Raw genomic sequence first — 57,671 nt, forward strand, 5'->3', positions numbered from 1 at the left:
GCACTTCCAGAAGCTGGAACTGGTCGTCAGCAACGTCAAGTTCCAGGACGGGGAGCAAGTGGTTGATCAATCAGACAGGAATGCGGCCTGATCGCCATCCACCAGATTTGACGATAACTCCGGTTCACCCGCGCGATGGCCTGCATCAGGTTATGGCCCTTCATCGGCTTGTCGACATACATGGTATGACAACAGGGTGCATCGAAGCCGGTCAGCCACATGTCTCGCACTATCACCAGCTTGAGAGGATCGTCGGGATTCTTGAAACGTGCCTCCAGGCGTTTCTTGGTCTTCTTGTTATAGATATGCGGCTGTAATAGTGCCTTGTCGGCAGCGGAGCCGGTCATCACGATCTTGATCACGCCCTTTTCCGGATCGGGATCATGCCACTCAGGGCGCAGAGCGGTAATCTCGTTGTAGAGGTGAGCGCAAATCTCGCGGCTCATCGCTACGATCATTGCCTTTCCAGTGATGGTGGCATTGCGCGTCTCGAAATGCTCGATCAAATCGGCGGCCACCTGTTTGAGACGTGGCTTGGAACCAACCAGCTTTTCCAGGCGGCTCCACTCCCCCTTGGTGCGCTCGCGGTGGCCAATGTCTTCCTCGTCCTCAATGACCTCCTCGACCTGATCGGATAACTGTTCGATCTCGGCCTGGTTGATCTCGAGCTTGGCCAGCCGCGATTCATAGTAGATCGGCACCGTGGCGCCGTCTTCCACCGCATCCTGAATGTCGTAGATGGAAACGTAATCGCCGAAGACAGCGCGGGTATTCTTATCTTCACTATCAATCGGCGTACCGGTGAAGCCAATGAAACACGCGTTGGGGAGCGCATCGCGCATATGCTTGGCGTAGCCGAAGGTGTAGCGGCCACTTTGCTTGAGGTTGGCCTTCAAGCCATATTGGCTACGGTGGGCTTCGTCTGAGATCACCACAAGATTATGGCGATCATTGAGTACCGGGTGTTTTGACTCCCCTTCCAGCAGGGTGAACTTCTGAACCGTGGTAAAGATGATCCCGCCTGCCTCGCGTTCGGCAAGCAGGCCGCGCAGGGTATCGCGGTCGTCGGCCTGCCTCGGCTCCTGACGCAGTAGCTCGCGAGCAGCGCTGAAGGTAGCGAAGAGCTGGCCATCCAGGTCGTTGCGATCGGTCACCACGATCAGTGTCGGGTTATTCATCTCCGGCTGCTGGAGCAGCATACCCGCATAGCAGCACATGGATATGCTCTTTCCTGAGCCCTGGGTGTGCCACACCACTCCGGCCTTTTTGCTGCCTGGCACTACCCTGTCGCCATAATTGGCACGGCGCTCCGCCACATGCCGGGAATCGTCCGGTCTGGCGGCGATCACCGTGGCCCTCACCGCTTCGCGCACCGCATGAAATTGATGATAACCAGCGATTTTCTTTACCAGCTTCTCGGCATCGCTCTCGAACAACACAAAGTAGCGGATGTAGTCGAGTAGCAGCTCACGGTTGAAGAACCCCCTTACCAGAGTCTCGAGCTGCCACTCCAGCAGCGGCTTGTCATCCTCGTGCTTGATGGTACGCCAGGGCATGAAGCGCTCTTGACTCGCTGTCAGCGAACCCAGCCGCGCATTGTAACCATCACTGACCACCAGGGCTTCGTTGGTAACGAACAGCTCGGGCACTTCCTCCTTGTATGTTTGCATCTGGTGGAAGGCGTCCCAGATATCGACCTTCTCGTCGGTGGGACTTTTCAGCTCCAGCACTGCCAACGGCAGCCCATTGATAAAGGCGAGCAAATCAGGCCGGCGAAGTTGCTTGCCTCCAGCGATGGTGAACTGATTGATGACACGAAAGCGGTTGGCATCGACCTGGGCAAAGTCGATCAGGAAGGCGTGGTCATGTTTTTGTCGATCATCACACTTATAGGTGACCGGCACACCTTCCACCAGCAGACGCTGGAAGGCGCGGTTATTCACCACCAGATCAAGACTCCCAGGATGCGCCACCTGGGCCAGCACCTGCTCCACGGCATCCTCCGGTAGCTGTGGATTCAGGCGCCGGACCGTCGCATCTAGATCGCCCAGCAGCAGTACCTGGCGGTAATCCTGACGCTCCGGCGTATCGCCATCAGGAGCGATATCCGGGCCATGGGAGATCTCCCAGCCATTATCGGCGAACCACCCCAGGCAAAGCTGTTCCAGTTGACTCTCACTGATCATCGCCTGGCTCCTCGGCCACATAGGCCTGGCTGGGGTGATTGGGCTTGGTGGGATAGAGCAACTTGAGCCGCCGCGCCCTGACCAAGGGTTGCAGATAGTGCTTGCGCAACGACTCCGCCGAGCGATTCAACAAGCGCGTCAGCTCATCCAGCCGTAATGGACGCCGCGAGCAGAGTGCCAGAATTACCCCTTCCACCTTGGCCTTCGGTGCCTTGCCCTTCGTGGCAACCGGCTCTGCCAGTACCAGTAGCTCCTCCCAAGGTCCGGAGCTAGCACCCAAAGGTCCGGAGCTGGCACCCAAAGGTCCAGAGCTCGGCGCCAAAGGTCCGGAGCTTACGTCCAAAGGTTCAGAGCTGCCCTCGAAAGGTTCAGAGTTGGCACCCGCCCCCCCTTCCGCCATCTCCAGTTCCGTGAAGATATCCTCCAGGTGCGCATTGGGAAGGAAGTACACCGTGCCCCGCCCGGCGCCATTCCTCAGCATCAGCCTCTTATCCACCAGACCCGCAAATAGCTGGCTAAGGTCGCGAGGGTGGATATCCAGAATGGACATCATGCGGCCATGGTCCACCGTCTTCTCGATAGCGGCCGTCACCAGGATCAAGCGCTCCTTGTCGGTCAGTCTGGAGAAATCCTGCTCCCCTAGAGAGTCGCGCAGCTCGGCTAGCACCGACTCCGGCACCAGGCTGAGCATATGTAGCTCCAGCAAGGTCTGGTCGGAAGGCGAGTGAGCCTCGCGAAGTACCGGCTTGCGCCAGTGCTGGCTCGACCAGCCCTGGAATATCTTGGGCAGCCCCGAGCCAGCATTCTCACCCAGACCGATAAAGCGAAACATATTCTGTAGCAAACGATTGCGGCAGTCGCTGTTTCCCCCGGCCATGGCCTGATCCACCGGCACACGCATCAAGCCAGGGTTGCGAAAGCCGAACATGTCCGGTCGCTTGACTACCAGTATCGAGGCTCGCCCGGTGTAGTCCGCATGCACCAGGGTATTGACCAGGGCTTCACGCAACGCCTTGTGCACCAGGGTGTCATCTTGGCGCTGGTCTCCCTCAAGGGTGAAAGGCACCTTTAGATCGGCTGTCAGCTTGCGGATCACCCGACGATAGAAATCGAATACGTTACCCGACCAGCTACCATCCAAGGTCAACCGGTCGACCCAGCGCAGCTCGGCCTTGGGCTCGGGGCGCTCCTGGTAATCCAGCATGTAGTTGGGGAATGCTTCGATGATGGCGACCTGCTGTCCGAACATAAGCAGCCCGGCGCGGGTCAGTCCCGAGCGCTCGGTTTCACGGTCCTTGCGCCAGCCACCGATCTGATACAGAAACGCCTGGGCATCCAGTTGGTTCCAGGGGTGATCGGGCTGCAGGTTGGCATAGAGCTGGCGATACTGGTTGAAGCTGTCGAAGTCCAGATCGTCCAGGCCGAAGCCACGCAGGATCTCGTTGTCGCGGCTGTCTTCGACCTGCTCGGCCAGCATGCGCCGCACCTGCTCCTCATCCAGCAGATGGTCGGTGCTGTTGAAGCGCTGGTAGGTTCCGGTCAGGGGATTGCCACGCAGATAAACCGGCCGTTGCTTGCGGGTCGCCGCCGGCACATGAATATGTACGACGGCCTTGCCTTCGATCTCCAGGACACGCACCCAGCGATCGCGTAGCAAGTTGGCGCTGACCTTCTGGGTGTTGTTTAGCCCCGTCCAAAGTTCATCGAGCACCTTCTGCGGATCGGCAACACCCGCCAGCTCGAAACGGCCACCCGACTTCTCGCGTACCCCCAGGAAGATATTGCCGCCTTGGGTATTGGCGAAGGCGCTGTAGGTCGGCCAGAATTCCTTGGGCAGCGCCCCCTTGCCATCGCGCCCCTGGGCCAGCTTGCACTCCACGTCCACGCTCTCGCGCAGAGCCGCGATATCTTCCAGGGAGTCGATTTCAAGCATCGGCAACCTCGGCCACTTGCTCCTCGGTCTCGGGGATCGTCAGCTCGCCGGAGAGCAGTCTTGGAAGGAGCGTATCCCGAGTTGAGGCCAGCAACTTCGATTCTAAACTGTTGGAGTTAACCAGTTTGTAAAACACTTCAACATGCTCAGAAAAGCACTGCATGAGCTCAACCCGAGGCACTGCAAGCATAAGCTGCATTATCGCCTTTTTGTCACCACGAGGCATTTTGGCCCCCTTCGAAGTGAGCATCATATAATCGAAGAACCTGTCTTGGTAGAGGAGATTATATAGAAACTCGCTCGCGCCTTGGCATTTGCTTTCGAAGCAAAGGACATCCGGCGACCTCCCACCACTGTGACTGGCAAACCATATTTTCTTAAAATACGGACGAATATTTGATATCAGAATTTGCTTTGATTCAAAGCCTGGGACTGTAGCTGACGATGGTAGAGAAGAAGCAGAGCAGACTCCCCTCCTGTTTTCGAGCATATTTTCTGTGGAGACATAGGTCTCCTGTGACAACTCCACCGTCGAGATGCGGTTACTGGGGAAGGTGGCAATATCGCTAAGCTTGCCTACGCCCCACCCCTCCGGAATCTCTCCCAGCTCACTATCCTGCATCGACGCGGGGAATAGCTCAGCAGTGGCCTCTAGCTTGGCATACTGCTTTGGGTTATCATTTTTCAGGCGCTGAAGCTGCTTGAGACTCTTGCCGGAGATGGCCTGCATAGCGGCCAGCAGAGCGTCTTGTTCACTGCTGCCGGCTTCCAATGCCGCCACCTTTGCCTTGACCGGGTCGAAGTCGACAAACCAGCTTTTAAAGATGGCCTGGGCTATTTTTTCGAGCGTTTGGTTGATTTTTAAGTTTAGTATAAGCTTAGAAGCGAGGGGGCGATGCAGATCAGACACCCTTCGCTGCGCCCTCATATTTGGGAGAGAAATTGGCAGAGATTTCAGCACCCCGCCATTTAGATTCGGCATCGTGGCCCCTACAGCATGCGCCTTGAGCCAAGCAACACTCTTACCATCACTGACAGACAGGAACAAAAAATACGGATCTATCGCTCGCCTATTAACAACCCGAAGACAAATCAAACCTGTACCTGCAATCTGAGCTCTATCTTCCTCTTTAACTAGAGCAGAGAGCCCGCAGGCTTGAGCACCACGTCTAGCAAAAACAATGTCATTAGCTTGCAATCGATATCGATCCAGCTCTTCAGCTTTACTCAAGCTGATAACATTAAATTTAGACTTATCCAAAGCAGCGCCAACAATGGATTCAGCCGGAACTACAGTTACGCCATTTTCAGTATAGTCATGCTTATGGAGAGCACTACCAAATGGGCCTGTGAAGATTTTAACCCATCCCTTATTGACAAGGTCACCCAATGTTCTAATTCCAGGCATACCCCAGCCCCCCGAGGTTCCGCTTGATCTCCGCCTCCAGCCGATCGCTCTCTTCGAGCTGTGCCTTGAGCTGTGCGGTCAGGCGCGCCATCTTCTCGGCGAAGGGTTCGCCATCGTCCTCCTGCTCCGGGGCGCCGACATAGCGGCCGGGAGTGAGAACGAAATCGTGCTTTTTAATCTCCTCCAGGGTGGCAGCCTTGCAGAAGCCGGGCAAGTCCTCGTAGGCAGTACCGAAGTCCTCCTCGCCGCGCTGCCAGGCGTGGAAGGTATCGGCGATCTTGCGGATATCCTCGGAGGCGAAATCCCGCAACACCCGGTCCTTCATATAGCCGAGCTGGCGGGCGTCGATAAACAGCACTTCCTTGCGGCGTGCACGCTTCTTCACCTTATTGGGCGAGAGGCCGCCGCTCTTGTCCTTGGTAAGCAGCCAGATGCAGGCGGGGATCTGGGTGTTGGTGAACAGCTGCCCCGGCAGGGCTACCATACACTCTATCAGGTCGTCCTCGACCAGCCGGCGGCGAATATCCCCCTCGCCGCTGGTGTTGGAGCTCATGGAACCGTTGGCCAGCAGCAGCGCCATGCTGCCGGCCGGTGCCAGGTGGTGCAGCATATGCTGCAACCAGGCGAAGTTGGCATTGCCCTGAGGCGGGGTGCCGTACTTCCAGCGCGCGTCCTCGGCCAATGATTCGTGCCACCAGTCCTTGAAGTTGAAGGGCGGGTTGGCCATCACGAAGTCGGCACGCAGGTCCGGGTGCTGGTCATCGAGGAAGGTGTCGGCGTTCTTCTTGCCAAAGTTGAAGTCGATGCCCCGGATAGCCAGGTTCATCGCCGCTAGCTTCCAGGTGGTGGGGTTCGATTCCTGGCCGTAGACGGAAATATGCTTCTTCTGCTCCACGGGGTCGTAGTGTTGCTCGCTGGCGTGTTCTTCGATGAAGCGATCACTGGAGACGAAGAAACCACCCGAACCCATCGCCGGGTCATAGACACGGCCCCGATAGGGCTCCAGCATCTCCACGATCAGGGTAACGATGCTCTTGGGGGTGTAATACTGGCCGCCCTGCTTGCCTTCCGCCAGCGCGAACTGGCCGAGGAAATACTCGTAAACGTGGCCCAGGATATCCTTGCTGCGCAGATCGAGCTTCTGGCCCTGGTAGACCGGCTTTGAAAAGGAAGTATCGGAGAAGGAGTTGATCAGGCTGATCAGCTTGTCGTTATCGAGTTGGTACTGGCTAATGCGGTTGAGGATGCCCTTGAGCTTTTCATTGCTCTTCTCGATTTCGTCCAAGGCATTGTCGATCAGCCAGGAGACCGAGCGCAGCTTTACGTCCTTTCCTTGCGCGTCCTGCCACAGCACGGCGCCGACCGGCAGGGCCGCCTTCTCCTTGAGAGTGCTCCAGCGGGCGGCACGCGGCACCCAGAAGACGTTGGACTCACGATAGTAGTCCAGAACTTCCAGCTCCTCCTGTAGCGCTGCCTGGTACTCGGCATCGCTGTCGTAGTCATGACGGGGCAGGTGGTAGAGCTCATCGCTTTCGGTCTGGAACAGCTCACGCAGCTCATCCTGACGCGCCTCGAAGGCGTCCGATACATACTTGAGGAAGATCAGCCCCAGCACGATGTGCTTGTAGTTGGCGGCATCCAGGTTGGAACGTAGCTTGTCGGCGGCCTTCCAGAGCTTGTCGTCCAGTTCCTTGAGAAACTGCTGTTCCGTGGTATTCATCCATCCCCCGCTACCGACCCCGGACTATCCGGATTCAGTGTTCAAATATGCCGCATTGTATCAGTGCCCGCCCCCGCCTGGCCGCACGATGGCTAACTGTCCTTTCACGACTGATGTAACGCGTCCATGACTCTCTGCGCCTCGACGATCTCATGCTGATTGAAAACGCACACGCCGTGATGGCGCAGCAGCACCGCGGTGACGCCTGCTCCAAGTATTCTGGTGCCTGCAAAACTGCCATCGTAGATTTCCGTGCTGCCGCAAGAAGGGCTGTGCTCGGTCAGGACTGCCACCTTGATGTCATGCCGCTGGCATAGCTGTAGCGTCAGCGAGGCCCCGCTCAGGAAAGCCGCGGTGAGATTTTCACCGTGACGATCGACGACCTGCGCCGAGCCGGTCAGTACACCGGCCCCATCACCGGCGATGATTTCTGCAGGCGCCCTGGGTATGGGTAGGCCGGCATCGACCTCGGGGCACACCGCAACCACCCTGCCCTCAGCCTGCCATTGGGCAAGAATCTCCGACCCCGAGCTCTTGGCGCCACCGTCATAGCGAACCCGCTTGCCCAATAGGCAGGCACTAACCAGTACCTTCTCCATACCCTCCCCTCACGAGCCCTAACCGCAAGACTCAGCGATCCGGCGGCCTGTTCTTGAATGTACGTTATTCTCGACCCAGATAGCGCATCTTGGCGATACCTTCCAGCTCAGCCAGGGGAATGCTCAGTTCCGGCTGGCCAAGGGCGTAGGGGGTAATCTCGTAGACGTTGTACTTCACCACCCAGGCGGTTTCGAGCGGCGCCACGTTCTGGCTTGGATGAAATGGCCAACTGGCGGCGAACGCCTCGTCCAGTTCCTGATCTCTCAGCCAGCGCTGATGGGCCCGGGCCAGAGCCTCCTGGAAGGCCGGGGCCTGGCCGTCGAGCAGCATGTCGTCGAGCGTAACCTCGCTGCCCAAACGTTCATCGATGACCATGAACTCGGTCAGCGGCATGCCGTGGGCTTGCCCGGCATGGTAGACATAGCTGCCGAGTTCGATGACCAGCAGATCGTGATGGCGGGCCAGCACCTTCGCTTCGAGCGAGGCCTGGCTGGCGGCATGTGGCGGGGCATACTGCCGATCCTCTCTGGCCAGCGCGAAGAAAGCCTCGGCATAGGCTTCCCATGAGTCCCGCGGCCACTCGGTCTCGCCATCGGTTATGCCCTGCCCCATCGCCAGCAGCCTTGCGCGCAGCGTTTCACTCAGCTCTGGCGAGCCGGGGAAGTGCAGTGCCCTCACCTCCACCTCGGCGCACTGCTCCTCCGGGCAGTCGGACTCCACGAAGTGCGCCTCGACGGGCTCATGCGTCACCGCGGTCCTATCGTCCGGCTCCTGCTGTGCCTGGCAACCGGCCAGGAGCGACAGGCCCGCAGCCATCACTAAAATCTTGCGATACGACATTATGTTCCCTCCTTTCTGCCACCAAGGGCAGAGCGATGATAGCCACGCATCGCCTTTCCTCGTTGGGTGCGGTCCTGTTGCTGCGACTAGTCGGACTCGAAGATCTTTCATTGCCAGCGCATACTGCTCGGTAACGCTACCCGCCTCTACATAAGACATCGCCATGTTACCGTCACAGGATCCCCCGCTGCGCGTCGGCTTTATTCTATTGCCCCTGTTCACGTTAAACGCCTTTGCCGGTTTCATCGACTCCTTGCGGCTAGCGGCTGACAAAGGGGGCCGCAGCCGACAGATTCACTGTAGTTGGAATATCATGGGACCAGGGCCTGTCATCTCGAGCTGTGGGCTGGAAGTCCATCCGCAAACGACCTATCGCGACCCGAACCTTTTCACTCACATTGCTGTCTGCGGTGGCAACAACTATCTCGACCCTCATGAAGACAAAGCTCTCAGCCACTATCTCAAAGATGCCTATCGTCAAGGAGTCAAGCTGGTAGGAGTTTGCACCGGCACCTTTGCCATCGCCCGGGCTGGCCTGTTAAAGGGCCAGCGGGTATGCGTTCATTGGAACGTCATCAACGACTTCCGTCAGCAATTTCCCCATATCGATGCCACTCCCGATCGACTATTCCTCGAATCGGTGCGTGTCATCACCTGCGCCGGCTCCTCGGGGGCGACCGACATGGCGCTACATCTCATTCGCCGTGAGTGTGGGCCAGACAAGGCTCAGCAGGCAATTCGCCATATGATGCTGAATGGGATGCGCACCTCAAACTCGCCACAGACTCACTTCTTCGAGGCCATTCAGGATATACGCGACGAGCGGGTAAGGGTCGCTGTGTTGACCATGGAGCAATCGCTCAACACACGCCTGGACAGCCAGGCCCTGGCCAAGCGCATCAATCTCAGCCCACGCCAACTCGACAGGCTGTTCCAGCAGGAAATGGGCACCACTCCCATGCGCTACTTCAAGACCATGCGCCTGCGCTACGCCGAGTGGCTGCTGCAACATACCGACAGTTCGATCGCCGAGATCGCTGCCGAGTGCGGCTTTTCCGATGCATCCCACCTGGCGCGGGACTTCCAGGCCCATTACACCTGCAGCCCCAAGCAGTCTCGCCTCAAGGGACTGAGCAGCCAGGCCAGTGCTCAGGCTTCCTGAGCACAATTCAACCCACAAAGCACGTCTGAAACATTCTCTTTCTTGTCCGTTTTCTTCTATAAGCGGGCACCCCGCGGCCCTACTCTAGAGGCACGTGTTCGTTCACGTCAGTGACACGACTCCCTTACACAACAACTTCTGGAGCGTCACCATGAAACGCAAACTTCCCTACCTCTTGACAGTCATGGCAGTGAGTTTCGGTACTGCCGGTTCCGCAACGGCCGCCGAGCTCGAACTGCGTGCCGCCACGATAGGCAGCCAGCAGGGCATTCAGATGACCGGCCTCAATGCACTCGCCAGCCACGTAGCCGAAGCCACGGGTGACAGCGTCGAGGTGCGACTCTTCCACTCAGGCTCCCTGGGCGATCAGATCAGCAACATCGAGTCCCTCGATACTCGCACGATCGACATCGCCACCATCGAAACGCCGATCACCACCATCGACGAAGACCTGGGTATCCTCTCGCTGCCCTACCTGTTTCGCGATAGAGAGCATGTGAGAAACGTGTTCCTGGGCGAGATAGGCGACACCATCAAGGAACAGCTCCAGGGACAGAATTATCGAGTCATTGGCTTCTACGAGGGTGGGTTTCGTCATATCACCAACAATCGCCGTCCCATCGCCACACCTGAAGACTTGAGTGGCTTACGTATTCGCACCCCGGAAAGCCGCCAGCGGGTGGAAATGTTCAACGCCTATGGTGCCAACGCCTCACCATTGCCCTATCCGGAGCTCTATTCTGCGCTCCAGACACGCGTTTTCGACGGCCAGGAGAACCCGTTGGTCGAGGTCGAAGCCAGCCGCTTCTATGAAGTGCAGGATTATCTCTCGCTGTCGGGTCACGTCTATACCGTGGGCTTCCTGCTGATGAACGAAGCGCGTTTCCAGGACCTTTCCGACGAGGTACAGCAGGCGCTGCTGGAAGGGGGGCAAAAGGCCTTCGACGCCACCGTCGACTTCGGCGAGCGCGCCGACCAGAGCGTCATCGAACTGGTCGAGCAGAATGGCATGCAGGTCAACGAAGTCGATCTCGATGCCTTCATCGAAGCGTCCCAGCCACTGTGGGAGCGCTTCACCCAGGGCATGTCGGACGAAGCGCGCGAGCTGGTACAGCGCATCGCCGAGCATCCCTGAGCCTCACCGTCAGCCCGGCGGGCTGCCCTGGCCCGCCTCTTCCCTGCAGGAGCCTCCCATGCTTGATCGTTTTTTCGAAGCGGTCGCGGCACTGCTGTTGTCTGCCATCACCCTGCTCGCCCTGGCTGCCGTGATTGCGCGCTACGTACTCAATGCCTCGCTGTCCTGGAGTGCTGAAGTACTGGTGGGCCTGCTGGTCTACGTGACCTTCTTCTGCGGTTACCTGGCACTGCGCAAGGGTGCCCATCTGCGCATCGACGTGGTGGCCGCATGCCTGCCCGCCCGCGGCCAATGGGTTCTGTTCTTCCTCAATCAGGCGCTCATCGGTGTGGTCTGCGTGGTCATGGTGGTGTGGGGCCTTGAACAGACCCTCACCTTCTCCCACCGCACCACTCTGATGCTGGGTGCCCCCCAGTGGCTGTTCTATATCGCCGTGCCCATCTCGGGCGTGGGCATGCTACTGGAGCTGATTCGCCAGTGCATTGCCGCCGTCAAGGCCAAGGTGCCGCCCTATGAAGCCTCTCGGCAAGCCGCACTGGAGGAGAGTATCTGATGATCCTGCTTGCGATCCTTCTCGCCCTGCTCATCCTGATCGGACTGGCCATGCCGATTGCCTTTGCGCTGACCCTGGTCTCGATCGCCGTGCTGGCTTTCTCCGGTGTCGACATGCTGGTTCTGGTGCAGCGGCTCTACCGTGGGACCGAGTCATTCCCGCTGCTGGCGGTCCCGCTGTTCATTCTGGCCGGCCAGATCATGAATCACAGCGGCATCTCTGCACGCCTGATCGATCTCGCCCGTGCCCTGGTCGGTGCCATTCGCGGCGGTCTAGCCGCGGTAAACATCCTGACCTCGATGTTCTTTGCCGGCATGAGCGGCACCTCGATGTCTGATACCGCAGCCGTAGGCGGCGTCATGATCCCGCAGATGATCAAGCGTGGCTATTCGGCCTCCTTTACCGCTGCGGTCACGGCCTCGTCCTCCACCATCGGGATCATCATCCCACCCAGCGTGCCCATGGTCCTGCTGAGCGCCTACATGGGTCTTTCAACCGGCGCACTGTTCGCTGCCGGCCTGGTCGCTGGGGCACTCACCGCCCTCGGCCTGATCCTGATGGCCTGGTGGATCTCGGTGAAGCGCGAGTATCCCATCGAGTCCGCTTTCTCGCTGAGCGAACTGAGCCGTGCCTTCGTCGGCGCCCTGCCGGCCCTGATGATGCCGATCATCATTCTGGGCGGCATCCTGGGCGGCATCTTTACGCCCACTGAAGCCTCTGCAATAGCGGTCGCCTACGGCGTGCTGGCCGGCACACTGTTCTACCGCTCGCTTTCGCTACGCGCCCTCTATCTCGCGCTGGTGGAAAGTGCCGTGCTCACCGGGGCAGTGATGTTCGTGACAGCCGCGGCGCACACCCTGGGCTACACCTTCACCTATCAGAGCCTTGGTGAGTTGATCCTCGGTCCTATCGCAGCCCTCGACATGGGGCCGATCGGGTTCCTACTCATTCTGAGCCTGGTGCTGATCCTTGCCGGCACCTTCCTCGATGGGATCGCCATGATGTTCATCGTGGTGCCGCTGTTTCTGCCCAGCGTGCAGCTGCTCGGCATCGACCCTCTGCAGTTCGCCATGGTGGTGATCCTGTGCTGGGGCATCGGCCAGCAGACACCCCCCGTGGGCGCCGCGCTATTCATCACCAGCGTGATCTCCAAAGTCGATGTGATTCGCATCACCTACGCCAACTTGCCTTTCATCGCCGTGATGCTGTTCGTGTTGCTCGCCGTGATCGTCTGGCCGGAAGGCATCGTCATGAGCGTACCACGCTGGCTCGGCCTCTAGCCGCGCCCTGCGTAACCAACCCCCAACGCCAGAGCCACAGGAAATCCCAATGAACAATCAGCAGTTCCTCGACGTGATCTATACCCATACCGAAGGCGAGCCGACCTGTATCGTGCATGGCGGTATTCCCTATCCCTTCGGCGGCAACATCCTCGACAAGCGCCATTATCTCCAGCAGCATCACGACCACGTGCGAACCAGCCTGATGCGCGAACCGCGCGGCCACCAGCACATGTTCGGCGTGTTTCTCACTCCACCCTCCGATGCCGATCACGACGCCGGCATGCTGTGGATCGACGGCGAGCAGTTCGTCGACATGTGCGGCCACGGCACCATTGCGCTTTCCATGGCCATGGTCGCCCACCGCCTGGCGCCACCGCCCCGGGAAGACGGTCTCACCCGCATCCGCTTCGAAACCACCGCCGGCACCGTGGTCTCCGAAGTGAAGGCCGACGCCGACAAGGTGCACTGGACACGTTTCGAGAACGTGCCCGCCTTCGTCATGGAGCAGGATATCCCCGTCGAAGTGCCCGGCCTCGGCACGCTCAAGGCCGACCTGGTGTTCGGCGGCAACTTCTTCGCCATCATTCGGGTACCTTCCGACAAGCAGCCCATCTGCCCGGAAAACGGCAGCTACTTCTCCCATGCCGGCCAGGCCGTGAAGGCCGAGCTCAACGCCCGCATGGAGATTCGTCACCCGACTCACCCGCACATAAACGGCTTGAATTTCGTCACCTTCTGGCACGAGGGCTCACAGTCGGATTCGCTCTACCGCAACGTGCACGTGTTCTCCGACGGCAAGCTAGACCGCTCGCCCGGCGGCACCGGCACCAGTGCGATGATGGCCATGTTCCATGCCCGCAACGAGCTGGAAGTGGGTCGCCCCATCCACTCCGAGGGCCTGCTCGGCAGCGGCCGCTTCACCGGGGAGATTCTTGGCGAGACGGAAGTTGGCGGCTACCGGGCCATCCGCCCCAGCGTACAGGGCACTGCCGAACTGATCGGCTACGCCAAATGGCTGATCGACGCACGTGACCCGGTCGGTCGCGGTTTCGTGATCCGTTGAACGAACGATTCATGACGACGATGAACGCCGCCCTGGCTAGCCAGGGCGGCGTTGACATGACAAGGCGAGCTCGGACTCAGGCAGGAAAGCGCCGCTTCAGTTCGGCCACCTGCTCCTCGTTGAGGGCGCGAGGATTTTCCCCGCGCAGCAGCAGGAAGAGTTTGGCGGTCTCTTCCAGCTCCTCGGTAGCGTATACCGCCGCTTCCAGGTCCTTGCCCGCCACCACCGGTCCGTGATTGGCCAGCAGTACGGCGCTATGCTGGCCCGCCAGGCCACGCACGGCATCACCCAGCTTGGGGTCACCGGGTACGTGATAGGGCACCAGCGGCAGCTTGCCGACCCGCATCACGTAGTAGGCGGTGAGCGGCGGGATGCAGTCGCAGTGGTCGATCCCCGGCAGGCACGACACCGCCACCGAATGGGTCGAGTGCAGATGCACGATGGCGCCAGACTGGGGGCGCTCGGCATACATTGCCATGTGCAGGAACTGCTCCTTGGTGGGTTTGTCGCCGTCCAGCCACTGGCCCTGACCATCGAGCCGCGAGATACGCGCAGGGTCGAGGCGCCCCAGACAGGCGTTGGTCGGTGTCATCAACCAGCCGCCATCGTCCAGGCGCACACTGATGTTGCCGCTGGAACCCATGGTCAGGCCACGGTCGAACAGCGACTTGCCCAGGGTGGATATCTGCTCGCGCAGCCTGTTCTCCTCGTGAGCGCTCATGGCAGCACCTCGAAGGCACGCGTGAAGAAATCGACACCACCGAAGTTGCCCGACTTCAGCGCCAGCGACAGAGGGGCTTCGCGACTCTCGAGATGGGCCTGGGTCCAGGGTACGCCGGGGTCGATCTGCTCACCGATGCGCAGGGTATTGAGCTTGAGTGCCGACACTACCGCTCCCGAGGTCTCGCCTCCGGCCACTACGAGCCGGCCTACTCCCTCGCTCACCAGGGTCGCTGCCAGTTGGCCCAGCGCACGCTCGACGAGCTGGCCCGCACGCTCTACGCCAAGCCTGGCCTGGGCGGCTTTCACCTTCTCCGGATCGGCAGAGGCGTAGACCAATACCGGCCCGCCGCTCTTCAGGGTGTCGCGAGCGAAATCGAGTGCCGCTTGCAGCTGCGCATCGCTCTCGGCCAAGGCCAGCGGGTCGAGAGAGAAACCGGGGTGGCGCTTCAGAAAGTGCGCTACCTGAGCGAGTGTCGCTCTGGAACAGCTGCCGGAGAGCACCAAGGCACTGCCGCTGGCCGGCTGCAACCGGCCCGGCTCGGCGATCTCGTCCAGCCAGCCCAAGCGGCGATAACGGTCGGGCAGTGCCTGGCCCAGACCCGAGCCGCCGGTCACCAGCGGCATCGCCTCGCAGGCCTCTGCCAGCACGTCCAGGTCATGCTCATCGAGGGTGTCACAGATCACGTGGCGCACGCCCTGCTCAGCCAATGCCGCCAGGTGCTGCCGGGTCGTCTCGGCCCCTTGATCGAGCACCGGGCGTGGCGCCAGCCCAACCGGATGGGGGGTCTGGGAAGCGAGTACACGCACCAGATCGGCATCCGTCATGGGCGTGAGCGGATGGTGCTGCATGCCGCTGTCGTTGAGCAGTCGATCGCCGACGAACAGATGCCCCTGATAGACGGTACGGCCATTCACCGGGAATGCCGGCACCATGACCGTCTGCGTCACACCCAGCCGCTCCATCAGCGCATCGGCCACCGGGCCGATATTGCCACGCGCGGTGGAGTCGAAGGTGGAGCAGTACTTGAAGAAAAACTGCCGGGCACCTTGTGCCTGCAGCCACTCCAGCGCCGCCAGCGAATCGGCCACGGCCTCGTCGGCCGGGCAGGAGCGCGACTTCAGTGCCACCACCACGGCGTCGATATCGCTCACGTCGAGCTCCGGGCCGGGCACACCGATCACTTGCAGGCAGCGCATGCCGCTGCGCACCAGGTTGTTGGCAAGGTCCGTGGCACCGGTGAAGTCGTCGGCGATGGCGCCCAATACGATGGTCATGAATGACTCCGCTGTTCAGGTGACGAGTTAGAAGCGGCCCGGTTACGCAGGCGCTTCATCAAGGGGGCGACGATGGCCATGGCAAGCAGCAGGAAGGCGATGGCCAGCAGCGTGGCACTGATCGGCCGGGTGAAGAGAATCGACAGGTCGCCCTGGGACATGGAGAGCGTGCGGCGCAGTTCGCTCTCGGCAATGGGACCGAGCACCAGGCCCAGGATGATCGACACCAGCGGAAAGCGAAGTTTTTCCAATAGATAGCCGAGCACACCGAAACCGAGCATGAGCCACACGTCGAACATCGAGTTGCGCACTGAGTAGGTCCCCACGATGCAGCACATGACGATCAGCGGGCCCAGCGCCGAATAGGGCACGTTGAGCAGCTTGGTGAACAACGCGATGAACGGCTTGGAGAACAGCAGGATCATGAAGTTGACGATGAACAGCCCGGCAAATACGGCATAGATCAGATCGCTGCTGGTGATCATGAACATCGGGCCGGGTTGCAACCCATGCATGATGAAGGCGCCGAGGATCACCGCCGTGGTGCCGCTGCCCGGAATGCCGAGGGCGAACAATGGCACCAGCGCTCCCATGGCAGCGGCATTGTTGGCCGACTCCGGCGCGGCCACCCCCTCAGGCGCCCCCTTGCCGAATTTCTCCGGGTGCTTGGACCAGCGCACCGCCTCGCTGTAACTGACCATGGCCGCGGTGCTGGCCCCGATACCAGGCAGAATGCCGGTGATCACGCCGATGAACGAGGAGCGCGTCAGCGTACCGCCGATCTGGCGCAGAATGGGCAGATCGAAGATCTTCACCTTGACCTTCTTCAGCGGTTGATGGCTGTCCTGGTCGAGGGCACGCTTCATTACCTCGGAGATGGCGAACAGCCCCACGATCATCGGGATCAGGCCGACACCCTCGGCAAGATTGAGATTGCCGAAGGTATAGCGGCTGGTACCGGTGAGCGGATCGGTGCCTACCGTGGCGATCAATAGGCCGAGAGTCGCCCCGATGAGTCCGTAGATCAGCCGGCCGCCCAGTGAGGCCACCACCGTCAGGCCGAGGATGGCGAGGGCAAAATACTCCGGTGACGAGAAGCGCAGCGCCATGGTGGCCAGAATCGGCGTGAACACGATCAATGCCACGGTACCGACGAGACCGCCGATGGCAGAGCTCAGCACGCCGATACCCAGCGCCTTGCCGGCCTGCCCCTGCTGGGTCATCGGATAGCCGTCGAAGGCGGTCATCACCGATTCCGGCGTACCGGGCGCACGGTACAGGATCGCCGTGATCAGACCCGAGAACACCGTCGCGCCATAGATTGCGGTCAGCAGCATGAACGCCGTGGTGGGCTCCATGCCATAGGTAACCGGCAGCAGGATAACCACCAGGATCACGCCACTGATACCCGGCAGCGCACCGCCGATGAAGCCGATGAATACCGCAGAGGTCAGCAATAGCAGGTTGAGTGGCTGCAGCACCACGGCCAACCCGCCGAGAAAATGTTCCATCGTCAACTCCCGGAGCAAGTCGATAGAGGTGTCATCAGGGCGGGCTCACGGCAGGGGGATGCCGAGCAGGGTCACGAAGACTCCCTGCATGAGCACCACCGCCACCACGACAGTGATGACGATGACCAGCCACGAGCGCGCACCCAGCAGCAGCGTGCACAACAAGGTGAAGATCGCACTGGCGGCGACGAAGCCGATGATTGACATCAGCAGGGTGTAACCCACGGTGGCCGCCATCAGCCACCAGTGCCGTGTGGCCGCGAGCGAGAGCGTCCGCGCCGGGGCTTCCCCCGTATCGCTCTCACTTGCCCCGGTCGGGAGGTCATCTGGTGAAATGGCGTGCTGTACGATGCCGTCCTGTAAAGGCTGCTGTGCTCGACGGCGCCCATCCCGCCAGGTCATCACCAACAAGGCGCCACCAAAGAGCAGCAACAGGACGGTAAGAAGAAGCGGCCAGACCCGCGGCCCGATGAAGGTGGAAACCTGCGCCGAGCTGGGGAACTGAAGCGTGAGCGGCAGGCTGGCCAGGGCGAGCAGAATGACCGCCACCGCGAAAATATAGATCCTGGCTTGCATAATGGCCCCCGCAGGGAACGTCGCGTGACCGGCCTAGGCTTTGTACGAAAAGTCGGCGAGCGATGGCCAGACAAGGCAAAAATCGGCGAAAAGACGGAGTTTACGGGGGTGTAAATGAGTACTTTGAGCCGATTTTTAACGCTGTATGGGCGAGCGCAGACAGTTTTCGTATGGAGCCTAAGACTGGCTCAAGCGGTGAATGAAAGTGGGAGCGGGTCACGCCCCCACCGGTGCCTGTTCGGGACGTATCAGTTGCCGTTCTGCAGCAGGCGCGAATAGAGCTCGTAGTTGTTCTCGAGCCGCTGGCGGTACTCTTCGCCGCCCATCCAACCCTCGCGATAATCAAGGTTCACACGCTCGGCATAAGCCTGGTATTCCTCTGAAGCGAAGATCTCCTGGAACACACCTTCGAGGTGCTGGACGAGCTCAGCCGGGGTGTCTGCATGGACGAAAACCGCCCGGTCGTTGCCATCGGTCAGGTCCCAGCCGTGTTCCACGGTGGTGGGCACGTCAGGGTAGTGGTCCAGGCGCTCCTCGCTGAAGATCAGGATCGGCATCATCTGGCCCGCCTCGATATAACTCAGCAGCGGGCTGAGCGAGGTGGTGGTGGCGTCGATGTTGCCGCCCAGCACGTTGGCCGTGGCGTTGCCGGTGCTGTCATAGGGAATGAAGTTCATGTCCAGGCCGGATGCGTCACGCAGCGACAGGAAAGCCACATGATCCGGGCTGGCCGTGTGCGTGCCACCTACCGTCACCTTGCCCGGGTTCTCTTGGGCGTACTCCAGGAACGACTCGAAATCGGGATAGCGCTCCGGATTGACGAACAGCGCCATGACATCCGACTGCATGCGTGCAACGGGCGTGAGCTGATCCAGGCCGATCGGATTCTGTCCTGCGGCCAGGGAGGTCACGTAGGTGGTGGAAGCGAAATCCAGGGTGTGACCATCCGGTGCCCCGTTGGCAGTCCGCTGGTGAGCCAGGGCTCCCGAGGCCGAGGGCAGGTTGACGACAGTGATGCGCGCCCCGCCTACCGCCTCCTCGAACATCGGCCGTACCACGCGTGCGAAGTTGTCGACGCCACCGCCGGCGCCGGCAGCCACCAGGAACTGGATCGGTTTGCTGGGATAGTCGGCCACTTCATTGGCGCTGGCGCCCATGGCTACGCCAACCAGGGCCAGGCCCAGAGTAGCGGTTTTCAGTGTTTTCTTGGTGAGCATGTCGTTCTCCTTTACATAATTGTTATGCGTGCGGTTCCGGTCGGATGAGCGAGTTCAGTCAAGCGTGCTGTCGACGCTTTCACGCAGCGTTGAGGTGGCATCCTGCCCATGGAACAACCGATCCTGCTCCTGACGCAGTTGGTGGAGTCGCGAATCGGGCAAAGCGACGTCCGCCAGCGTGATCGGCCGGTTGGGGGCGATGTCGCGAACGACTTCCGCCCCGGGAAGCAGATAGAAAGGCACCTTGGCCTCGGGCGAGAGCGCCGCGGCCGGATGAATCTCGGGCCGCAGGCCCTCGATATGACGGTGATGACCGCGCATCTCCAACCGCTGGCCGGCAGGGATCGCCTGGGTAGCACGGGCGGTCAGATCGAACTTTGGCGTGGTCGCCTGGCCACCGCCGGAGGTCCTGCCGTTCAGCACCGCATCGAGCAGCGAGATCGGCGCTTCCAGGCCAAGCAAATGGCGCGGCAGGTAGATCATCGCACAGTTGCCGCTGCGGCTGAGAATGTGCCCCTTGTCACGCAACAGCGACCACACGTGAGGATCCTCGCAGCGCACGACGATGAACACACCGCCGGCGAAGCTGATCTCGTCCGGGCGGCGCAGGCAGTTGAATACCTCGAGGCGCTCGTTGCCACGTAACACCCCACCGTGCGTCTCGAGGTCGAGCAGGGTCGGCACCTCGCCGGTTCTCAGCACCATGGCATGGAACTCCGGGAGGTCGGGACCGAGCCCGGTGGCATTGGCCACGTTGACCATCTCGCACAGGTCGGGCACGGATATCTGCGGGATGGCGGCCAGGGCCTTGCCACGGGCCTCGACAGCCTCACGCTCCGCGCCCTCGGGCAGCTCCCACAGCTCGGCCAGACCGGGCGCCGGGTAGGAAACGCCATTGCAAAGCACGCTGCCGGCCGCCTCGTCCCAGACGAAGTCGTATTCGCTGCTCTTGCCCGCGGCAATGATCTCGAAGCCCAGCGTACGAGCCCAGGTGACGAGCCCGATCAGCAGGCTTGGCTGGTCCCCATCCATCGGTGTGAAGAGGCGATCATGGCGTTGCGCCAGGCGAGTCAGGTAAGGCCCCACAACGGACTCGGTCTCCTTCGTGGCGATGCCCACATGCTTGCCCGCCAACAGCGCGGCTTCGGCATAGCGCCCCCCCACTTCGGGAATGCCCGTCGATTCCACCAGAATGTCGAAAGGCAGCGCCTGCACGTGCTCGAAGCTGCCCGCAGCGACGTACCCGCCTGATTGCCATGCCTTTGCTGCCTCCTCGGAAGAATGGCATACCATTATTTCAGCATCGGGCACCCCGGAAAAGCGCAAGGCTTCGGCGGCTCTCTCCGGTGTGACATCAATGGCAACCCTCGCTGCGAGCCCTTCCATGCCGCGAGCCTGCCGCAAGACACCCCTTCCAAAGTCGCCGGCGCCAGCCACGCAAGCCTCAACAACTTTTTTTATTTCAAAATGTTGCAGATAGTTCATGAGCGATTTGTTTTCCCGTTCCGGTCATCGTTGAGGGGCTTCGCCTTGGCGGTGCGGGTCCGGCTTCCTCCTCTGCCTGAAATCACATTGCCTGGCAGTGGACACTGCTCAGGCAGCGCCGGATCTGATCAAAATGTAATGGTATGCCATTTTGAGGGTCAACAACGCGTAGATACGACTTTAGTCAATGGCCGCCTTGTTATGCCACTAACCAACTGAAAAATATGGGTGATAAATGGAGAGCCCTAGGCGCGTTACGATTTGAAAGGACCAAAATGGTATGCCATTCTTGGCACTCGACTCCGGAGTAAGCAATCCTATGGAAGAAGCCGTTCAGTCAAGCCATGCAGGTCTGGTCGAGAAAGTGGCCAACTACCTGCGTGAACACATCGTGATGGATCACTTCCAGCCCGGCCAGCGCCTTCCCGAGCGCACCCTGGCCGTGGAGCTTCAGGTATCGCGCACCCCTTTGCGGGAAGCGCTCAAGATCCTGGCCACCGAAGGACTCGTGGTCATTTCTCCCCATCGGGGGGCGGTGGTAGCGGAAGTGAGCCCAGCCGACATCAAGGAAAAGGCCTACGTACTGAGCGTGCTGGAGCAAGCCGCTGCAGAGCTCACCTGCATCAACGCCAGCGATGACGATATCGCCGAGCTGCAAGCGCTCCATTACGAGATGAAGGCCTGCTTTCTGCGCCGCGATCGCCAGAACTACTTCCGCCTGAACCAGGAGATTCACAACCGCATCGTCGCCCTGTCGGGCAACTCCGCACTGATCGACATGCACGCCAATCTGAGTCGGCAGCTATATCGCGTTCGCTATCTCTCGAACCAGAAGAACGAGAAGTGGGCGACCGCCATGGCGGAGCACGAAGCCATCATGTCGGCGCTGGAATCGAGAGACCCGGAGCAGGCCGGGCGTGAGCTGCGCAATCATCTAGGCAAGACCTGGGTGAAATATGCCAATGGCGAGCCCGTGGTGTGAAAGACAGCCTGTAGCAAAGAGCTGATAGGCCCTTCACTCGGCCTCTTCAGCCACCATTCGGGGGATGGGTACCAGCAATTACGTTGACTGACAGTACCTGAGGGGTTCGCTCCTTGGTGTTAGGCTTCTCTACGCAATATTTCGGTCGCTGTGGGGCTGAAATGCCCGTCTCGCTCAAGAGCGGTAGTGAAGCTGGATGGCGGGGTGGGGCGGGCATGGGAAATCGATGGCTTCAGGGCATCATGCTGCTTGTCCTGCTCGGGATTCGTGTGTTGGTATCGCCATCTACCCGAATGACACCCAGGACCTGGATACCCTGTTCACCCTGGCCGATAACGCCATGTACCAGGACAAGACGGCCTCACGTGCAGCAGCAATGGGAAAGGCATAGATTCAGATGGTGATGGTACCCTTGCCGAACAGAGAGCCGGCGCGTCTCCAGCCGCTCCAGTAGAACGCCAGGCTCTCCCTGGCGGGCCAACGCTACTCGTGCCCTTCGGGGCGGGCTGGGAATTCGAGCGTGGACTCTTGCGTATCGGCGGCATAGCGCTGAACGCGTGCCGACAGACGCGTGACGTCCTCCAGCGCCGCCTCCAGTCCCGATGCCTGGGTCCGCAATACCGCGAGTTCTCGTGCCAAGTGCCGCATGCCGGACACCGCTTCACGACAGCGTGCCAAGCGCTCGTCCACTGCCGCCCGCAGCCAGACATCATCGGACTCGGAAGCCAGCTCCCGGATTCCCTCCAGCAGCACGCATGCCCCTTGTAGCTCGGCAATGGCCGCTTGCCGCAGTCGTTCCACGCCTTCGCGATAACGCCGCTGGGTCAATTCCCCGGCTGCGAAATGCCTGTCCAGCCAGTGCAGGATCTGACGGTAGGAGCGATCGAGTTCATCCAGCAGGGCGAGCATGTCCAGCTCTTCGAGTTCCTGTAGACGCCAGCGCAGGGAGAGCGAGGCCGCCGCCTCATCGTCGGTAACGGCGGCTTCCAACCCCAGGGTCTGCTGCAGGTACGTCAGCACCTCCTCGCGACGCGTGTTCCAGGCTACGTAGCTGATGGGGAAAATCGCCAGCCCAGCCCGCTCCAGCAAGCGGTAGCGCTCCCAGTCCCAGGCTTGCCCCGCCGCCACGCCGGTGCCGATGGTGTCCACGGCTACCGCGTGCCCCTGGTAGATCACCAGCAGGTCCAGCGTTTGCCCGGCGAAAGGGTAGTCGACACGGCAGCGTGCGCCCCAGGCTTCCAGGGCTGCCACCAGCTCCGAGCGCATGGCATCGTGGGCAAGCGCCGTCGTCACAGGCCTGGGCTGGTGGGTACGTGCATGCGCCACGTAATCGACCAGCAGATTCGAACCGACTCCCTCCAAGGCCGCCAGCGGCATGAACAACAGCTGGCGGTAGCGTGCCCGGGTCACCGCCACGTTGAATACGTCCGGCCGGTTCAGATAGGTCCAGGCCGCGGCGGCGCGCCCCGGATACACACCGGTGGCCAACAGCATGATGTCGCGCTCTTCCCCCTGAAAGGCATAGGGTGTGCCGACCCGCAGGTCATGGCGGCTGATCGCGCGCAGGCCGACGCGCTCCACCAATGCCTTCTCCAGGGCCAGCGCAGTGGCGCGAAAGAGTGCCAGCACCCCGATACTCGGACACTCGTGGTCCGGCAGGTCGGCGCTCTCGGTCACCAGAGCCTCCAGATGCTCCATCAGGGTTTCGATCTCGGCGGCATTGACCTCGCCTTCGATACGCACCGCGCAGTCCACGATAGCGATGGGGGGCGCATCGGCCACCTGGGCCAAGTGGGTGAGGATCTTCAGGCGGCCGGCGTAGAAGCGTTCATTGCTGAAGCCGATCAAGGCGGGATGGCTGCGGAAATGCTCATCCAACAGGACGATGGCATGCCCATCGGAGACTGCCATCAGCCCGTAGTCCAACAGCGAGCGCTCTCGGTAGTTCAAATCTACCGGCAACGATTGCACCTGATGCCGAACGGCCAGGTCCTGCTGGCGCGCCCGCGACAGGAAAGAGAAATGCCGCAGCTGCCTGGGGTCGCCAACGATGACCGCACGGCTGGCCCGTTGCAGAGCAGGTAGCGCCAAGGGCAGATTGGATTGCGTCGCCTCGTCCATGATGCAGAGATCGAACAGCTCGGACTCGAGGGGCAGAGTACGATGCAGCGCCTGCGCCGAGACGACCCAAACGGGAAAGGCCTGGGTGAGTATCGACCAGTCCAGCGCCTCGAAGCGTTCCTCACGGCGCCCCGAGGCGCGGGAGCGCAACGCCGTCACCAACTGCCTGAGCTGCTGGCGGCGCGTGCTCTGCAACGTTTTCAACTGATGCTCGGCCAGCGCCGCCAGGTAGTGTCGTGCCAGTGACTGATGCTCCGAGACCTTGTGCTGAAGGTCGCTCCAGCGCTGCGAAAGCAACGCCCGGCGCCTTACACGCAGGCGCAGCCACCACAGCCGCAAACCGCGCCAGAGCCCGCGCCGCGCTCGCCAGAGCGCGCCCTCCGCCACCGCTGCCGTCAACGCCTTGCGAAAACGCTTCTCGCTGCGGCGATAATCGCGCGCCATCGCCTGCAAGCGGCTGGCCAAACGCTCCGGCGGCTCATGTTCGCCCTTGTCGGACTCACCGGCCAGTAGCTCATCGAGACATTCCAGCAGCTGCTGTCGATGGTTGCCCCGCCCAGCCCGTACGATCAGGCCTTGGGCAGAACCGAATATCTCGGCCAGCTTGGCACGCACGACGTCAGCGGCATGCTCGTTACTGCAAACGATCAGCACCCGCTCATGGCGCATCACACGGTCGATGGCCTGGCATGCCAGGGTAAAGGTCTTGCCGGTGCCCGGTGGACCATTGATCACGCTGAGCGTCTCGGCTGCCGCGTTGTGCAGCGCCCGCTCCTGGGCCAGCGTCAGCCCGGTAGGCAGCGTCTCCGGCACCGGTGGGCGAACGGCCGGCTTGCGAGGCGACGATGAAGCCTGAAACAGCTGCCGCAGCGGCGGCGACAAGGTCGTCCCTTCTGCGCTCAGGGCCTCCAGCTCGTAAGCCACACTACGCGCCAATTGCGTGCGAGCCGAGACCCACACGACTCCCGTAGGCGCCCAGCGCGGAGCCTGACCGGCACGCCAGGGGGGAAACGCCTGGGACGTTTCACCATGCTCACGTCGCTCGAACCGGCTCAGTGCCTGCTGCAGAAGACTTAGGTCGACTCCGTCCACACCAAAGCCCAGTTGCTCTTCCGTCAACTCGAGGCTCTGCAATACCGCCGGATTCACCCGCCACGCCCCCGGCTCCGGACACACAACGTGCCTGCCATTGCGATACGACAACTCGGCAGGGCACAGGAACAGCGGAGCCCGCAGGTGACGAGCCGTCGTTCCCGTCTCGCGCACCGGCCCCATGACCAGGCAGGTGCCGACCAGCAGTTCTCTCTCCTGCCGGTGCAGCTGCAGCATGGCCCCGAGCCGCTCGGCATGCTGCAGCGGCACCGGCAAAGGCGCTTCCGCATCCCACCAGCCATTCGGGCACGCGAACAGATGGTGCTCCCAGGCATCGCGTCCGAAAACGTCCGTAAGCTGGCGCTCGCCGCCGTCTTCCATCAAGCAGTCGCGGAAATAGCCGATCAGCCGGCGCATGTCGTCGTTGGTTACCGACACTTTCGGACGTCCTCTGGCATGCGGTCCTTCAACCCCACCAAGTTCAATTCGCCTCTATCTCCAGCGCCACGGCGATGTGGCGCGCCTTATCCATGCGTTCGATGGCTGCCTCGGTGGTACGCGACAGCTCCGCCATCTTGCCGATGCTCTCCGCCATGGTGGGCAGCGCCTGACGACGAAACTGTGAGATATCCGTCAGTGCGGCATCGATATCGGCGAAAGCCTGCTGCAGCGTGTCGATATTCAGTTGGGTTGATGCCGCCCGTTGATGAATGGCGGCTCCCTGCTGACGCAATTGAGTGGCGGTATTGGCAATCAACGAATCGGTGACCTGATTCACAGCCTCGACCTTGTCCAGCACTATTTTCTGATTGGCCAAGGCCAAGGCCAGGGTCACGGCGATCTGCAAAGCATTGACCGTCACCGTCGTGGAGCGATTGACGCCCCGAATCAGCTCCTTGTTGTTACGGATAATGATCTCTGTGGTGAGCACGCCCTGCTGATTCACCGCCAGCTGTTGTTGTAGGTCCTGAATGCGCTGCCGCAGAGGGAACAGCAGCTCTTCCTGGATGAAGGCGTAGCGTGGGTCGTCCTGGGGAACTTCATTTTCCAGGCGGCTGGTCAGCAAGGCATCGATCTGACGTCCCAGCTCGATGGCACGGGACAACCTGCCTGTTATCTCACGCATGTCATCTTGGTCGGACTGCAGGGTAATGTTGTCGCGCTTGAGCTGCTCACGCCCCTGCTCCAACGACTCGACGATGTTGCCGATGATCGACGCAGAGGTCTCGTAGCGCATGAAATAGCGTTTGATCGGCGAGCTGACGAAAGGCAAACCTCGCGCAAGACGGCCGAACCAGTTGGGCGACAGATCGTGGCGGGCGGGATCGAGCGATTCCACCTGCACCTTGAGGTCCATCAGAGCATTGGCTACCGGCCCGCCGTCCTCGGCGCGTTGTGACAAGGTGCGGATCGGCTCATTGAGCATGGCGCTCTTGCGCGCCGCTTCGACCTGCAGCTTCCGGCTCATGTTTTCGATGGCATTGCGCGCCTCGTCTCGAGCCTGACGGTCGTCGGGATTGGTCTCCAGCAGGCTTTCCACCGTGGCACGCGCCTGTTCTGCCAAGGCAGTATCGTCCTGGCCTGGAATGAGCGCTTCATCGGCTTCACTACCGCTCGAAATTACTTTAACCGTGCCAAGCGGCGGCTGCACATGGTTCCGTTCCATCTCCTCCCCCCTCCTCTGTATCACCCTGTTACGCGCAGCTGAAACCTTAACGCATTGCCCTAATGTCTGCTCGCTTAACGGAATACCGTGGGAAAGTGAGCTCACTTGCTTCACTCAGCCGTATTTGCACCATCACTCTCACCCTCGGCCGACACCCGGACGCGTGGCTTCTCATGCTTTTCTTCCGTTGCGATATCGTGCTGACTGAGCACCACGATATCCCGCGGCCACCATTCGGGATGATAAGTGCGGATGAAGTTCATCAGCCGCTCGCGGATCTGCATCTCCGCCACCCAGCCGGCGAAGGGATCGGTCGCCATCAGGTAGCAGGTAATGGTCTGCGACTTCTCGGTTTGCCCTGTCACATAGCAGCACAGCTTGTGATGCTCGACGACGTTCTCCTCCTCTTCGGCGAACTCGAAAAATTTATGACGGATGAGCTCGACATCGGCACTCAGGTGCAATATCAGCTCCAGCTTGCGATACATCTTGGCGTTCTTGATCGAGAGGTTCTCGAACGGCTGGGAGACGAAGTAGGTCACCGGCACGATCAAGCGTCGCTCGTCCCACACCCGCAAACGGATGAAGGTGTAGAAGATGCCTTCCACATAGCACCACTGCCCTTCGAACATCACCAGGTCACCGATGCGGATGGGCTTGGCCAGCGAGACCTGGAACGAAGAGAGAATATTGCCCAGCACCGCCTGACCGGCAATGCCCACCAGCACTGCCAGCACGCTGGCCGAGGCCAGCAGCGACAGGCCCAGCGTCTCGAACAGTTCGATCTGGCTCAGCACGTAGACGGATACGGCGATGACCGCAACCAGGATGATGACCCGGCGCAGCGCATAGAGCGTCGTCAGCAGTTGGCGCTCGTCCTTGGGCTTGGTGTCGTCGATCTCCCCCACGAAGCGCCGCGTCACCTTGAGCAGAACGGTATCCACCAGGCGCAGCGCTATCGTGCCTACGCCCCAGGCAATCAGGATGATCAGCAGGGTACGGATGAAGGTGGTGGCCACGGCAGTGAAGGAGACCACATAGTCGAGCAGCATCTGCGCGACGAAGGCCATGACCAGCAGCGCCATTGGCACACCGATCCGGCCGGCGAAGATGCTAGGCACACCATGGGGAAACCAGTGCGCCAGCAGGCCGACCAGGGCGTAGACGCCCCACCCCACCAGGCCGGTCAGCAGCAGGAAAAGCGGAATGGCGATCCATTCCCAGACCTGGAGCATCCCGAAGCTCGTCTTGAAGCGCTCCGGTATGTAGGCCTCGATCAGCGACGGCCCAAACTCTTCGTAGAGCCGCGGAATGACGGAAACGCTTTCCGCAGAGATCAGCCATACCGGCTGCTCGTCGTCCACGCGGTAGCGGTCCAGGCGTACCTCGTAGTCTTCGCCATCCACCGTCATAGTGGCCAGCTCGAGGCTTCGGCGCGGCTCGCCTACCAGCGGGTGTTGGCCGGAAGGGTCTTCGATGGCGGCATCCTGGCGGCTGGGCAGGTTGGAAACGTTGAACCATTCACCGCGCCTGAGCACCGAGGCCAGCTGTCGGGCCAGCTCGGGCCCCTGTTGCTGCTGTTCCGCCTCGTCCAGCTCGGAAAGGTTGAGCAGATGTGCCGCGGCGGCGTACTCATCATTCTCGGTGAGCTCCACGAAACTGCGGAGCGCACCTTGAGGGGTCAGCCGCTCGACTTCGTCGGGCGGCTCGCCGAGGCCGGCGTTCAGCGAGTCGAGGGGAAACCACTCCCGCTCCTCGCTCTCGTCATCCTCGCTCTCGTTGCCGTTCTCACCCACACCCTCGGGCAGCTGCGCCGCACTGGGTGCGGCAACGAAAAACGCCAGGGTCAACAAGGCCACCAGGGCCGGCAGCCGCCATGCGTCGATTCCTTTCATACGCGTGTTCCTGATCGAAGCGGATCCGCTGTCCCTCCTTCAGACAGCGCTGTTCGAATCGGTCCAGCCTGAGGCAGGAGGCCCACCGGACCGATGGCTGCTTGCAGTACAGCTCACCGGTCGCCGCTTCGTCCAGGCGATGGGCCGACTCCATCGGCCCGATCAGGCGTCGGGGTTGCCCAGCGCTTTCAGTCGCTCGGCGCTCAACGCGAGATCGGCGTTCTTGTTGACCCCAACGCCGCGCTCGATGATGCTCCGCGCGATCTCCTGGGCCTCTTCCAGGGAATGCATCACGAAGGTACCGCACTGGTACTCGTTCAGCTCCGGGATATCTTCCATCCGCTTGACGTCGATAACGTCCTGCATCGCCGCCAGCCAAGCCTCACTGACGCGTTCCTCGCTGGGGCTGCCGAGCAGGCTCATGTAGAAGCCGGTGCGACAGCCCATCGGGGAGATGTCGATGATCTCGACGTCCTTGCCGTTCAGGTGATTGCGCATGAAGCCGGCAAACAGGTGCTCCAGGGTGTGGATGCCCTTCTCACCCATCATGTCTTCGTTCGGCTTGTTGAAGCGCAGATCGAACACCGTAATGGTATCGCCGGAAGGCGACTGCATGGTCTTGGCGACGCGCACGGCCGGGGCGGCCATGATCGTGTGGTCAACGGTAAAGCTATCGAGTAAAGGCATGCTCAATCCTTCTTGCCGGTCAGGTTCGCCGAAACCCCCATAGTAGCATGGGATTCCCGCCGGCCCGGAACCGACGTTGACCGCCTGCCGTCATGCATACCCTGCCTCTGCGGCAGCCGCCCCCTCGCGCAGGCGCTGCAAGCGGTCCGCCTGCTCGCGCAGGCAGGCATCGATATCGGGGGCGCGGCTTTGCTCTTCGAGCAAGGCCAAGGCTTCGTCCACGCTGAGCGTGCCGAGATCGTTGCCGTCGCGGTGGCGCAGGGTGACCTTGCCCTCGGCCGCCTCCCGGGCGCCGACGATCAGCAAATAAGGAATGCGCTGCAGGGTCTGCTCGCGGATCTTGTAGCCGATCTTCTCGTTACGCACATCGGCCTCGGCACGCAGCCCGGCACCGCAGAGTACTTCGCTCAAGGCGCGGGCGTAGTCGGCCTGGGCCTCGGTGATGGACATCACCACCACCTGCTGTGGCGCCAGCCAGGCGGGCAGCTTGCCGGCGTGGTGCTCGATCAGGATACCGAGGAAGCGCTCCAGCGAGCCGAACAGCGCACGATGCAGCAGCACCGGACGTTGGCGCAGGCCCTGCTCGTCGACGTACTCGAGCCCGAAACGCTCGGGCAGGTTCATGTCCACCTGCAGCGTACCGCACTGCCAGTCGCGTCCGATGGCGTCACGTAGCACGAACTCGAGTTTGGGCCCATAGAAGGCGCCCTCGCCGGGATTGAGTTCGTAGTCCAGCCCCATCGATTCCAGGGCGGTGGTCAAAGCCCCCTCGAGGCGGTCCCATACGGCCTCGCTGCCCATGCGGTTCTCCGGCCGAGTGGAGAGTTTCAGGCGCACATTCTCGAAACCGAACTGGCGGTAGATATCCAGCACCAGCTCAACGACCCGCCGACACTCTTCATTCATCTGTTCCGGGGTGCAATAGATATGCGCGTCGTCCTGAGTGAAGTGGCGCACCCGCAGCAGGCCATGCAGCGCGCCGGAGGGCTCGTAGCGGTGCACCTTGCCGAATTCGCCCATGCGAATGGGCAGGTCGCGGTAACTCTTCAGGCCATGACGATAAAGCAGCACGCTGCCGGGGCAGTTCATCGGCTTGAGCGCCAGAGAGCGGCCGTCCTCGGTCTGGGTGGTGAACATATGTTCCTGGTAGTTCTGCCAGTGGCCGGAGGTTTCCCATAGGCCACGGTCCATCATGTCCGGCGTATTCACCTCCACGTAGCCGCCAGCCTCCTGGCGACGACGCATGTAAGCGATCAGGGTCTGCAGCACCGTCCAGCCACGGGGGTGCCAGAACACCGCGCCGGGCGCCTCCTCCTGGAAGTGAAAGAGTCCGAGCTGCCGACCCAGGCGACGATGGTCGCGCTTCTCGGCTTCCTCCAGGCGCTGCAGATAGGCCTTGAGCGCCTTGCGGTCGGCCCAGGCCGTACCGTAGACACGCTGCAGCTGAGCGTTGCGGGCATCACCGCGCCAATAGGCGCCGGACAGCTTGGTCAGGCGGAAGTGCTTGAGAAAACGGGTATTGGGCACGTGGGGGCCGCGACACATGTCCACGTATTCCTGATGGAAATAGAGCCCCAGTGTGGCCTCGTCGGGCATCTCTTCGATCAGGCGAAGCTTGTAGCTCTCGCCCCGCTCGCGGAACACGCGAATCGCTTCGTCGCGCGGCACCCGGCGCTTGATGACATCGTAGTCCTGAGCGATCAGCGCCTGCATGCGTGCCTCGATGGCGGCCATGTCTTCCGGCGTGAAGGGGCGTTCGAAGGCGATATCGTAGTAAAAGCCATCCTCGATGACCGGACCGATGACCATCTCAGCGCTCGGAAAGAGCTGCTTGACCGCATGACCCAGCAGGTGCGCGCAGGAGTGGCGAATGATCTCGAGCCCTTCAGGGTCAGCGGGAGTGATGACCTGTACGCGGGCATCGCGCTCGATGGGATCACAGGCGTCCACCCGCTTGCCATCGACCCTGCCGGCCAATGCCTGGCGGGCCAGGCCGGGGCCGATGGCCTCGGCGACCTCGGCCACGTTGGTGGGGGACGCCAGCGTGAGCTCGCGCTCATCCGGAAGCGTGATGGTGAGGGTCTTGGGGGTCTGGTTTGCGTTTGTCATGCTTGGACTCGTACAGGGGGGTCAAGTAATGCCGCCTGACGCCGATACCACCCTGCTCGAAGCTCGCCTGGAGCGTAGAAGCAAGTGTCGCAGCAGCGTCAGATGGGGAAATTCGAGCAACATGCCGATGACGATGGCAGCATAGATCAGCGGCTGGCCGGGCAGAGCCACCATGGTCACCGCCAGCATCAGCGGCGCATTGCGCGCGGCAGTGGTGATGGTCAGCAGGGCATGCTCGGGATAGGAGAGCCTTGCCAGGCGGCTAGCCGCCTCTCCCAGCAGATAGGTCACCAGGAAGAACGTAAAGGCGGCCAGCAGCAGCCAGCCGAACACCTGGCCATGTTCGAGGATGACGGCAATGTTGTCGGCGAAGATCTGCGCCACCAGCAGGGCCACCACCAGCGGCGTGCCGCGATCGACCCATGCCAGCAGGTTGCCACAGCGCTCACCGCCCACCACGAGGCGAAGCCCGTACTGTGCCACGACCGCCACCGCCAGCGGCAACAGGAACCACTGCAGCAGTGTGGTGCCGATCAGCATGCCGTCGACCTCCACCGCATTGCGGGTGAAGAGAAAAAGATAGAGCGGGTAGAGCAGCAATTGCACCACCAGGTTGATGGGTATCAGCGCCGTGCCCAAAGCCACGTTGCCTTCGGCCAGGCGGGTAAAGCCGAGGAACCAGTCGGTACAGGGCGACATGAAGTAGATCGCCAGCCCCACCATGAGCAACGGGTGGGCACCGAGAAAGAGCGAGGCGATGACATAGCCGATCGCGGGAATCAGCACGAAGTTGACCAGCAGCACCACGCCGATGAAGCGCACGTGCCGCAGCGCATTGAGCAAGGAGCCGAAACGCACCCCGACCAGCAGCAGGACGATCAGCAGCAGCAGCGTGGCGTCCAGCCACTCGCCCAGCCGCTGGCCGCCCGCCGGGAAGAAGTGGCCGAGGGCAGCGCCCGATGCCATGCCCCCCAGCAGCAACCCAGTGGTGCCGCAGGCGGCAAGATACTGCACTGCCCTCAACATTCGCAGTCCTCGCAGCAGTCGCTGTTGCCGAAGGGCCCCCACGCGCCGGCGCCGCTCTGCAGGGCACTGGCGTCCAGTTCCATGCGTTCGGCAATCTGCTCGGCCACCAGCCCGAAGCGCTGGCGAAACTTGTAGATGAAGCAGTAGATGCGCTGGTCATGGCGCACCTGCGGCCCGACCAGGAAAAGACCTGGGGTGCGGGTGGACTCATCGCCTTCCGTCAGGGCCACGTGCCCTTCCTCGGTCCAGTGCCACAGCTCGGCGACTTGTCGCGCACCGCCGCCCTTGTGGAAGCCGGTACCCAGCACCGGCGGCTGTGCCGTATCCCAGTGGCTGCCATCCGCTGCATGGATACGAAAGCCACCCTTGTCGTCACGCGCGACTTCCACCACGTCGATACCGAAGACGATATCCAGCCGCTCACTCTTGAGGGCCTCGACCAGTCGCTCGCGGCTGTAGGGCGACAGCGACAGGCTGGGATCATAGGGTCCTTCTCGCAGCCAGCTGGACTTGCGCGCCAGTAGTCGCACGTGATGCCCCAGGCGCACCAGGTTGATGGCGGCGTCTACGCCGCTTTCATAACCGCCGATGACGGTAAAAGGGCAAGAGGGATCGACCGAGGCTGTGCACTCCTGCCGGTCGCTGAGCTCGGCCCAGTCGCTTACCCGTGCGTAGTGAACGCACCACTGGGCGCCGGGAAACGGCGTCAGGTCGGGGAATTGGTACTCCCCGGTGGCCCAGATCAGATAGCGTGTCCGTAGCTCACCCTGGCCGGTATCCAGCCAAAAGCCGCCTTGCTCCAGGGCCTCGGCTCGATACACCTTGCAGCCTTCCGAAATGGGCAGCTCATGGGCTTGGGCAATGAAGTTCAGGTAGTGGGCATACTGCTCGCCGCTGAGGTGTTCGGCCCCCGCCAGAATCGCCGGCGAGCTGATCTCGTTGATCGCGTTCAGATCCGCCAGGCCGAAGGGGTTGCTGTGGAAGGAGGGCGTGATGAAGCGCGTCTGTACCGGCCAGCGGCGGAAGGAAGCGCCGATTTCCTCGGCCTCGAGCACCACGTATTCGATGTCGACGAGCTTCTCCAGCGCCAGCGCCATACCGATTCCCGCCGGTCCGGCACCGACGATGACCGCATCCACCCATGGCACATCCGCCTTGGTCTCTTGCTCAAGATCGTGCATTGCTAGGCCTCCTTGGCCACCTGCCAGTCGGTTCCTTGTGGCGTGTCGCGGTGGGGCACTCCGAACATCACGAAGTGGGAGTCCAGTTCCACTCGCTGCGCGCCACGGCATCGTGGGCGTGCAGGCTTTCTGCATGCACTACACGCAGCTGAAAACCGCTGATGCCGGGCTGCTCGCGCAAGGCATGGTGCAGGCGGCGCGCGGCATCCTCGCAGAACATCAGATTCTGGCCGTTGGCCAGGGCGAAGGCCTGCTCGTCGATCCGCTTCACCGCCGTTTGCAGCGCCGTGCCCAGGGCACGTTCGGCGCGATTCACCAGGCTGACCAGCGGCAGCTCGTCCGGTGCGCCGGCCAGACGCACCGTGAGATGCGCCTGGCTGCGCTGGCTGTGGGGCGTGGCCAGAATGCCCTGCTCGCTGCCGAGCCAGGCCCGCACCGCCTCGCGGCTGACCGGCATGTCGGTGAAGTCCTCGTCGAAGGCCTGCTGGATCAGCTGGCGAGACAGCGCCGCCGAACACGGGCAGGTGGAGGAGTAACCCACGGTGAGCTCCAGGGTGGCGTGAAAGCCCTGGCTGTCGCGCCGGCAGCGCAGGGTAAAGGGATAGCGCTTCCATCCCGCTAGCGGGCTGATCAGCGCCGGGCGCTTGAGCATCGCCTCGCCGCCGAGATCGAGAAAGGCGCTATGCGAGAGGCCTTGGTGAGTGTCGAGAAAGCCCTCAAGCACCGCCGCCACGCGCGCCAGCGAAAGCTCACGCTCCTCGAGCTCGGCCAGCGCCAGGTAGAGGCGCGACATGTGAATGCCGCGTGCCGTGGGGTCATCCAGGCTGACACCGGCCGAGGCCTGGCCAGTCACCCCTTGGCCGGCGACCTGAAACGGCAGGGCGATACCCTCCATGCCTACCCAGCTCAGGGTGCCCAGGCGGGTGGCGGGGGCAGCGGCGATATCTTCCAGCGGTAACCTGTTCATCGAGTCGAGACCTTTACGCTTGTCAGTGCGAATATGTTATAACATAACATTTTGAGCTTTCCGACCCGCAGGAGCCGGCATGACACAGCACTTCAACACGCCGCAACCTTCGTTTGACACTTCAGCCTCTGGCACACCCGAATCGGCAGCGAAGCCACGCCAGGCTCTGCATCGACGCCGCTGGGCAGTGGCAGTGGCGCTGCTCGCCACCGGCGGCATCCTGCTGCTCGTTCAACAGTACCTATGGCAAGACCTGACCCTGCAGTTGCTGGCCTGGCAACGCGATCTCCATCGCGCCCTGACCCTGGCGATCACCGAATGGTCGGCCGCCCCCTCCTGGGCAAGCGGCTGGTGGCTGATGGCGCTCAGCTTCGGCTACGGCATCTTTCATGCCGCCGGACCCGGCCACGGCAAGGCAGTGCTCTCCACCTACCTGCTCTCCCAGGGCGGTGGAGTGAAGCGTGCCCTCGGTCTTTCGTTCAGCGCCGCCATGCTGCAAGGCCTGACAGCCATCGCCCTGGTGCTGGTGCTGGTCAAGGGGCTGGGGTGGTTGACCCGCCAGGCCATGGGCAGCGTGGCCGGGCTGGAGCTGGCCAGCTTTCTGATGGTTGCCATTCTGGGAGTCTGGCTATGCCTACGTGCCAGGCGCTTGCTGAAGCAGACGGCTGGTGGCGATTCCGGCTTACCCGCCATCAACGCCCCTCACGACCATTCCATCGAGCATGCCAATCCCGCCTCTCCATTGATGGCCCCCACCTTCAGCCCTGCGGCAACGGCTCACACAGGCCAGCCATTCCACGCGTTTTACGTCGCCCCCGCCCACGACAATGTGCAGCATCACGGCCACGACCCGGCCGGTCATGGCTGCAGCTGCGGCGCGCGCCATCACGTGGCCCCGGATGAAGCCGGCGACTGGCGCACGGCGCTGGCCACCGTGGCGACCATCGGCATGCGCCCCTGCAGCGGCGCCGTATTGATCATGGGGGCGGCAAGCCTGCTCGGCCATATGGCGCTGGGTGCGGCCGCCGTCATGACCATGGCGCTGGGTACCGCCATTACCGTTTCCGCTCTGGCGCTGGCCAGCGTATTGGCACGGGACTGGATGACGCGGCTCTATCTCAAGTCCGAACTCAAGCACGGCACTAGCCGTCTGGCACAGGTGAGCCGCCTTGGCGGTTGGCTGGCCATGGCCGGTGGCTTCGCTCTGGTATGGCTGGGTCTGTCGCTGGCCTGGTACGCCACCACGATGCCAGCCGCCGGCCCGAGCCTGTTCTCATGACTCACCCCTCAAAGGCTCACCACTCAAAGGCAGGCAAAACACAGATGAAAAGATCAACCTCAAGTCTGTCCATTTCACTGCTTGCCGCCGGACTCGCGGCCGGCAGTGCTCACGCCCACGATGACGAGGTCACCGCCTGGCGTCTGTTCATTGCCGACCATAGCGAGCCGGTGGTACATGCCATCGACGCACTGAACGGTGAATCGCTGGAGTCGTTCGCCATCCACGGGCCGGCGTCGCTCTATCGCAGCCACAGCGGCGAAACCGTCTATGCGGTGCAGGGCTCGGCAGATGTCGTCACCACCATCAACACGGGCATCGCTTTTCACGACCACGGCGACCACGCCGATATCGAGGTCGAGGCCCCGAGCCTGAGCGGAACAGAGATCGAAGGCGAGTACCCGGTTCACTTCGTGGAGCATCAGGGCCACTGGGCGGCGTTCTTCGACAAGGAAGGCGTCGCCCGAATCTTCCGCGAGCGCGACGCCCTGATGGGCAGCGTCGAGCTTCGCGAAGTGAACGCCGGCGCCCCCCATCACGGCGTGGTCGTTCCCTACGGCAACTACGACCTGGTTTCCGAGCCGCACCCCGAGGGCCCTTCCAACCTGCCCATCGGTATTCGAGTGCAGGATCGTGACGGCAACCAGATAGGCGAGCTGGCCGAATGCCCCGACCTGCACGGCGAGGCCGCCACGGGCAACCTGATGGCCTTCGCCTGCGCCACGGGCCTGCTGATCGTACGCTCGGAGGTGGGTGGGCCTTCTATCGAGCACCTGCCCTATGCCGACACCCTTCCCGAGGGCAAGGCCACCACACTGCTCGGCGGCCGCGGATTGCAATACTTCATGGGTAACTTTCTCAACGACCAGGGCCACAGCGCCGTGGTGCTGATCGACCCGAGCGAAGAGGAGGCATTCCGCCTGGTCGAATTGCCTACTCGTCGCGTGCACTTCGCCGTGGACCCGATTCGCGCACGCTACGCCTACGTGTTCACCGAGGATGGCCAGCTCCACCAGCTCGACGTGCTCGCAGGCGAGATCACCCGCTCGCTGCGGCTCACCGACCCCTACTCCATGGATGGCCACTGGCGCGATCCGCGCCCTCGTGTAACGGTGGCCGGAGAATACGTTTTCGTGACCGATCCGCTCGAGGGCAAGCTGCACCAGGTAGCAGCAGCAAGCTTCGAGAAAAGCGGTGAAGTGGTGGTAGAAGGCACGCCCTTCGGCATCGTCGCCGTGGGCGGCACCGGTATGGTACACAGCCACGACTAACGCCATTGATGGTTGCTCTGGGCAAGCCGACACGCGTCGGCTTGCCCTTTTCTGACTTCGTCGAGATCAGAACGTCATGCCGAAGGTGGCGAACACACTGCGCGGCGCACCGGGGAAGGTAGGCACGAAGGAGCCGCCGGAGTCGTAGTAACGCTTGTCGCCCAGGTTCTGAACCATCAGCTGCACTCGGTAGCGCTGCTGCTCGCCGAAGCGATAGCTCGCATTGGCATCCCAGCGCGTGTAGGAGGGCAACTCAAAGCTGTTGGCAGTATTGGCCTGGCGCGCCCCCACGTAGATGGCCCCGAGGCCGACGCTTAGCCCCGAAGCCTGGCCGGCAAAATCGTAGGTAGACCAGAAGCTGGCGGAGCTGCGCGGTGCATTGGCCACCAGATTGCCGACCAGCTCGGGGTCGCTGTCCTCGCTGATCTCGGCCTTGAGCTCCGTATAGCTGGCCAGCAGCCGCCACTGCGGCGTCACCGCGTAGGGCACGTCCACTTCCCAGCCGCGGCTGCGCTGCTCGCCGACCTGGATCACATAGTTGAAGTCGTCCGGGTCCGATACCACGCCATTGCGCCGTCGGATGTCGAACAGCGCCAGCGTGGGCTCCAGACGTCCGTCCAACAAGCTGAACTTGGCGCCCACCTCGGCTTGCCGACCCCGCGAAGGAGAAGGCAAGTTCCCATCACGCAACATGCCGTTGAAGGGCTCGGTAAGGAAGGATTGCGCCCAACTGGCATAAAGCGAAACCTCCTCGTTGGGCGTCCAGGTCAGGCCGGCGCGTGGCGAGAACGCCTCGTCGGTGCGCGTCAGACGCCCATCCGCCGGCAGGTATTCGGCCCGGGCACCGCTACGCGAACGGTCGAAGCGTCCACCCAGCAACAACCGCCACTGACTGCCGAGCTGCAGCTCGTCCTGCAGGTACAACCCTATGTTGTGGCTGTCGAAGTGCGAGGCGTCGTAGGGCTCCAGCGGGCCACTGGGGGCCTGGCCATGCACCGGGTCGTACAGGTCGATTGGTAGGTTGACCGGAAAGCCTCCCGGGCCGAGAAAGGCGTAGGCCTCGAAGTCCCATTCGTCGTAGTTGTAGTCGGCACCCAGCAGCACGCGGTGCCCCACCGCCCCCGTATCGAAGCGGCGCGACACCTCCGCCATCACAGAAGCGTCGGTCTGCTCGTCGACGCTGCGCTGCCGGCGGCGGTTGACTTGAGGGTTGTCGGTATCGGCCCCGCTGATCGGATTGAAACCGTAGGGATACCACAACGCATCGGTACGCGCCCACGACGCCTGAGCGCCGCTGCGCAGCTCCCAGCCGCTCTCGAAGCCATGCTCCAGCACCACGGAAGCCAGCACGCTCTCGTTCTCCAGACGGGTATCGGGCTCGGCATAGTTGTTGTGAATCGGCACTTCGAGGAACAGTGGGCTGTTGCCGAAGCCGCGGTCGAACGCCGAGTCGCGACGCCCCAGCTCCAGCTCGGCGGTGAGCGTGGTCTGCGGCGAAGGCCGCCACTGCACCACCGGCGAGATGAACTGGCTTTCGGCTTCTACGAAGTCACGGAAGCTGCCGTTATCCTGCCACGCTCCGGTGACCCGATAGCTGACGGTATCGCTCAACGGACCCGTGGTATCGAAGGTGCCGCGGTAGAAGTCATAACGCCCGCCGGTAAGGTCGAAGCGCGTCTGTGCTTCGTCCAGGGGCTTCCTGGTGACCAGGTTGACGACTCCACCCGGCTCGAAGCGGCCGTACAGGGCCGAGGCCGGTCCCTTGAGCACCTCGATCTGCTCGATATTGACCAGTTCATCCACCGGCGCAAACACACTGCGACGAAAACCGTTCTTCAGGTTCGCCGTAGTGGCGAAACCGCGCAGGCGGAAGCGATCGTTACTGCCACCCCAGCCGACCTGTGGCGTCACACCGGGTACGGTACGCACTGCCTCACCGAAGGTGGTGACGCCACGATCCTCGATCAGCTCCCGGGTCACCGTCTGGATGGAGAAAGGCGTTTCCTTGACCAGGGTATCGCTCTTGTTGGCCGTGGGCGCCACCACGTTGCGATAGGCGCGCTCGCGCGTACCCATCACGGTAATGTCATCCAGCTCATAGTTGGAGCTGCCCGCCGGCTCCTGGGCGAAGCTCGCCGCAGCGAAACCGACAGCGAGCATGAGCGATGCACGCAGGCACCATGGGGCAATGCCCGCGGCAACGGCCCTGGAACGAAGAGTAAGGATGTTCTTGTTCACCGGAGATCCTTGCGAAGGAAGTGAGGCGCCATGCCACAGCCAATGGACTCTCAACATGCTTTATAATTTTGCAACGTAATAACATTACATTATGTACTAGAGGAATCAAGCCTCTCGCCACGCCACTTCCTGTCTGGTCCATCCCACCGTGTGCGCAGTAGGCGGAGAATAACCGGAATGCCACAAGCCGCTGAGGTTCGCTATGACAGGCCAAACATCAGCGAGCGATGCGTAGCAAGCCCTGCCATGGCGCCATCGGCGACGGCGAAGGTCACCGAGCCTGCCGCGCGGGCGATATCACCGCAGGCGAAGATGCCGGGGATCGAGGTTGCCTGCATCGCATCGGTCTTGATGACACTACCCATCGGAGTCTCTTCCAGCTCGCAGCCCACGTCCTCCACCAGCGGGCTCAGATGCAGCCGCGGCGCCACGAACAAGCCAGCAAGGGGGATCCGGCGTGCATCGTTCAGCACCACCTCCACCCTCTCGTCTCGGCCAGCCTGAAGGTGCGTCACCAGACCGCGCTCGATGCGGGTACCGCGCGCATCCAACTGGGCCAACTGCTCCGCCGTTGGCTCGAAGGCAGCGTTCAAGAACAGCGTCGTGGTGCCCCAGTCCGGCAGCATCAAGGCGTGATGCATCGCCAGCTCGGAGGATGCCAGCACACCGATAGCCGTCTGACCGAGCTCATAGCCGTGGCAGTAGGGGCAGTGAAAGACACGCTTCCCCCACTGTTCGGCCAACCCGGGAATCGCCGGCAGCTCATCGCTCACACCCGCTGCCAGAATGATGCGACGCGCCTGGAAGGTGTCTCCATCGGCCAGGCCGACCGTGAAGCGCTCCGCCTCGCCGCCAATCGACGTTACCCTGCCCGAGCGCCACTCCACCGTCAGGTACTCCATCAGTTGCCCGCGAGCGTCGGCCGCGATCTCAGCGGGAGGCGTGCCATCCTGGGACAAGAAACCGTGTGAGTGTGAGGCAAACCGATTGCGCGGCTCGCCTGCATCCACTACCAGCACCTGCCGCCTCGCCCGTGCCAGCTGCAGCCCCGCCGCCATCCCCGCATAGCTACCACCGACAATCACCGCATCGAATGTCATACCCCATTCCTCGCCAAATTTAATGTATCTTTAATTGATACATTTAAAGGCACAGGCGTCAATAGGCCTATGACAAGGATTCCTCAGTGCGCGGGGAAGCGATAGCCTTGCCGAGTGGCGATCTCGTCGAACTGGCTCGCCAGCTCGGCCAGTGTTACCGATCCCAGGCGCTCGATCAGCAACGCTTCCGCTTCACGCATGGCGTCGAAGATCGCCTCGTTGACGACCTGCTCGACCACACAATCGGGGTTCTCGCGGTCGGTGCCAATGGCAAAGATGCGCGGCCCGCCGACAGCATGGTGCACGTCCAGCAGGGTCACGCGGTTGAGGTCGCAGCCAATCCGCCAGCCACCGTTGCGGCCTTTCTCAGCGCACACGTAGCCCGCCTTGCGCAAGCCCGCCATGGTGCGTCGCACCACCGCGGAGTTGGTGCCGAGCATCGCCCCGATCTGTTCGGAGGTGAGTGGCCTATCCTGACGCGCCATATGCAGCAGTACATGAAGCATTCGGGAAAGGCGACTATCGGTTCGCAAGGTGGGCTTGCCTTTGAGGATCAATGGGAGGGGTAGACTAGCATGCCAAGCTCGACACATAAGAGACCGAGCGGGACTGTAAACAAGCGCCCACGAAGCGTAACAAGGGATTCCAATGAAAACCGCGTCACATCATGCCTGGCGATCTACGGCTTGCTTTACATCACTGCATTTTAGGCATCGACCTCAAATCGCCTGTCAGAATGGAAGTAGTCGAACAGCCGGGTGACGGCTTCGGGCTCGACGCCATTGGTGATGAACACGAAGCGCGAGATACCATCTTGGCACGCTTCTACCGGCAGCGGCTCAGGCGGGTGAAAGATGTGCTGCACACCATGCAGTGCCAGCGGCTGCTCGCGCCCGGCCACGTTTACGATGGCCTTCACCCGCAGGATCTTCTCGCCCAGCAGCGACATCAGCAGATCGAGCCAGTCTTCCAGCCGTTCCGCGGCGATGGGCTGCTCGACGGTGAAGCAGAAGGAGCGGATCTGCTCGCCGTGGCGGGTCAGCGAGGGATTGGATGCTGACGCTACCATCGAGACCAGGCTGCCGGCATTCATCGGCGCCGCGCCACCGGCAGGCATTACCTGCGCATAGGAAGCGGCGCTCAGCCACTGCTCCGCCCCACGTTGGCGAGCGGACAGGCTGCCCCCCGTGAGCTGCTCGGCCGCTACCTCACCATGGCGTACCTGCAGTTGCTCGGCAGCGGGGTTGATCCGGGCGAGATGCTCACCAAGCCGGGCCAGCCGCTCCTCGTCGACCAGATCCCCCTTGGTGATCAGCAGGCGGTCGGCGACGGCGGCCTGACGCTGCGACTCTCGGTGGGCGTTCAGCGTCGACACACCGCTGGCGGCATCCACCAGGCAGATCACACCATCCAGCGCGAGGCGATGGGCCAGCCAGTAGTCGGTCATCAGGGTGTGCAGAATGGGCGCAGGGTCGGCAAGCCCGGTCGTCTCGATGATCACCCGCGAGAAGGGCTCGCCGCCCGCCCGCTCGATGGCATCGAAGGTCTTCTGTATGGTGCGGCTCAAGTCGCCGCGGATGGTGCAGCACAAACAACCGCTGCTCATCTCCACCACGCTGTTCTCGTCGCTCTGGGTGACCAGGCGATGGTCCAGGCCGATATCGCCGAACTCGTTGATCACCACCAGCGCATTGCTCATCGCCGGCTGGCGCACCAGATGATTGAGTAGCGTCGTCTTGCCACTGCCGAGAAAGCCGGTCAGCACGGTAACCGGTATCGGATCCTGGTTCTCGAAGTTCATGTAAGGCCCCATAGCGCACACCATTTTGTTACATCATAACATATTTCGGCAGTGCCCAGCCCACTTGCGAGCGCTCGAGGATTTGCAGCGAAAACAGGCGGTTTGCTTCGATAGGGAAATACAATAGGGCTGCGCTTTGACCCCACCCCTCAGGCATGCCACGGTAAGACCAGCAGATGACAAGCGGCAGGCATCGACCAACCGACACCTGACCGCAAGGCTGCTGACACATCTGGGTAACACCGGAAATATGGCAAAGCGCGATGGCGCGGAAGGTTCGAGATTATGACGACAGGTACAGTGAAGTGGTTTAACGACTCCAAAGGCTTTGGCTTCATTTCGCCGAGCGACGGTGGAGACGACGTTTTCGCCCACTTCTCCGAGATTCAGGCTGAAGGTTTCAAATCCCTGCAGGAGGGTCAAACCGTCGAATTCGAGGTGACCCAAGGCAAGAAGGGCCTTCAGGCCTCCAACATCAAACAGCTCGCCTGAGTAAGCTCACGCGAGAGAGCCGCAAGGTTCGAACATCGAGGCCCGCGAAAGCGGGCCTTGTCGTTTTCGCCCCTCCCCTTTCATATCGCAACATACCGCAGAGCCCACCTTCAGGACCGATCTCACGCCACAATCGATAAATATTATCATCCTCATTGACAGATGGCCTAAACTTGCAGATAATTTTGCTTCTCATTATTAACTACCAAATCGAATAAGCGCCCACCTAGGCGCGGCTCAAGGGGTCCAATGAATACGTCATCGCGTCAAGCATCGAGCATGCTCCGGCCGCGGGAAGCCTCTATCGCTGCCATTCTCACGGCCGCCGCCCTGCTCGCTTCGGGCAGCGCTCTGGCACAGCCCCACGCTAGCGAATCCGAGTCGCTCGACACCCTCACTGTCACCGGTGAGAACCTCTACGAGAATATTGGCTATACGCGGCGCAGTACCGACGCAGGCACCCGGTTCGATCTGAGCCTGAAAGAAATTCCACAGGCGCTCAGCATCATCACCGAACAGCGCATTCAGGATCAGAACCTGCGCACCATAGAAGACGTACTCACCAACACTCCCGGCATTTCCGTACGCCAGATCGACAGCAGCCGAGTCAGCTTTTTCTCGCGTGGTTTTCGTATCAACAGCTACCAGTATGATGGCCTGCCCACCCTCAACGCCGATAACCGCTGGGACTTCGGCGAAGGTGGGCTGAACACGGCTATCTACGACCGTGTGGAGATCGTGCGCGGCGCCAACGGCCTGATGACCGGTACCGGCAACCCCGGGGCCTCAGTGAATTTCGTGCGCAAGCGTGCCGATAGTCGCGAGCTCACCGGTTCGCTATCGGGCTCGCTGGGTCGCTGGAACGAGCGCGGTACGGTAGCCGATGTCACCGTGCCGATCACGCCATCCGGCAACGTGCGTGCACGCTTTATCGGCGGCTACGAGGAAGGCGATGCGTTCCTCGACCGCTTCAGCGAGCGCAATCGGTTCGGCTATGCCGTGATCGATGCCGACGTGACAGAAAACACCACGCTCTCGGTCGGCTACGACTATCACCAAGGGCGCCACTCGTCACCGACCTGGGGCGGCCTGCCGCTGTGGTACAGCGACGGTGGTGAAGCGAATTATCGTCGTTCCTTCAGCGTGGCACCCGATTGGGCCTATAACGATAGGGAGTCGGAAAAGCTCTTTGCCGATGTCGAGCACCGCTTCGACAGCGGCTGGCAGCTTCGCGGCTTGGCAACCCACGCCGTGACGAACCTGGATTCCCGGCTCGCCTACCCCTACGGCTTCCCTGATCGGACCACCGGCGAGGGCGTCTATTTCTTCACCGGCTGGAATCGCGGCGAACGCAAGGTGGATGCCGTGGATGCCTACGCCAGCGGCCCCTTCGACCTCATGGGCCGTCAGCACGAAATGGTCATCGGCAGTAGCTACAGCGAGCAGACCAACGACTACGAAAACACCTTCACGGCGGGCTTCGACGCGGGTAATTTCAACGACTGGAACGGCACCACACCTGACCAGGCGTGGCCGGACTTCGCCCCCTCGGAAGGCACCAGCGTTCGCCAGAAAGCGCTCTACAGTGCCGTACGCTTCTCACTGGCCGACCCGCTGACACTGATCGTCGGAGCACGTTATAGCGATTGGAACGGTAGCAGTTGGACCGCTGCTGGGGGCAACGACGCTCAGGGACAAACCGAGATCACACCCTATGGCGGACTGGTCTACGACATCGACGACACCTGGTCGGCCTTCGCCAGCTATACCGAGATCTTTCAGCCGCAGGACTATCGCGATGCCGAGGGCCGCTTCCTCGACCCCGTCATCGGCAAGAACTACGAGACGGGTCTGAAGGCGGTCTGGTTCGACGGCATGCTCAACGCCTCCTTCTCGGTATTTCGCATCGAGCAAGACAACGTCGCCCAGGCCGATCCGCTCGTACCAGGCGCCACGCAGACCACCTACCACGCAGCGCGAGGCGTGGTCAGCAGAGGCGTGGATGTCGAGCTGAGTGGTGCCATGAGCGAAAATCTCGACCTGGCTTTCGGCGCAACGCACTACACGGCAACCGATACCGATGGCCCCTACAGCACCGATCAGCCGCGAACCCAGATAAAGCTGTTCACCAGCTACCGTGTTCCGCAGTGGCAACCTTTGACGCTGGGCGGCGGCCTCAACTGGCAGAGCCGCACCTTCGTTGAAGGCGCCGCCGGCCCGATCGGCCCCCAGCGATTCGAACAGGGTAGCTATACCTTGGCCAGCCTGTTCGGTCGCTACCAGTTCACACCGGAACTGGCCCTGCAGGTCAACGTCGACAACCTGTTCGACGACACCTATTTCAGCTACTTCGACGGCTACGGTGTGTATGGCGAGCCGCGTAGCGTAACCGCCACCTTGTCCTACTCCTTCTGAGTGCACTCACAGCAGAACGTCACGGTTCGAACGACAAGGCCCGCCTCGACGGGCCTTGTCGTACTTAGTCGCTCAGTAGCCCACCGTGAAGCGCTGGCACACATGGGCGGGGCGCTCGAGCTCATCGACCAGGGCAATGGCGTAATCCTCGAACGAGATGCTGGAGCCGTTTTCATTGGCCAGCAGCGCATCCTTGCCCAGGCGGAATTCGCCGGTACGCTCCCCCGGCACGAACAGTGCCGAAGGTGAAATGAAGGTCCAGTCGAGATCCTCGACGCCTTTCAGATACTCCAGGAAAGCCACGCCGGCGCTTGCCTCCTCGAAGTACTCGGCCGGAAAGCTGGGCTGATCGATCAAGCGCTGACCCGGCGCGACCTCCAGGCTGCCGGCCCCGCCCACCACCAGATAGCGCTTCACGCCGGCGTCACGCACCGCACCGACCAGGGTCTCGACATCGCTGGTGGCGAAATGCACCGAGCTGATCACGGCATCGTGCCCGCGCAGCGTATCGGCCAGCCCGGCTCGGTCATGCACGTCTCCCGGGTGAGCCATGACGCCCGGAAGGCGCTCGATGCGTTCGGGGTGGCGGGCGATGGCCGTCACCAGATGGTTGCGATCGGAGAGTTCCTTGAGGATACGGGAGCCGGCGTTGCCGGAAGCACCGATGAGAGCGACGTTGGCCATAGCTAAGATTCCTTTGGTTTGCTTTATGCACCTGGTCTACCTTGTAGACCTAAGCGGCAAGCTATGGTACTTCTCAACCATCCGCAAGAAGTCACCGCCGTGCGACCCGGTCACACCGTGATGACCCTTGAGCACTGACAGGAGCTTCCATGCCACTCCAAAAGCTGAAAAATTTCGAGCTCGAGGCCCCCTGCCCCATTCGCGACGTGCTCGACCGCATCGGCGATCAATGGAGCGTGCTCGTGCTGCTTACCCTGCGGCCCGGTACCCACCGCTTCAACGAGCTGATGCGCGAGATCGGCGACATCTCCAAGCAAATGCTCTCGCGTACCCTCAAGCGTCTGGAGCAGGACGGCTTCATCACCCGCACCGTCTACCCCGAAGTGCCCCCGCGGGTGGAGTACAGCCTCACCGAACTCGGCCACTCCTTCCTCGAGCCGATGCGCGCGCTGGTCGCCTGGGCCGACCAGAACCACCGCACCATCGCCGAGGCGAGAGAGCGCTATCGGGGTGGGAATTAAGTAAGCGGCGCCGCGCGCTGCGGATGGCACAGATAGCGAAGGTGAAGAAAGGGGATGAGCAGCGGGCTGGCGAAGATGCCCAAGGCAACAATGATCACCCACTCCGCCGGCTCCCAGCCCAGCGTCAGCAGCCCGACCAGCACCAGCGAGACGAGCGTCAACCCCGCTCCGGCGGAGGCCGCCCGCCACCACCACAGGGAGCTCTCGCGCCTAAGCAGGAATGCGACCGCCACGCACCACAAGCCAGCGATGCCCAGGGTACCGACGAACACGAAGAGGATGATCGCCACCTCCTGCATGCCCCAGGGAAAGCCCACCGTGAGCAGCAGACCCAGGCCGAACACGAGGCAGAACGCACTGACCGGTAGCGCCAGCAGGAGCATCTCGGCCACCACGAGGCCACGCTGCAGGCGGTCCCGGTTCATAAAGCCTCCAACCGACAGCTCAGCAAGACGCTGCGTGCTGGCCCCGAGCTCGGCACCACCGTCTCATTTGCTCGCACTGCTTCACTTGCTCGCACTGGTAGCAATCAGCGTGCCTCCGGCGCCCAGAAAGAGCCCACCTGTGGTGCGATGAAACGCCCGCAGCCTGCCGGGGCTGTCGAACCAGCGCCCCAGCCCCGCACCGGCGGTGGCATAGAGCGTCATCAGCGTGGTATCGATGACCAGCCAGGTCAGCGCCAGAATGGCGAACTGCAGCATCTGCGGCTCGCCAACGGTGATGAAGTTGGGAAACAGCGCCGCAAAGAACAGCAGGTCCTTTGGGTTGCCGATACCCACCAGAAACCCCTGACGGAACAAGCCACTGGTAGAGCGCACGCTGGCCAGCGCCGGCTCGCTGGCCGTGGCAACCGGTGAACTGGGCGCGCTCAGCCAGGCCTGAAGTCCCAGATAGATGAGGTAAGCCCCGCCTAGCAGCTTCAGCACGAAGAAGGCCGTTTCTGAGGTGGCCAGCACCGCCCCGAGGCCCAGCGCGGAGAGCGTCATCAACACCAGCGAAGCCACGCCGCCACCGAGCACGGTGGCAAAGGCTCGGTGGCGGCCGAAGCGCAGGCCATGGGTGGTGCACAACAGCGCCACCGGTCCCGGGAAGATGATCAGGGCCGTGATCACGCCCACGTAGGTTATCCAGGTCCACCACTCCATCACCAAGCCTCCTTGGCTCGTTCATTTGTTCGCCGCGCCGGCGGTATATCAGCTTATCGTATCGGTTGGCTCAAGGTGACGCTGAAAGAAATCGATCAATAGCTCATGGTGGCGATTCTCTCCCTCACTTCCCGGCAGGTGATCCTCGCCCTCGTAGTAATGGACTTCCGGCTGTCGCCCATGCCGACCAAGCCGCTGTTCGAGTCGCTTCGTCATTTCCACCGACCACAACCTGTCCTGCACCCCGTGGGACAGGAACAGCGGCCCGGCGTAGCGCTCGACCTCGATAGGCGTCGTGGGCAGCAGCCCTTCTGCACTGCCCTTCCACGTCCAGGCGCGCTTGCCCACGTCCCATGGCTGCCAGCCGGGGTCGCCGGAATCGCGAAAGCTGCGCGCATCGAAGCCACCGCACACCACGTCCGGCGGGCTGTGCGCCGCCACGGCCTCGGGAATACCGGGCATCTCGTCCCTGACCATCAAAGAAGTGAGCAACAAGGCATGCTCGGCGCCGCGTGAGACACCGTAGAGACCCACTCGCGGCCCGACGAAGGGAAAGTCGCGCAGTGCGGCCAGCGCCTGGGCGGTGCGATCCAGCGGGCAGTCGACGATATGCCCCGCATTCCAGGCATTGCCACCACTGGAGTAACCGTACGGAAAGGCCAGGAAGCCATGGGCCGCCAGAATCGCAGCGTTGCGATGACTCCAGCCCGACAAGGCTCCTTCCGAACCATGCAGCACCATGACGGCGGGGAAAGGCCCTGCCCCAGGTGGACCGTAGGTGGTGCCCCACTCTGGCAGCAAGCGGCGGACGATCTGCAATGGCATAGGCTCTCCTTTTCCTCAGCCTCTCGTGATGTCGCTTCTACTTTGCACGAAACGAGTCATGGCATGGCGCTCGCCCTCCTCCCACCTTGTAAGCCTTGGCTGAAACTCATGTAAGCCATATCTCAACCTTTCACCCACCCGTAGCCAGCGCCGCAAAGCGGGTAATAATCATCTTTCGCACCATGGGCATGGGGAAAGGGATAGACCATGGATCTTGCGAAAATAGGCGACAAGGTATCCTGCTCCTGCCGGGGCGGGCCGCATCACATCGTTTCGGGAGCCCCCACCTCCAGGGTGGACGGCATTCCCATCGCCCGGGTCGGCGACAAGAGTTCCTGCGGCGCCACCATCACAGCGGGGGTGTCCTGGTACCACGTCGATGGCTCTCCCGCGGCCATACATGGCAGCGCCACCTCCTGCGGCGGACAGGTCATTACCGGCTGCAGCACCGAGGTCGGCTCACCGCGCGCATCCGCTGCCAGCCTGCTCACCGAGCTGCCCAAGCGCTACAACGAGCGCTTTCGGCTCGTCACCGCCGCCGGCGAGCCCGTGGCCGGCATGGAATATCTCATCGTGCGACCTAGCGGCGAACAGATCCGTGGCGTGAGCGACCCCCAGGGCCTCACACGTCTGGTGCCCGAGCACGACAATCCCGAAACGCTGAAGGTCTACATCAAGGGAGGGCAGCCGGCATGAGCGAAGCACCCACGCGTCCGGAAATCGATGGCTTCACCCTGTTAGGCGACTTTCTCTCCACGCTGATTACCGACACCGTGCCAAAGGACCTCGTGGTTCCCGAGCTGAAGTATCGCGAGTTCTCGGAGCCCTTCAATCAGCCCCGCCCCGCTTACCTGCTGGCGGAAGGCGTCGGCATACACGCCACCTACCAGTTGCGCGGCCATGTCGTGCTGCGCGGTAACAGCCTGATCGTGAGCGCCATGGGCGCCACCGCCGCCAGCCGCCTTGGCACCGTGAGCTGGTTCGCGACTGCCCGGCTGTATGACGGCATTCTCGATATCGCCGCGCAAAACCTGGGTAATGAAGGTGACTCCCTCTGGCCCAAGGATCACTTCGACCCCATCGGCCACACCACTCTCACCTTGCCCATGCCCCCCAGGCCACTCAGGCTGGTACTTACCGCCGGTTACTTCTACTCGAGCGGCTCGGGACAGCTGGCACCCGGCACCACGGAAGTCACCTTCGATATCGAGGTAGAACCCAAGTGATCAAAATTGCACTCGCCTTGCTCACCGCCTTGCTGCTTGCCGCCTGCTCGCCGGCCAGCGGCGAGCCACCGGCGTACTACCAGGAGCGTGCCGGCGCAGCGGTCATGGAAGCCCAAGGGGATGCGGAGCAGCTCGAAGCCGCGCTGGCGATCTACGACGAGGGGCTGGAACGACACCCCGAAGACACCGAGCTTCGCAACAGCCGAGCCAACCTGCTCGCCGGCATGGGCCGCTACGAAGAAGCCAAGCGCGACCTGGACGTGCTGCATGAAAAGGGCTTGCACAAGGAAGGGCTGCTGCTGCGCTGCATGTTGCTCGAGCGCTTGGCAGGAGTCACGGACGATACCATGGCCTGTTATGCGGAGGTGGAAGCCGCCTACGTCACGGCCGACGAGCCCAACCCACAGCCGGACGCCAACCACGTGCTGTCAGCCCGCCTGGCCGACTCACCCGAGTTCGAGGTGCTCTTGCTGGAGTGGCAGTCCAGCGGCAACGCCGCACAGGAGCCGATGCTGGCGGAGATGCTGGAGATGCTGGAGATGGAGCGGGAGGAGCTGATACGGCAACTGCTGCCCTGAGCGACACACCTCAGGGCCGCGGCGATTGTATAAAGCATCCACGGGATGCATGGCGAGGATAACGCTCAATGAAGAACAACAACCTCGGCTTATCCGTAATACTGCTCACCCTTGCGGCGCTGCTGACCGCACCGCCGGCGGCAGCCCAGCAGTTCGGCTTCGTGCAGCCGAGCTTCTTCGGCGACATCGCCCTCTCCCACTCTGGCGGCCGCTATCCAAGTTCGGACGATGACGATGAAGACGCACCCAGCGCCCAAGGCTGGAGCGAGCCGCAAGCGCCGAGCGAGTCGACGGCGCAGCTGACGATCCGCCGCCTCGAATCCAGCTCGCTGGAATCGTTGCATATGGAGCTGGCAACGGCGATGGCTCCTGACGAGTCGACACGTGCACCGCTCCTTCAGGCACTGCGCTCCGGAGAAATGGCCGCGCAGTTCGATGAGATACTGCGTTACAACCAGATGGACCCGACCGATCTTGCCAATGCGCTGACCGCCTACACGGTGGTCATGTGGTTGATCGTCAACGAACAACTCGACGGTCCCACCGACCCCACGGCCATTCACGCGGCGCGTGACCAGTTCAGCCCCTTGTTCCGCGCCGACCCGGCATTGCAGCAGCTCGACCCAGGCCAGCGCGCGGCGGAATTCGAGCGCTTGGCCTCGTTCAGCGTACTCGGCATCGCCGCCTACATGCATCAGCGCAACGAGAACGACCGGGAATCACTGCGCCAACTGCAGGACGCCATCAACGAAGGGATGCGCAGCAGTGGCGGACTCGACCTGCGCACGCTGGAACTGACATCCACCGGCCTGCGACCGAGAGGCTGACGGCGTAAGACGAGAACAGAGGATATCGAATGAGCAACATCGCCTATCAGGCTCCGACACTGACCAAGACAGGCCGACGGCCATGGAGCGCCATACGCGCCCTCGCCTGCGGTGCCGGCCTGCTTGCCTGCCTAGTCGCACTGCCATCAACCGCTCACGCCTTCGGCAACATGGCCGATACCGCGATCAACAATATGATGCTGGGCACTCACATCCCGCCGATGAACCAGGCGTTGATGACGGGAGTGCTCGATGAGCAGGCCTCTAGTGACCGCTCTGCTGAAGACCATTCTGCTGAAGATCATTCTGCGAGCTTCTCGGCGCAAAGCAGCGCTCCCCTCACGATACGGCGCACCCCATCCGGCCCGCTCGAATCGATCCAAGAAGAGCTGGCAGCGACGATGGCCGCCGACGAGGCCACACGCGTACAGATCCTCCAGGGGCTGCGTTCAGGTGTGGTGGCCGCGGAGTTCGATGAGCTGCTGCGTTACAACCAGATGGACCCGACCGACCTCGCCGATGGGCTGACGGCCTACACGGTGGTCATGTGGCTGGTCGCCAACGACCAGCTCGACGGACAGTCCGACCCGGCAAGGCTCAGGGCGGTATCCGACCAGATCGGACCGATGTTTCGCTCCACTCCTGAGCTGCAGGCTCTGAGCCCCGAGCAGCGTGCGGTCGAGTACGAGCGTATCGCCGCGTTGAGCCTGTACGCCATCGCGGCCTACACGAAGTTCGACCAGGAGGGCGACCGCGCCGCCAAGACCCAACTGCAGTCCGCCGTGCAGGAGAGCATGCAGCACGTCGGCTGGGACCTCACCGCGCTCGACTTGACCCACCAAGGCTTCGAGCCGCGCCCATAGGCAAGGGCTGAGCTGCCCCGATTACCCTGAAAATCATTACAGCGACACCTCCTGCAAATGCTGCCTGGCGGCATCGATGAAGGCGCGTACGTTCGGGTGGCCCCATCGGTGGGGAGGTGGCCGAGAGCGGTGTGAGGCAAGCCGAGGCAGAACGCTTCGCCACCCCGCCGTTGTAGTGCTTGCAGGCCAAAGGGCACGCACCGGTGTTGAGCAGCGTCAGGGGGCCTTGGCCAAGCGACGTGCGGCCTCGACTACGGATGCACGGCGCCGTGCCCGATCCTGGTCATCGTCATCTCCGGTCAGCATGCGCGCGATCTGTGGCATGTTGGACCAACAACCGGCAAGTGCCAGCACGAGGAATGTCAGATGATCGGCGCCGAACACCGTCGTGACAGCACCACGTCGCTGTCCGTCTTCGACGAACTTCGTCTTAGAGCCGTAGTATTCGCGTCGTAGCTCTTCGTCGGGGACATCACTCGTGAAGACCAGCCCTTCCCAACGCAACAAGCGGCTGAGCTCGGGATGTTCACAGTGGTAGTCGAAGGCTCGACCGGCATAGTCTCCAATGTCTTCGTCGGCGGATGACTGTGCAGCCAACGCGACCTTAGCGAGTTCGCTCCGCAGGACCGCGGCAAACAGGTTGCGCTTGTCGCCGAAGTAGTTATAGATGCGCTCCTTGTTGACGCCTGCGGATTTTGCGATGCGCTCTACCGTTGCCGCGTCAGGGCCGAACTGCGCAAATTCGGCGACGGCCGCCTCTAGAATCTTCCTCTTCGTCCCTTCTACATCCCACGCCATGATCGCATACCATCTATAAAGGGGTTGTGATAGCACGAAATTCGACCTACCATCAACTCCAACGTTGCAGTTGGAGATTGGACTGATGATATTGAGCGTGGCTCGCAAGGTCTCAGGGTGGGCGGAAGCAACCTCTCCCGACGTTCCTATGCGCTTGAAGGCAGAGGGCTCATGAACAGACGCAGCTTTCTCAAGGCGATGGGCGTTACATCCGTCGCGGCCGGTGGATTCGGAACCGCTTACGCGATGAGGAGCAACCCTTATTACCAGGGGCCTGTGAGCGATCACTTCGACGGGCTGCGCTTCTTCAACCCAGGCGGTGCCGAGCCACCTGGGGTGCTTGACCTTGCGCGCTGGCAGGTTACCAGTAGCGCTAGTCCATGGCCGGAGGCCTGGCCGCAGAAAACCACGAGCACCCTTCCCATCGAACGCGTATCCGGCGACGATCTCCGCGCGACAATGGTTGGTCACGCGACCATTCTCATTCAGGTTGCAGGGGTGAACATCCTCACCGACCCCGTTTACTCTCGTCGCACCTCACCTGTTTCCTTTGCCGGGCCACAGCGCGTCAATGAGCCAGGCATCCGGTTCGAGGACTTGCCACCGATCGACCTCGTTCTCGTCACCCACAGTCATTATGACCATCTCGATCTGGCGACGCTGGAGCGTTTGCACGCAATTCACGATCCTCTCGTCATTACGCCGCTCGGCAATGACACAATTATCCTGAATGCCATCCCGGCAATGCGTGTCCATGCGCAGGATTGGGGCGACGTAACTGAATGGGGTCCAGTTGCGATCCATTGCGAGCCGGCACATCACTGGTCGGCCCGCAGCTTATGGGATCGTCGGATGGCGCTATGGGCCTCATTTGTGGTCGAGACACCGGCTGGCAACATCTACCATGTCGGCGACACAGGCTTTCATTCGGGCATCAACTACCGCGCCGCGCGCGAAAAGCATGGCGGCTTCCGCCTCGCCAATCTCCCCATCGGCGCCTACGAGCCGCGTTGGTTCATGCAGTCCCAGCATCAAAATCCGGAAGAAGCCGTTCAGGGCATGATGCTGTGCGGCGCGCGTAATGCTATCGGGCACCATTGGGGCAGTTTTCAATTGACGGATGAAGCCGTCGAGCAACCTCGTCAGGATCTGCATGCTGCCCTGTCTCGAGCAGCGATATCGCAAGAGCGGTTTCGCGCGTTGCTGCCCGGCGATGCCTGGGAGGTGCCCGCTGATCGCCTCAGAGATTCGCTGGGTCAGAGCATGCTTTTCCGGTAAATGCTGGAAGCGAAGCAGCATGGTTGCGTCCAGCGCGCTCTCGATGGCTAATATCGCCTTGGCGATACGCCCATGACTCGCTTGAAAGCCGTATTGAACGCATGCTCGGATTCATAGCCGACCGACGTCGCGATACGTGCCAGCGTGTCACGACCATTCATGAGCTTTTCGCACGCAAGCATCATTCTCCAACGCGTCAGGTAGGCGATCGGTGTCTCCCCGGTCCTTTGGCGAAAGCGCTCGGCAAAGGTCGAGCGTGACATACCGGCCAGCGTGGCTAGCTTCTGCACTGTCCATGGCTGCGCCGGATTGGCATGTATCGCGTTGAGGGGACCGCTCAACTGAGGGTCGGCGAGTGCAGCGAACCAGCCGATGTCGCGGTGGGCTTGCTCCGCCAAGTACAGGCGCAGTGCTTGCACCAGCATCATGTGCGCGAGCTGCTGCGCCACTAACGATGAGCCGGGCCGGGCTTCGCGCAACTCCTCCATCATCAACTCGATCGATCCTCTCAGTCTGGCGCGGTCGCCTGAGGTCTCGACCTGCATGAGAGGTGGCAGGGTCTGCAACAGTACCTCGGCATGGCGGCCATTCACCTCGAAACGGCTGCCAACCAGAAAGACGTCGCCTCCGCCGTTGTAGGTGACGACTTCGCCGCTACGGTTGGGGTCGAGCACTTCGCTGGCCCGTTTTGGCTCAACGTCCAGATCGCTGCCGATGCGCACGGTTCGGCCGCTGGGCAGGACGAAACAGTCGCCGGCCTGGAGCTGCACTGGCTCGCTACCTTGCATCGACAGCCAGCAGGTGCCCTTGATGACGGCATAACACTTGATGCGGCCTGCTAGGTCATCGAGCGTGAGCGCCCAGGCCCCGCCTGCGTCGAAGCCGGCGGTGATATAGCTGCGAGGCTTCAGCAGCGAGAGCACTTCCGAAAGGGGATCCATACACTACCTGGACGAACACGAACAAAAAACGGATTTTTAAGCATAGATCGTTCGAGTGGATCTGCCTACTCTGCAGACGTGCTAAGTATCCGTCCGAGTTATTGGAACACTTTCAGGAGTGAGCAGCATGAAAGCAGCCGTGGTGAATACATTCGGCATTCCGCCGTCGTTTCAGGATTTTCGTGAGCCGGTGGCCAGCGACGGCGAAACCGTCGTCGAAGTGCATGCCACTGCGCTCAGCCCCATCGTTAAGGGGTTGGCGTCAGGTAGACACTATGCCAGCGGCACGACAGCCGGATTCGTTCCGGGTGTCGATGGCGTGGGCATCGACGCAGAGGGGCAGCGGGTCTATTTCTTGTTTCCCAAGACGCCGTTCGGTTCCATGGCGGAGAAGTCATTGGTCGCCAGAGAAATGATGGTACCGGTGCCCGAGGGGCTGTCTGACGAGCGCGCGGCGGCCATCGCCACGGCTGGACTTGCGTCGTGGATCGCGTTTACGCGACGGGCCGAGCTGCAGCGCGGCGAGACGGTGATGATCCTCGGTGCGACCGGCTCGGCAGGCTGCATGGCGCTTCAGACCGCGCGGTATTTGGGGGCGAGGGTGATCGCCGTCGGTCGCGATGCGGCAAAGCTCGAGCGCCTGGAGGCCGATGTGAAGATCGCCCTGAATGACGATGCAGACGGAGCGCTGCGTGCGCAGTTCGATGAAGGTGTCGATGTCGTGCTCGATTTCGCGTGGGGCGAGCCCGCTACTCGGGTCTTGCGGGCGGCAACCCAAGATCGCGGCTCCAGGACCGGCGAGCCACGCTTGCGCTATGTTCAACTGGGCACCGTGGCCGGCGACGAGATTGCTGTTCGCGGCGACATGCTGCGCAGCACGGGACTGGAACTGATCGGAAGCGGCATTGGTAGCGTGTCCGTAAAGGAGCTCCTGACAGGTGCTCGCGAGTTACTCGCCGCTGCGCCTATGGCCAGCTTTGATGCGCCGTTTACCAGCCTGCCGCTGACCTCCGTGGCAGATGCCTGGATATGTGATCAGGGTATCCGCTACATCCTCACGCCGGTTCGGTAAGCACACCAGCTATTTCGGTAAATGAGCGCGTTGCGCCGAAAGTGAAGTCTTTTTGAGCCACCAAGCGCGCTCTTTGGGCACTGGCGTTGCGTTTACACAGCCTTCTCTTGGGAGTGAGATGATGGCTTGCATACCGGTTTCGGTGTTGGAAAACGAGATATCCCCCCCATGCTGCCGCACGACAGCTCGCACTATCGAAAGACCTAGTCCGCTGCCTCCTGTCTGTCTGCTTCGGGAGGTTTCAAGCCGGACAAAGGGCGCGAAGACCTTCTCTACCATGTCGTTCGGTATTCCAGGGCCACGGTCCTCGACGACAATATCAATACTTGAGGTGGTGTCCCGAAGAAACACCTTCGCCTCTCCCCCATAACGCACCGCGTTCTCAACCAGGTTTCTGATCGCGCGGCGGAGGCTGTCGGGGCGGCAGTGATATTTCATCCTCACGCCCTCGACATGCGTGACCGGATGTCCCAAGTTAGATTGGTCATCACAAATACTCCCAACTAGCGCTTCCAGATCTATGGCACGAGTCTCCTCTTTAATCGATTCTCCACGTGCAAACGAAATCGCGGCTTCTGTCATCGACTGCAATTCGTCAATTGCCGCTATCATCTTGCGCTGGGCATCTTCATCTTGGACGAGCTCTGCTCTTAGCCGAAGCGAGGTTATTGGCGTTCGCAAATCATGACTAATCGCTGCTAGCATCCTCGTCCGATCCTCTACGAAACGATGTAGACGGCTTTGCATTTCATTGAAGGATTGAGCCGTCCGCTTGATCTCTTCTGGCCCGTCTTCCAATAACGGCGGCAGGTTCTGTCCTCGACCTAAAGCTTCAGCGGCTGTTGCCAGATTCCGTAGTGGTCGTGCGATGCGGCTCGCGATAAAAATGCTGATCAAGGCGAGCATGAGCGCGGTAAGCCCAAGTGACATCAGTGACCTGGAGGTCCACAAGCCTCCTTTTTCGTGCTGATAAAATGCCGCATTCAACCAATGCCCGTCTTCAAGACGCGTACTGAAGCCATACCCTTTACTGCCTGAAAACTTGAGTATCTTTGCCGGCTGTGGCATCAACCATAAATAAGGCTTTGGTGTCATCCATGGGTCGGCTACGTTTGCAGTTGACACTTTATTGACACTCGGCAACTTCGGGGAAGTAGATCCAGCCCATCCTAATGTTCCGCTTGGATCGACGGAGCTGTCCAGTGGCTGGGAAAGTCGGGCGAGGGCCTGCAACCTCCAGTCATTTGGATCCATAGGCTCACTGTCGGACAACCAGTATCTCAAATAGCTGCCTTCACTTGCGTGTAGAGCTTGCTCCCTAAATTCAGGTGGTAACGATTCCATCAAACGGGTAGTGGATGATACTCGGCTGACAAACTCAGCTTTCGCACCAGCATCGAACTTCTTTGTGTACTCATCCAAAGAGATGAGGAAAGTGAGTGCCTGCGAGACGATTAACGCCACGAGCGTAAGCCCGATGATTTGTGTAGCGAGGCTCCTCCGCCAAAGACGAGTCATTCGGGCGCGACCTCGGCGCACAGGCTGTAGCCACCGCCCCAATGAGTTTTGATGATCGTTGGGCTCTTAGGATTGTCCTCGATTTTCTTCCGGAGACGGCTGACTTGGTTGTCAATGCTGCGGTCGAAGATGTCAGCTGTCCTCCCAGCCGTCAGATCAAGGAGCTGTTCCCGACTAAGTATCAAACCTGGCCGCTCGATGAAGACCTTAAGCAGGCGAAATTCCGCTGTGCTTAGCGGGATACCAACGCCATCATCACCGAAGATTTCCTGACGACCCAAGTCGAGCTTCCAATGATCGATGCGGACTATCCTGCGATTGAGAATGGTGCGTGCTTGAGTGGAGTTGATGGCACGACGGAGCACGGCTCTGATCCGGGCAAGAAGCTCACGCGGGTTGAATG

Annotated in this window: 48 protein-coding genes and 3 pseudogenes (1 of these 51 running past the window's edge); 18 read left to right on the forward strand and 33 right to left on the reverse strand. The window is 61.7% G+C overall.

Annotated elements, in window-relative coordinates; genetic code table 11:
- Positions 1-125 precede the first annotated feature (125 nt).
- The 6 genes and pseudogenes from HOP58_RS17750 to HOP58_RS17775 form a co-directional block, all read right to left on the reverse strand.
- Positions 126-2,207, reverse strand: a pseudogene (locus HOP58_RS17750) (type I restriction endonuclease subunit R); the annotation flags it as partial.
- A complete protein-coding gene (locus HOP58_RS17755; protein ID WP_234261058.1) occupies positions 2,176-4,119 on the reverse strand; it encodes an RNA-binding domain-containing protein in 1,944 nt (647 codons plus the stop codon). The pseudogene HOP58_RS17750 and the gene HOP58_RS17755, both read right to left, overlap by 32 nt.
- Positions 4,112-5,509: a restriction endonuclease subunit S gene (locus HOP58_RS17760; protein WP_234261059.1), complete on the reverse strand. Its 1,398-nt coding sequence runs from the start codon at positions 5,507-5,509 to the stop codon at positions 4,112-4,114. The genes HOP58_RS17755 and HOP58_RS17760 overlap by 8 nt, the downstream gene beginning before the upstream one ends.
- Positions 5,510-5,513: 4 nt before the next feature.
- On the reverse strand, positions 5,514-7,247 hold the full coding sequence (locus HOP58_RS17765; RefSeq protein WP_234261060.1) for a class I SAM-dependent DNA methyltransferase: 1,734 nt from the start codon (positions 7,245-7,247) through the stop codon (positions 5,514-5,516).
- Between the two features lie 104 nt (positions 7,248-7,351).
- Positions 7,352-7,846, reverse strand: a complete 495-nt coding sequence (locus HOP58_RS17770; RefSeq protein ID WP_234261061.1) for a DUF523 domain-containing protein — start codon at positions 7,844-7,846, stop codon at positions 7,352-7,354.
- Positions 7,847-7,910: 64 nt separating this feature from the next.
- Complete coding sequence (locus HOP58_RS17775; protein ID WP_234261062.1) at positions 7,911-8,687, reverse strand: RsiV family protein; 777 nt, start codon at positions 8,685-8,687, stop codon at positions 7,911-7,913.
- Between the two features lie 313 nt (positions 8,688-9,000).
- Between HOP58_RS17775 and HOP58_RS17780 the strand changes: the two genes are divergently transcribed.
- From HOP58_RS17780 to HOP58_RS17800, 5 genes are all read left to right on the forward strand, one after another.
- Positions 9,001-9,849: a helix-turn-helix domain-containing protein gene (locus HOP58_RS17780; RefSeq protein WP_010629947.1), complete on the forward strand. Its 849-nt coding sequence runs from the start codon at positions 9,001-9,003 to the stop codon at positions 9,847-9,849.
- Between the two features lie 151 nt (positions 9,850-10,000).
- Positions 10,001-10,984, forward strand: coding sequence for a TRAP transporter substrate-binding protein (locus HOP58_RS17785; RefSeq protein ID WP_010629948.1), 984 nt, complete (start codon positions 10,001-10,003; stop codon positions 10,982-10,984).
- A gap of 58 nt (positions 10,985-11,042) precedes the next feature.
- Positions 11,043-11,537: a TRAP transporter small permease gene (locus tag HOP58_RS17790; RefSeq protein WP_010629949.1), complete on the forward strand. Its 495-nt coding sequence runs from the start codon at positions 11,043-11,045 to the stop codon at positions 11,535-11,537.
- Positions 11,537-12,817, forward strand: a complete 1,281-nt coding sequence (locus HOP58_RS17795; protein WP_010629950.1) for a TRAP transporter large permease — start codon at positions 11,537-11,539, stop codon at positions 12,815-12,817. The genes HOP58_RS17790 and HOP58_RS17795 overlap by 1 nt, the downstream gene beginning before the upstream one ends.
- A 49-nt stretch (positions 12,818-12,866) precedes the next feature.
- On the forward strand, positions 12,867-13,883 hold the full coding sequence (locus HOP58_RS17800; protein ID WP_234261063.1) for a proline racemase family protein: 1,017 nt from the start codon (positions 12,867-12,869) through the stop codon (positions 13,881-13,883).
- Between the two features lie 76 nt (positions 13,884-13,959).
- Here the strand turns inward: HOP58_RS17800 and otnC are convergent, their stop codons facing one another.
- From otnC to HOP58_RS17830, 6 genes are all read right to left on the reverse strand, one after another.
- Positions 13,960-14,604, reverse strand: a complete 645-nt coding sequence (otnC, locus tag HOP58_RS17805) for a 3-oxo-tetronate 4-phosphate decarboxylase (RefSeq protein ID WP_234261064.1) — start codon at positions 14,602-14,604, stop codon at positions 13,960-13,962.
- A complete protein-coding gene (gene otnK, locus HOP58_RS17810) occupies positions 14,601-15,881 on the reverse strand; it encodes a 3-oxo-tetronate kinase (RefSeq protein ID WP_234261065.1) in 1,281 nt (426 codons plus the stop codon). The genes otnC and otnK overlap by 4 nt, the downstream gene beginning before the upstream one ends.
- Positions 15,878-17,392, reverse strand: a complete 1,515-nt coding sequence (locus tag HOP58_RS17815; RefSeq protein ID WP_234261066.1) for a tripartite tricarboxylate transporter permease — start codon at positions 17,390-17,392, stop codon at positions 15,878-15,880. The genes otnK and HOP58_RS17815 overlap by 4 nt, the downstream gene beginning before the upstream one ends.
- Positions 17,393-17,437: 45 nt before the next feature.
- Complete coding sequence (locus tag HOP58_RS17820) at positions 17,438-17,968, reverse strand: tripartite tricarboxylate transporter TctB family protein (protein ID WP_010629955.1); 531 nt, start codon at positions 17,966-17,968, stop codon at positions 17,438-17,440.
- A 248-nt stretch (positions 17,969-18,216) separates the two neighbouring features.
- Positions 18,217-19,185: a tripartite tricarboxylate transporter substrate binding protein gene (locus HOP58_RS17825; RefSeq protein ID WP_234238708.1), complete on the reverse strand. Its 969-nt coding sequence runs from the start codon at positions 19,183-19,185 to the stop codon at positions 18,217-18,219.
- Positions 19,186-19,239: 54 nt separating this feature from the next.
- Positions 19,240-20,571 (reverse strand): flagellar biosynthesis protein FlgA, encoded by a 1,332-nt coding sequence (locus HOP58_RS17830; RefSeq protein ID WP_234261067.1) that lies wholly within the window; start codon positions 20,569-20,571, stop codon positions 19,240-19,242.
- 418 nt (positions 20,572-20,989) lie between these two features.
- Between HOP58_RS17830 and HOP58_RS17835 the strand changes: the two genes are divergently transcribed.
- A complete protein-coding gene (locus HOP58_RS17835) occupies positions 20,990-21,652 on the forward strand; it encodes a GntR family transcriptional regulator (RefSeq protein ID WP_234261068.1) in 663 nt (220 codons plus the stop codon).
- A 483-nt stretch (positions 21,653-22,135) separates the two neighbouring features.
- Here HOP58_RS17835 and HOP58_RS17840 read toward each other — a convergent pair whose 3' ends face one another.
- The 8 genes from HOP58_RS17840 to folE2 form a co-directional block, all read right to left on the reverse strand.
- Complete coding sequence (locus HOP58_RS17840; RefSeq protein ID WP_234261069.1) at positions 22,136-25,303, reverse strand: AAA domain-containing protein; 3,168 nt, start codon at positions 25,301-25,303, stop codon at positions 22,136-22,138.
- Positions 25,304-25,346: 43 nt separating this feature from the next.
- Positions 25,347-26,636 (reverse strand): toxic anion resistance protein, encoded by a 1,290-nt coding sequence (locus HOP58_RS17845; RefSeq protein ID WP_234261070.1) that lies wholly within the window; start codon positions 26,634-26,636, stop codon positions 25,347-25,349.
- Between the two features lie 5 nt (positions 26,637-26,641).
- Positions 26,642-28,426 carry a mechanosensitive ion channel domain-containing protein gene (locus HOP58_RS17850; protein ID WP_234261071.1) on the reverse strand — a complete coding sequence of 595 codons (1,785 nt, stop codon included), beginning with the start codon at positions 28,424-28,426 and terminating at the stop codon, positions 26,642-26,644.
- Positions 28,427-28,588: 162 nt separating this feature from the next.
- The gene (gene luxS / locus HOP58_RS17855) at positions 28,589-29,113 is read right to left on the reverse strand and encodes an S-ribosylhomocysteine lyase (RefSeq protein ID WP_010629963.1); all 525 of its coding nucleotides are present in this window, start codon (positions 29,111-29,113) and stop codon (positions 28,589-28,591) included.
- Between the two features lie 90 nt (positions 29,114-29,203).
- Entirely contained in the window at positions 29,204-31,222 is a 2,019-nt protein-coding gene (gene thrS / locus HOP58_RS17860; RefSeq protein ID WP_234261072.1) for a threonine--tRNA ligase, read from the reverse strand.
- Positions 31,223-31,243: 21 nt separating this feature from the next.
- A complete protein-coding gene (locus HOP58_RS17865) occupies positions 31,244-32,248 on the reverse strand; it encodes a bile acid:sodium symporter (RefSeq protein ID WP_010629965.1) in 1,005 nt (334 codons plus the stop codon).
- Positions 32,242-33,429 carry an NAD(P)/FAD-dependent oxidoreductase gene (locus tag HOP58_RS17870; protein ID WP_010629966.1) on the reverse strand — a complete coding sequence of 396 codons (1,188 nt, stop codon included), beginning with the start codon at positions 33,427-33,429 and terminating at the stop codon, positions 32,242-32,244. The genes HOP58_RS17865 and HOP58_RS17870 overlap by 7 nt, the downstream gene beginning before the upstream one ends.
- A gap of 67 nt (positions 33,430-33,496) precedes the next feature.
- A complete protein-coding gene (gene folE2 / locus HOP58_RS17875; RefSeq protein ID WP_010629967.1) occupies positions 33,497-34,396 on the reverse strand; it encodes a GTP cyclohydrolase FolE2 in 900 nt (299 codons plus the stop codon).
- Positions 34,397-34,475: 79 nt separating this feature from the next.
- Between folE2 and HOP58_RS17880 the strand changes: the two genes are divergently transcribed.
- Positions 34,476-35,675 carry a nickel/cobalt transporter gene (locus HOP58_RS17880; RefSeq protein WP_010629968.1) on the forward strand — a complete coding sequence of 400 codons (1,200 nt, stop codon included), beginning with the start codon at positions 34,476-34,478 and terminating at the stop codon, positions 35,673-35,675.
- A gap of 44 nt (positions 35,676-35,719) precedes the next feature.
- A complete protein-coding gene (gene aztD / locus HOP58_RS17885) occupies positions 35,720-36,946 on the forward strand; it encodes a zinc metallochaperone AztD (RefSeq protein WP_010629969.1) in 1,227 nt (408 codons plus the stop codon).
- Positions 36,947-37,012: 66 nt separating this feature from the next.
- Here aztD and HOP58_RS17890 read toward each other — a convergent pair whose 3' ends face one another.
- The 4 genes from HOP58_RS17890 to HOP58_RS17905 all read right to left on the reverse strand — a co-directional run bounded on the left by HOP58_RS17890 (position 37,013) and on the right by HOP58_RS17905 (position 42,085).
- Positions 37,013-39,106, reverse strand: a complete 2,094-nt coding sequence (locus HOP58_RS17890) for a TonB-dependent siderophore receptor (protein WP_234261073.1) — start codon at positions 39,104-39,106, stop codon at positions 37,013-37,015.
- Positions 39,107-39,384: 278 nt separating this feature from the next.
- The gene (locus HOP58_RS17895; RefSeq protein ID WP_010629971.1) at positions 39,385-40,284 is read right to left on the reverse strand and encodes an NAD(P)/FAD-dependent oxidoreductase; all 900 of its coding nucleotides are present in this window, start codon (positions 40,282-40,284) and stop codon (positions 39,385-39,387) included.
- Positions 40,285-40,367: 83 nt separating this feature from the next.
- Complete coding sequence (locus tag HOP58_RS17900) at positions 40,368-40,877, reverse strand: Rrf2 family transcriptional regulator (protein WP_346657485.1); 510 nt, start codon at positions 40,875-40,877, stop codon at positions 40,368-40,370.
- A gap of 113 nt (positions 40,878-40,990) precedes the next feature.
- Positions 40,991-42,085, reverse strand: coding sequence for a GTP-binding protein (locus HOP58_RS17905; protein ID WP_010629973.1), 1,095 nt, complete (start codon positions 42,083-42,085; stop codon positions 40,991-40,993).
- 285 nt (positions 42,086-42,370) lie between these two features.
- Here HOP58_RS17905 and HOP58_RS17910 point away from each other — a divergent pair, with 285 nt between their 5' ends.
- Positions 42,371-42,577, forward strand: a complete 207-nt coding sequence (locus HOP58_RS17910) for a cold-shock protein (RefSeq protein WP_010629974.1) — start codon at positions 42,371-42,373, stop codon at positions 42,575-42,577.
- A 279-nt stretch (positions 42,578-42,856) separates the two neighbouring features.
- Positions 42,857-44,992: a ferric-rhodotorulic acid/ferric-coprogen receptor FhuE gene (gene fhuE, locus HOP58_RS17915; protein ID WP_234261075.1), complete on the forward strand. Its 2,136-nt coding sequence runs from the start codon at positions 42,857-42,859 to the stop codon at positions 44,990-44,992.
- A gap of 72 nt (positions 44,993-45,064) precedes the next feature.
- Here the strand turns inward: fhuE and HOP58_RS17920 are convergent, their stop codons facing one another.
- Entirely contained in the window at positions 45,065-45,676 is a 612-nt protein-coding gene (locus HOP58_RS17920; protein WP_010629976.1) for an NAD(P)-dependent oxidoreductase, read from the reverse strand.
- 149 nt (positions 45,677-45,825) lie between these two features.
- Between HOP58_RS17920 and HOP58_RS17925 the strand changes: the two genes are divergently transcribed.
- The gene (locus tag HOP58_RS17925; RefSeq protein WP_010629977.1) at positions 45,826-46,197 is read left to right on the forward strand and encodes a helix-turn-helix domain-containing protein; all 372 of its coding nucleotides are present in this window, start codon (positions 45,826-45,828) and stop codon (positions 46,195-46,197) included.
- On the opposite strand, the gene HOP58_RS17930 is transcribed toward HOP58_RS17925, so the two are convergent.
- The 3 genes from HOP58_RS17930 to HOP58_RS17940 all read right to left on the reverse strand — a co-directional run bounded on the left by HOP58_RS17930 (position 46,194) and on the right by HOP58_RS17940 (position 48,167).
- Positions 46,194-46,622, reverse strand: a complete 429-nt coding sequence (locus HOP58_RS17930) for a hypothetical protein (RefSeq protein ID WP_234261076.1) — start codon at positions 46,620-46,622, stop codon at positions 46,194-46,196. The two genes, HOP58_RS17925 and HOP58_RS17930, sit on opposite strands and share 4 nt — an antisense overlap.
- Positions 46,623-46,703: 81 nt before the next feature.
- On the reverse strand, positions 46,704-47,342 hold the full coding sequence (locus tag HOP58_RS17935) for a LysE family translocator (protein WP_010629979.1): 639 nt from the start codon (positions 47,340-47,342) through the stop codon (positions 46,704-46,706).
- A gap of 48 nt (positions 47,343-47,390) precedes the next feature.
- Entirely contained in the window at positions 47,391-48,167 is a 777-nt protein-coding gene (locus HOP58_RS17940) for an acyl-CoA thioester hydrolase/BAAT C-terminal domain-containing protein (RefSeq protein WP_234261077.1), read from the reverse strand.
- A 207-nt stretch (positions 48,168-48,374) separates the two neighbouring features.
- On the opposite strand from HOP58_RS17940, the gene HOP58_RS17945 reads away from it, so the two are divergent.
- From HOP58_RS17945 to HOP58_RS17965, 5 genes are all read left to right on the forward strand, one after another.
- Positions 48,375-48,863: a PAAR domain-containing protein gene (locus tag HOP58_RS17945; RefSeq protein ID WP_083861916.1), complete on the forward strand. Its 489-nt coding sequence runs from the start codon at positions 48,375-48,377 to the stop codon at positions 48,861-48,863.
- Entirely contained in the window at positions 48,860-49,393 is a 534-nt protein-coding gene (locus HOP58_RS17950) for a hypothetical protein (protein ID WP_234261078.1), read from the forward strand. Before HOP58_RS17945 ends, HOP58_RS17950 begins: the two co-directional genes overlap by 4 nt.
- Complete coding sequence (locus tag HOP58_RS17955) at positions 49,390-49,971, forward strand: tetratricopeptide repeat protein (protein ID WP_234261079.1); 582 nt, start codon at positions 49,390-49,392, stop codon at positions 49,969-49,971. Before HOP58_RS17950 ends, HOP58_RS17955 begins: the two co-directional genes overlap by 4 nt.
- Before the next feature lie 68 nt (positions 49,972-50,039).
- Positions 50,040-50,798, forward strand: a complete 759-nt coding sequence (locus HOP58_RS17960) for a DUF6683 family protein (protein ID WP_234261080.1) — start codon at positions 50,040-50,042, stop codon at positions 50,796-50,798.
- A gap of 29 nt (positions 50,799-50,827) precedes the next feature.
- Complete coding sequence (locus HOP58_RS17965) at positions 50,828-51,661, forward strand: DUF6683 family protein (protein ID WP_010629996.1); 834 nt, start codon at positions 50,828-50,830, stop codon at positions 51,659-51,661.
- A 216-nt stretch (positions 51,662-51,877) separates the two neighbouring features.
- Here HOP58_RS17965 and HOP58_RS17970 read toward each other — a convergent pair whose 3' ends face one another.
- Positions 51,878-52,459, reverse strand: coding sequence for a TetR family transcriptional regulator (locus tag HOP58_RS17970; RefSeq protein ID WP_010629997.1), 582 nt, complete (start codon positions 52,457-52,459; stop codon positions 51,878-51,880).
- A 459-nt stretch (positions 52,460-52,918) separates the two neighbouring features.
- On the opposite strand from HOP58_RS17970, the pseudogene HOP58_RS17975 reads away from it, so the two are divergent.
- Positions 52,919-53,548: pseudogene (locus HOP58_RS17975) on the forward strand (MBL fold metallo-hydrolase); the annotation flags it as partial.
- Between the two features lie 132 nt (positions 53,549-53,680).
- Here the strand turns inward: HOP58_RS17975 and HOP58_RS17980 are convergent.
- A pseudogene (locus HOP58_RS17980) lies at positions 53,681-53,788 on the reverse strand (IS5/IS1182 family transposase); the annotation flags it as partial.
- Positions 53,785-54,678, reverse strand: coding sequence for an AraC family transcriptional regulator (locus HOP58_RS17985; protein ID WP_234261081.1), 894 nt, complete (start codon positions 54,676-54,678; stop codon positions 53,785-53,787). The pseudogene HOP58_RS17980 and the gene HOP58_RS17985, both read right to left, overlap by 4 nt.
- Positions 54,679-54,805: 127 nt before the next feature.
- Here HOP58_RS17985 and HOP58_RS17990 point away from each other — a divergent pair, with 127 nt between their 5' ends.
- Positions 54,806-55,750: a zinc-binding alcohol dehydrogenase family protein gene (locus HOP58_RS17990; RefSeq protein ID WP_234261082.1), complete on the forward strand. Its 945-nt coding sequence runs from the start codon at positions 54,806-54,808 to the stop codon at positions 55,748-55,750.
- 9 nt (positions 55,751-55,759) lie between these two features.
- Here the strand turns inward: HOP58_RS17990 and HOP58_RS17995 are convergent, their stop codons facing one another.
- Positions 55,760-57,268 carry an ATP-binding protein gene (locus HOP58_RS17995; protein WP_234261083.1) on the reverse strand — a complete coding sequence of 503 codons (1,509 nt, stop codon included), beginning with the start codon at positions 57,266-57,268 and terminating at the stop codon, positions 55,760-55,762.
- Positions 57,265-57,671, reverse strand: partial view of a response regulator gene (locus HOP58_RS18000; RefSeq protein ID WP_010630002.1) — the 3' portion only. Its footprint extends 313 nt past the window's final position; the window shows 407 of its 720 coding nt (coding positions 314-720); the start codon falls outside the window, past its right edge — the gene reads right to left on this strand; the stop codon is at positions 57,265-57,267. The genes HOP58_RS17995 and HOP58_RS18000 overlap by 4 nt, the downstream gene beginning before the upstream one ends.

It is taken from the genome of Halomonas sp. MCCC 1A11062 (assembly GCF_021404355.1).
GTDB classification, from domain to species: Bacteria; Pseudomonadota; Gammaproteobacteria; order Pseudomonadales; family Halomonadaceae; genus Halomonas; species Halomonas aerodenitrificans.

Coding starts and splice junctions, on each gene's coding strand:
- HOP58_RS17820 (WP_010629955.1), bottom strand. CDS start 17,968: ATGCAAGCCAGGATCTATATTTTCGCGGTGGCGGTCATTCTGCTCGCC.
- HOP58_RS17755 (WP_234261058.1), bottom strand. CDS start 4,119: ATGCTTGAAATCGACTCCCTGGAAGATATCGCGGCTCTGCGCGAGAGC.
- HOP58_RS17935 (WP_010629979.1), bottom strand. CDS start 47,342: ATGGAGTGGTGGACCTGGATAACCTACGTGGGCGTGATCACGGCCCTG.
- otnC (WP_234261064.1), bottom strand. CDS start 14,604: ATGAGCGCTCACGAGGAGAACAGGCTGCGCGAGCAGATATCCACCCTG.
- HOP58_RS17815 (WP_234261066.1), bottom strand. CDS start 17,392: ATGGAACATTTTCTCGGCGGGTTGGCCGTGGTGCTGCAGCCACTCAAC.
- thrS (WP_234261072.1), bottom strand. CDS start 31,222: ATGACAAACGCAAACCAGACCCCCAAGACCCTCACCATCACGCTTCCG.
- HOP58_RS17950 (WP_234261078.1), top strand. CDS start 48,860: ATGAGCGAAGCACCCACGCGTCCGGAAATCGATGGCTTCACCCTGTTA.
- HOP58_RS17910 (WP_010629974.1), top strand. CDS start 42,371: ATGACGACAGGTACAGTGAAGTGGTTTAACGACTCCAAAGGCTTTGGC.
- HOP58_RS17920 (WP_010629976.1), bottom strand. CDS start 45,676: ATGGCCAACGTCGCTCTCATCGGTGCTTCCGGCAACGCCGGCTCCCGT.
- HOP58_RS17880 (WP_010629968.1), top strand. CDS start 34,476: ATGACACAGCACTTCAACACGCCGCAACCTTCGTTTGACACTTCAGCC.
- HOP58_RS17775 (WP_234261062.1), bottom strand. CDS start 8,687: ATGTCGTATCGCAAGATTTTAGTGATGGCTGCGGGCCTGTCGCTCCTG.
- HOP58_RS17790 (WP_010629949.1), top strand. CDS start 11,043: ATGCTTGATCGTTTTTTCGAAGCGGTCGCGGCACTGCTGTTGTCTGCC.
- HOP58_RS17985 (WP_234261081.1), bottom strand. CDS start 54,678: ATGGATCCCCTTTCGGAAGTGCTCTCGCTGCTGAAGCCTCGCAGCTAT.
- HOP58_RS17905 (WP_010629973.1), bottom strand. CDS start 42,085: ATGAACTTCGAGAACCAGGATCCGATACCGGTTACCGTGCTGACCGGC.
- fhuE (WP_234261075.1), top strand. CDS start 42,857: ATGCTCCGGCCGCGGGAAGCCTCTATCGCTGCCATTCTCACGGCCGCC.
- HOP58_RS17930 (WP_234261076.1), bottom strand. CDS start 46,622: ATGAACCGGGACCGCCTGCAGCGTGGCCTCGTGGTGGCCGAGATGCTC.
- HOP58_RS17990 (WP_234261082.1), top strand. CDS start 54,806: ATGAAAGCAGCCGTGGTGAATACATTCGGCATTCCGCCGTCGTTTCAG.
- HOP58_RS17785 (WP_010629948.1), top strand. CDS start 10,001: ATGAAACGCAAACTTCCCTACCTCTTGACAGTCATGGCAGTGAGTTTC.
- HOP58_RS17925 (WP_010629977.1), top strand. CDS start 45,826: ATGCCACTCCAAAAGCTGAAAAATTTCGAGCTCGAGGCCCCCTGCCCC.
- otnK (WP_234261065.1), bottom strand. CDS start 15,881: ATGACCATCGTATTGGGCGCCATCGCCGACGACTTCACCGGTGCCACG.
- HOP58_RS17900 (WP_346657485.1), bottom strand. CDS start 40,877: ATGTGTCGAGCTTGGCATGCTAGTCTACCCCTCCCATTGATCCTCAAA.
- HOP58_RS17780 (WP_010629947.1), top strand. CDS start 9,001: ATGGGACCAGGGCCTGTCATCTCGAGCTGTGGGCTGGAAGTCCATCCG.
- HOP58_RS17940 (WP_234261077.1), bottom strand. CDS start 48,167: ATGCCATTGCAGATCGTCCGCCGCTTGCTGCCAGAGTGGGGCACCACC.
- HOP58_RS17765 (WP_234261060.1), bottom strand. CDS start 7,247: ATGAATACCACGGAACAGCAGTTTCTCAAGGAACTGGACGACAAGCTC.
- HOP58_RS17960 (WP_234261080.1), top strand. CDS start 50,040: ATGAAGAACAACAACCTCGGCTTATCCGTAATACTGCTCACCCTTGCG.
- luxS (WP_010629963.1), bottom strand. CDS start 29,113: ATGCCTTTACTCGATAGCTTTACCGTTGACCACACGATCATGGCCGCC.
- HOP58_RS17800 (WP_234261063.1), top strand. CDS start 12,867: ATGAACAATCAGCAGTTCCTCGACGTGATCTATACCCATACCGAAGGC.
- HOP58_RS17835 (WP_234261068.1), top strand. CDS start 20,990: ATGGAAGAAGCCGTTCAGTCAAGCCATGCAGGTCTGGTCGAGAAAGTG.
- HOP58_RS17895 (WP_010629971.1), bottom strand. CDS start 40,284: ATGACATTCGATGCGGTGATTGTCGGTGGTAGCTATGCGGGGATGGCG.
- HOP58_RS17870 (WP_010629966.1), bottom strand. CDS start 33,429: ATGCACGATCTTGAGCAAGAGACCAAGGCGGATGTGCCATGGGTGGAT.
- HOP58_RS17830 (WP_234261067.1), bottom strand. CDS start 20,571: ATGGAAGGGCTCGCAGCGAGGGTTGCCATTGATGTCACACCGGAGAGA.
- aztD (WP_010629969.1), top strand. CDS start 35,720: ATGAAAAGATCAACCTCAAGTCTGTCCATTTCACTGCTTGCCGCCGGA.
- HOP58_RS17770 (WP_234261061.1), bottom strand. CDS start 7,846: ATGGAGAAGGTACTGGTTAGTGCCTGCCTATTGGGCAAGCGGGTTCGC.
- HOP58_RS17965 (WP_010629996.1), top strand. CDS start 50,828: ATGAGCAACATCGCCTATCAGGCTCCGACACTGACCAAGACAGGCCGA.
- HOP58_RS17945 (WP_083861916.1), top strand. CDS start 48,375: ATGGATCTTGCGAAAATAGGCGACAAGGTATCCTGCTCCTGCCGGGGC.
- HOP58_RS17850 (WP_234261071.1), bottom strand. CDS start 28,426: ATGAAAGGAATCGACGCATGGCGGCTGCCGGCCCTGGTGGCCTTGTTG.
- folE2 (WP_010629967.1), bottom strand. CDS start 34,396: ATGAACAGGTTACCGCTGGAAGATATCGCCGCTGCCCCCGCCACCCGC.
- HOP58_RS17825 (WP_234238708.1), bottom strand. CDS start 19,185: ATGCTCACCAAGAAAACACTGAAAACCGCTACTCTGGGCCTGGCCCTG.
- HOP58_RS17795 (WP_010629950.1), top strand. CDS start 11,537: ATGATCCTGCTTGCGATCCTTCTCGCCCTGCTCATCCTGATCGGACTG.
- HOP58_RS17865 (WP_010629965.1), bottom strand. CDS start 32,248: ATGTTGAGGGCAGTGCAGTATCTTGCCGCCTGCGGCACCACTGGGTTG.
- HOP58_RS17890 (WP_234261073.1), bottom strand. CDS start 39,106: ATGCTCGCTGTCGGTTTCGCTGCGGCGAGCTTCGCCCAGGAGCCGGCG.
- HOP58_RS17995 (WP_234261083.1), bottom strand. CDS start 57,268: ATGACTCGTCTTTGGCGGAGGAGCCTCGCTACACAAATCATCGGGCTT.
- HOP58_RS17970 (WP_010629997.1), bottom strand. CDS start 52,459: ATGGCGTGGGATGTAGAAGGGACGAAGAGGAAGATTCTAGAGGCGGCC.